This is a genomic window from Aeromonas sp. Y311-2, assembly GCF_027706025.1.
In the GTDB taxonomy this organism is placed as follows: domain Bacteria; phylum Pseudomonadota; class Gammaproteobacteria; order Enterobacterales; family Aeromonadaceae; genus Aeromonas; species Aeromonas veronii.
Window position 1 is genome coordinate 1 of record NZ_JAPDCL010000031.1, and the last position, 45,793, is coordinate 45,793.

47 protein-coding genes are annotated in these 45,793 nt (G+C 60.7%); 26 read left to right on the forward strand and 21 right to left on the reverse strand.

Annotated features, from left to right (window positions below; translation table 11 throughout):
• Positions 1–293: 293 nt before the first annotated feature.
• Together OKC42_RS20575 and OKC42_RS20580 are read right to left on the reverse strand one after the other, a co-directional pair.
• Complete coding sequence (locus OKC42_RS20575) at positions 294–2,876, reverse strand: bifunctional acetate--CoA ligase family protein/GNAT family N-acetyltransferase (RefSeq protein WP_270820791.1); 2,583 nt, start codon at positions 2,874–2,876, stop codon at positions 294–296.
• A gap of 73 nt (positions 2,877–2,949) precedes the next feature.
• Complete coding sequence (locus tag OKC42_RS20580; RefSeq protein WP_005339486.1) at positions 2,950–3,141, reverse strand: hypothetical protein; 192 nt, start codon at positions 3,139–3,141, stop codon at positions 2,950–2,952.
• Positions 3,142–3,333: 192 nt separating this feature from the next.
• On the opposite strand from OKC42_RS20580, the gene OKC42_RS20585 reads away from it, so the two are divergent.
• On the forward strand, positions 3,334–4,194 hold the full coding sequence (locus OKC42_RS20585; RefSeq protein ID WP_270820792.1) for a hypothetical protein: 861 nt from the start codon (positions 3,334–3,336) through the stop codon (positions 4,192–4,194).
• On the opposite strand, the gene ilvY is transcribed toward OKC42_RS20585, so the two are convergent.
• Positions 4,183–5,076: an HTH-type transcriptional activator IlvY gene (ilvY, locus tag OKC42_RS20590; protein ID WP_005342097.1), complete on the reverse strand. Its 894-nt coding sequence runs from the start codon at positions 5,074–5,076 to the stop codon at positions 4,183–4,185. The two genes, OKC42_RS20585 and ilvY, sit on opposite strands and share 12 nt — an antisense overlap.
• Positions 5,077–5,297: 221 nt before the next feature.
• On the opposite strand from ilvY, the gene ilvC reads away from it, so the two are divergent.
• Complete coding sequence (gene ilvC, locus OKC42_RS20595; protein WP_270820793.1) at positions 5,298–6,779, forward strand: ketol-acid reductoisomerase; 1,482 nt, start codon at positions 5,298–5,300, stop codon at positions 6,777–6,779.
• Between the two features lie 156 nt (positions 6,780–6,935).
• On the opposite strand, the gene pgi is transcribed toward ilvC, so the two are convergent.
• From pgi to coaBC, 5 genes are all read right to left on the reverse strand, one after another.
• Positions 6,936–8,585, reverse strand: coding sequence for a glucose-6-phosphate isomerase (pgi, locus tag OKC42_RS20600; RefSeq protein WP_005355982.1), 1,650 nt, complete (start codon positions 8,583–8,585; stop codon positions 6,936–6,938).
• A 347-nt stretch (positions 8,586–8,932) separates the two neighbouring features.
• On the reverse strand, positions 8,933–9,769 hold the full coding sequence (locus OKC42_RS20605; RefSeq protein ID WP_005339493.1) for a mechanosensitive ion channel domain-containing protein: 837 nt from the start codon (positions 9,767–9,769) through the stop codon (positions 8,933–8,935).
• 165 nt (positions 9,770–9,934) lie between these two features.
• Positions 9,935–10,531: a nucleoid occlusion factor SlmA gene (slmA, locus tag OKC42_RS20610; RefSeq protein ID WP_005339495.1), complete on the reverse strand. Its 597-nt coding sequence runs from the start codon at positions 10,529–10,531 to the stop codon at positions 9,935–9,937.
• A gap of 69 nt (positions 10,532–10,600) precedes the next feature.
• Positions 10,601–11,059 (reverse strand): dUTP diphosphatase, encoded by a 459-nt coding sequence (gene dut, locus OKC42_RS20615; protein ID WP_005339498.1) that lies wholly within the window; start codon positions 11,057–11,059, stop codon positions 10,601–10,603.
• Between the two features lie 81 nt (positions 11,060–11,140).
• On the reverse strand, positions 11,141–12,343 hold the full coding sequence (coaBC, locus tag OKC42_RS20620; protein ID WP_270820794.1) for a bifunctional phosphopantothenoylcysteine decarboxylase/phosphopantothenate--cysteine ligase CoaBC: 1,203 nt from the start codon (positions 12,341–12,343) through the stop codon (positions 11,141–11,143).
• A gap of 147 nt (positions 12,344–12,490) precedes the next feature.
• Here coaBC and radC point away from each other — a divergent pair, with 147 nt between their 5' ends.
• The 6 genes from radC (at position 12,491) to OKC42_RS20650 (ending at position 16,153) form a co-directional block, all read left to right on the forward strand.
• Positions 12,491–13,165, forward strand: coding sequence for a RadC family protein (gene radC, locus OKC42_RS20625; RefSeq protein WP_040069417.1), 675 nt, complete (start codon positions 12,491–12,493; stop codon positions 13,163–13,165).
• A gap of 136 nt (positions 13,166–13,301) precedes the next feature.
• On the forward strand, positions 13,302–13,538 hold the full coding sequence (gene rpmB / locus OKC42_RS20630) for a 50S ribosomal protein L28 (RefSeq protein ID WP_005307492.1): 237 nt from the start codon (positions 13,302–13,304) through the stop codon (positions 13,536–13,538).
• An 11-nt stretch (positions 13,539–13,549) separates the two neighbouring features.
• Positions 13,550–13,717: a 50S ribosomal protein L33 gene (rpmG, locus tag OKC42_RS20635; protein WP_005307500.1), complete on the forward strand. Its 168-nt coding sequence runs from the start codon at positions 13,550–13,552 to the stop codon at positions 13,715–13,717.
• A 93-nt stretch (positions 13,718–13,810) separates the two neighbouring features.
• Entirely contained in the window at positions 13,811–14,266 is a 456-nt protein-coding gene (locus tag OKC42_RS20640) for a hypothetical protein (protein ID WP_149153846.1), read from the forward strand.
• 24 nt (positions 14,267–14,290) lie between these two features.
• A complete protein-coding gene (gene mutM / locus OKC42_RS20645) occupies positions 14,291–15,103 on the forward strand; it encodes a bifunctional DNA-formamidopyrimidine glycosylase/DNA-(apurinic or apyrimidinic site) lyase (protein ID WP_005357390.1) in 813 nt (270 codons plus the stop codon).
• A gap of 114 nt (positions 15,104–15,217) precedes the next feature.
• Positions 15,218–16,153 (forward strand): VirK/YbjX family protein, encoded by a 936-nt coding sequence (locus tag OKC42_RS20650; protein WP_270820796.1) that lies wholly within the window; start codon positions 15,218–15,220, stop codon positions 16,151–16,153.
• A gap of 93 nt (positions 16,154–16,246) precedes the next feature.
• Here the strand turns inward: OKC42_RS20650 and coaD are convergent, their stop codons facing one another.
• Positions 16,247–16,732 (reverse strand): pantetheine-phosphate adenylyltransferase, encoded by a 486-nt coding sequence (gene coaD, locus OKC42_RS20655; protein WP_111901322.1) that lies wholly within the window; start codon positions 16,730–16,732, stop codon positions 16,247–16,249.
• A 134-nt stretch (positions 16,733–16,866) separates the two neighbouring features.
• Here coaD and OKC42_RS20660 point away from each other — a divergent pair, with 134 nt between their 5' ends.
• Positions 16,867–17,904 carry a glycosyltransferase family 9 protein gene (locus OKC42_RS20660; protein WP_270820799.1) on the forward strand — a complete coding sequence of 346 codons (1,038 nt, stop codon included), beginning with the start codon at positions 16,867–16,869 and terminating at the stop codon, positions 17,902–17,904.
• Between the two features lie 51 nt (positions 17,905–17,955).
• On the opposite strand, the gene OKC42_RS20665 is transcribed toward OKC42_RS20660, so the two are convergent.
• Positions 17,956–18,732, reverse strand: coding sequence for a glycosyltransferase family 2 protein (locus tag OKC42_RS20665; protein ID WP_127008528.1), 777 nt, complete (start codon positions 18,730–18,732; stop codon positions 17,956–17,958).
• 276 nt (positions 18,733–19,008) lie between these two features.
• Between OKC42_RS20665 and waaF the strand changes: the two genes are divergently transcribed.
• Together waaF and waaA are read left to right on the forward strand one after the other, a co-directional pair.
• Positions 19,009–20,043, forward strand: coding sequence for a lipopolysaccharide heptosyltransferase II (gene waaF / locus OKC42_RS20670; protein ID WP_005339516.1), 1,035 nt, complete (start codon positions 19,009–19,011; stop codon positions 20,041–20,043).
• A 1-nt stretch (position 20,044) separates the two neighbouring features.
• Positions 20,045–21,310, forward strand: a complete 1,266-nt coding sequence (waaA, locus tag OKC42_RS20675; RefSeq protein WP_270820801.1) for a lipid IV(A) 3-deoxy-D-manno-octulosonic acid transferase — start codon at positions 20,045–20,047, stop codon at positions 21,308–21,310.
• 98 nt (positions 21,311–21,408) lie between these two features.
• On the opposite strand, the gene OKC42_RS20680 is transcribed toward waaA, so the two are convergent.
• The 3 genes from OKC42_RS20680 to OKC42_RS20690 are packed head-to-tail and all read right to left on the reverse strand — an operon-like array spanning position 21,409 to position 23,486.
• Positions 21,409–22,668 carry a PTS ascorbate transporter subunit IIC gene (locus tag OKC42_RS20680; RefSeq protein ID WP_042030406.1) on the reverse strand — a complete coding sequence of 420 codons (1,260 nt, stop codon included), beginning with the start codon at positions 22,666–22,668 and terminating at the stop codon, positions 21,409–21,411.
• A gap of 51 nt (positions 22,669–22,719) precedes the next feature.
• The gene (locus OKC42_RS20685) at positions 22,720–23,007 is read right to left on the reverse strand and encodes a PTS sugar transporter subunit IIB (protein WP_005356014.1); all 288 of its coding nucleotides are present in this window, start codon (positions 23,005–23,007) and stop codon (positions 22,720–22,722) included.
• Positions 23,008–23,042: 35 nt separating this feature from the next.
• Complete coding sequence (locus OKC42_RS20690) at positions 23,043–23,486, reverse strand: PTS sugar transporter subunit IIA (protein WP_124930436.1); 444 nt, start codon at positions 23,484–23,486, stop codon at positions 23,043–23,045.
• Between the two features lie 251 nt (positions 23,487–23,737).
• Between OKC42_RS20690 and OKC42_RS20695 the strand changes: the two genes are divergently transcribed.
• From OKC42_RS20695 to OKC42_RS20710, 4 genes are all read left to right on the forward strand, one after another.
• Positions 23,738–24,760, forward strand: coding sequence for a LacI family DNA-binding transcriptional regulator (locus OKC42_RS20695; protein WP_270820803.1), 1,023 nt, complete (start codon positions 23,738–23,740; stop codon positions 24,758–24,760).
• A 32-nt stretch (positions 24,761–24,792) separates the two neighbouring features.
• Entirely contained in the window at positions 24,793–25,773 is a 981-nt protein-coding gene (gene acuI / locus OKC42_RS20700; RefSeq protein ID WP_270820804.1) for an acrylyl-CoA reductase (NADPH), read from the forward strand.
• 74 nt (positions 25,774–25,847) lie between these two features.
• Positions 25,848–25,973: a hypothetical protein gene (locus OKC42_RS20705; protein WP_005339521.1), complete on the forward strand. Its 126-nt coding sequence runs from the start codon at positions 25,848–25,850 to the stop codon at positions 25,971–25,973.
• A gap of 137 nt (positions 25,974–26,110) precedes the next feature.
• The gene (locus OKC42_RS20710; protein ID WP_270820806.1) at positions 26,111–26,443 is read left to right on the forward strand and encodes a DUF2799 domain-containing protein; all 333 of its coding nucleotides are present in this window, start codon (positions 26,111–26,113) and stop codon (positions 26,441–26,443) included.
• A 20-nt stretch (positions 26,444–26,463) separates the two neighbouring features.
• On the opposite strand, the gene OKC42_RS20715 is transcribed toward OKC42_RS20710, so the two are convergent.
• Together OKC42_RS20715 and OKC42_RS20720 are read right to left on the reverse strand one after the other, a co-directional pair.
• Positions 26,464–26,628: a hypothetical protein gene (locus OKC42_RS20715; protein WP_005339525.1), complete on the reverse strand. Its 165-nt coding sequence runs from the start codon at positions 26,626–26,628 to the stop codon at positions 26,464–26,466.
• A 112-nt stretch (positions 26,629–26,740) separates the two neighbouring features.
• Positions 26,741–27,184, reverse strand: a complete 444-nt coding sequence (locus OKC42_RS20720) for a flagellar basal body-associated FliL family protein (RefSeq protein WP_270820808.1) — start codon at positions 27,182–27,184, stop codon at positions 26,741–26,743.
• A gap of 145 nt (positions 27,185–27,329) precedes the next feature.
• Here OKC42_RS20720 and OKC42_RS20725 point away from each other — a divergent pair, with 145 nt between their 5' ends.
• Complete coding sequence (locus OKC42_RS20725; RefSeq protein ID WP_005339534.1) at positions 27,330–27,866, forward strand: chorismate--pyruvate lyase family protein; 537 nt, start codon at positions 27,330–27,332, stop codon at positions 27,864–27,866.
• Positions 27,863–28,732, forward strand: coding sequence for a 4-hydroxybenzoate octaprenyltransferase (gene ubiA / locus OKC42_RS20730; RefSeq protein WP_005339536.1), 870 nt, complete (start codon positions 27,863–27,865; stop codon positions 28,730–28,732). Before OKC42_RS20725 ends, ubiA begins: the two co-directional genes overlap by 4 nt.
• A gap of 69 nt (positions 28,733–28,801) precedes the next feature.
• Here ubiA and plsB read toward each other — a convergent pair whose 3' ends face one another.
• Complete coding sequence (plsB, locus tag OKC42_RS20735; protein ID WP_019446525.1) at positions 28,802–31,225, reverse strand: glycerol-3-phosphate 1-O-acyltransferase PlsB; 2,424 nt, start codon at positions 31,223–31,225, stop codon at positions 28,802–28,804.
• Between the two features lie 204 nt (positions 31,226–31,429).
• Here plsB and lexA point away from each other — a divergent pair, with 204 nt between their 5' ends.
• The 4 genes from lexA to dinF all read left to right on the forward strand — a co-directional run bounded on the left by lexA (position 31,430) and on the right by dinF (position 34,954).
• Positions 31,430–32,053 (forward strand): transcriptional repressor LexA, encoded by a 624-nt coding sequence (lexA, locus tag OKC42_RS20740; RefSeq protein ID WP_005339540.1) that lies wholly within the window; start codon positions 31,430–31,432, stop codon positions 32,051–32,053.
• Positions 32,054–32,537: 484 nt separating this feature from the next.
• Positions 32,538–32,753 (forward strand): hypothetical protein, encoded by a 216-nt coding sequence (locus OKC42_RS20745; RefSeq protein ID WP_019446524.1) that lies wholly within the window; start codon positions 32,538–32,540, stop codon positions 32,751–32,753.
• A gap of 210 nt (positions 32,754–32,963) precedes the next feature.
• The gene (locus OKC42_RS20750) at positions 32,964–33,590 is read left to right on the forward strand and encodes an SCO family protein (RefSeq protein ID WP_005339543.1); all 627 of its coding nucleotides are present in this window, start codon (positions 32,964–32,966) and stop codon (positions 33,588–33,590) included.
• Between the two features lie 2 nt (positions 33,591–33,592).
• A complete protein-coding gene (dinF, locus tag OKC42_RS20755; protein ID WP_270820809.1) occupies positions 33,593–34,954 on the forward strand; it encodes an MATE family efflux transporter DinF in 1,362 nt (453 codons plus the stop codon).
• A 13-nt stretch (positions 34,955–34,967) separates the two neighbouring features.
• Here the strand turns inward: dinF and trmL are convergent, their stop codons facing one another.
• The 3 genes from trmL to OKC42_RS20770 form a co-directional block, all read right to left on the reverse strand.
• A complete protein-coding gene (trmL, locus tag OKC42_RS20760) occupies positions 34,968–35,432 on the reverse strand; it encodes a tRNA (uridine(34)/cytosine(34)/5-carboxymethylaminomethyluridine(34)-2'-O)-methyltransferase TrmL (RefSeq protein WP_167574316.1) in 465 nt (154 codons plus the stop codon).
• A 74-nt stretch (positions 35,433–35,506) separates the two neighbouring features.
• Positions 35,507–36,877, reverse strand: coding sequence for an ATP-binding protein (locus OKC42_RS20765; protein ID WP_040069397.1), 1,371 nt, complete (start codon positions 36,875–36,877; stop codon positions 35,507–35,509).
• Positions 36,859–37,554, reverse strand: a complete 696-nt coding sequence (locus OKC42_RS20770) for a response regulator (RefSeq protein WP_005339549.1) — start codon at positions 37,552–37,554, stop codon at positions 36,859–36,861. The genes OKC42_RS20765 and OKC42_RS20770 overlap by 19 nt, the downstream gene beginning before the upstream one ends.
• Before the next feature lie 85 nt (positions 37,555–37,639).
• Here OKC42_RS20770 and fieF point away from each other — a divergent pair, with 85 nt between their 5' ends.
• The 4 genes from fieF to OKC42_RS20790 all read left to right on the forward strand — a co-directional run bounded on the left by fieF (position 37,640) and on the right by OKC42_RS20790 (position 41,096).
• Positions 37,640–38,551 carry a cation efflux pump FieF gene (gene fieF, locus OKC42_RS20775; protein ID WP_005339551.1) on the forward strand — a complete coding sequence of 304 codons (912 nt, stop codon included), beginning with the start codon at positions 37,640–37,642 and terminating at the stop codon, positions 38,549–38,551.
• 8 nt (positions 38,552–38,559) lie between these two features.
• Positions 38,560–39,339 carry a serine O-acetyltransferase gene (gene cysE, locus OKC42_RS20780; RefSeq protein WP_005339552.1) on the forward strand — a complete coding sequence of 260 codons (780 nt, stop codon included), beginning with the start codon at positions 38,560–38,562 and terminating at the stop codon, positions 39,337–39,339.
• 20 nt (positions 39,340–39,359) lie between these two features.
• On the forward strand, positions 39,360–40,640 hold the full coding sequence (locus OKC42_RS20785; RefSeq protein ID WP_270820812.1) for a hypothetical protein: 1,281 nt from the start codon (positions 39,360–39,362) through the stop codon (positions 40,638–40,640).
• Positions 40,641–40,886: 246 nt separating this feature from the next.
• Positions 40,887–41,096: a cell division protein ZapB gene (locus OKC42_RS20790; protein ID WP_005339554.1), complete on the forward strand. Its 210-nt coding sequence runs from the start codon at positions 40,887–40,889 to the stop codon at positions 41,094–41,096.
• A 72-nt stretch (positions 41,097–41,168) separates the two neighbouring features.
• On the opposite strand, the gene elbB is transcribed toward OKC42_RS20790, so the two are convergent.
• Positions 41,169–41,819 carry an isoprenoid biosynthesis glyoxalase ElbB gene (elbB, locus tag OKC42_RS20795; RefSeq protein WP_270820813.1) on the reverse strand — a complete coding sequence of 217 codons (651 nt, stop codon included), beginning with the start codon at positions 41,817–41,819 and terminating at the stop codon, positions 41,169–41,171.
• Positions 41,820–42,219: 400 nt separating this feature from the next.
• Here elbB and polA point away from each other — a divergent pair, with 400 nt between their 5' ends.
• On the forward strand, positions 42,220–44,985 hold the full coding sequence (polA, locus tag OKC42_RS20800) for a DNA polymerase I (RefSeq protein ID WP_270820814.1): 2,766 nt from the start codon (positions 42,220–42,222) through the stop codon (positions 44,983–44,985).
• An 88-nt stretch (positions 44,986–45,073) separates the two neighbouring features.
• Here the strand turns inward: polA and OKC42_RS20805 are convergent, their stop codons facing one another.
• Positions 45,074–45,613: a gamma carbonic anhydrase family protein gene (locus OKC42_RS20805; RefSeq protein WP_257697386.1), complete on the reverse strand. Its 540-nt coding sequence runs from the start codon at positions 45,611–45,613 to the stop codon at positions 45,074–45,076.
• Positions 45,614–45,793: the final 180 nt, after the last annotated feature.

The following is a 45,793-nucleotide window of genomic DNA, read 5'->3' on the forward strand; positions in this document are numbered from 1 at the left end:
TCGCGGGTTCGAGTCCCGTCCGCTCCGCCACTAATTTGAAGGCCTTCCCGATTGGGAAGGCCTTTTTGCTATGGGCGATTTTTGCGCAGCGACTCACAGATTTGCACACCGGAGCCAACACGTAGCCCAGTCTGACGACTGGGCTATGGTGCTTTTAGAGTGTTGAATAGCCAATACTTGGCTTTTACCTGCCGGAAGAGAACTAAAAAGCCTGTTCTGCTCACCATTTTCTGGCTATATCCGAGCCTTATCAGTTATTTACTGCCATTTGAACGACCCTGCAGGTGGTCAAATCAGCCTTCTGCCGCCTGCTGGTTGCAGGGAAGTTCCATATTGACCACCCCCTCTTCCATTTGCACATCGATCTTGAAGCCAAGCCGTTTGGCGAGGTTGACCATGCCACGATTGCTGGGCATGGTCATGCCGGATAGCTGGCCAATCCCCTGCTCTTTGGCGTAGCGGATGATCTTCTCCATCATCAATTTGCCGAGCCCCACCCCTTTCAAGTCCGATCGCACCAGAATGGCAAACTCGGCATCGCTCTGGTCTGGGCTCGAAATGGCGCGTACCACGCCGAGGATCTGATCCTGCAGCTCGCCATCTTGCCCCACAGCCACGAAGGCCATCTCCCGGTCGTAATCGATCTGGGTCATGCGAGCCAGCTCTTCATGGCCCAGCTCGCCCACATCGGCAAAGAAGCGTTTGTACCTGTCTTCATCGGAGACCTGCAGCACGAACTGCTTGTGAGCCGGTTCATCTTCCGGCTGGATCGGGCGCAGCAGGATATGGCGCTGATCTTTAAGCCAGGCTCCCTCCTCCAGTTCGGTAGGATAGGGGCGGATAGCCAGTCGGTTGCTGGCCGGGAGGGCGGGGTCAGTCAGTGTGAGGCTGGCATCCAGTACCACCATCTCGGCACCGCACGCTTGTAGCGGGTGCAGGTCCAGCTCCTGAATCTCCGGAAAGGCGAGCAATAGCTCTGAGAGCTGGCAAAGCACTTGGCCCAAGGCATCGATATCCAGTCGTTCCGGCGTGGCCTGTTCGCGGATCTTGCGGCTCTTGAGGGCGCCGATGATCTGGTAACGGGCCAGCGCCTGATTGAGCGGCGGTAGCGCCGCGACCATCTCCTGCGGTTCGGCGCCCGACTCGCCTAGTAGGATGACGGGGCCAAAGATGGCGTCTTGCTGGATACGTACCCGTAACTCCAGGCCGCCGCTGCGGCGAGCCATCCGCTGCACCAGCAAGCCTTCGATGCGGGCGCCTGGATCATGCTGTTTGACCCTGTCCAGAATGGCATCGGCAGCCTGTGCTACTTCGGCCGAGGTGCGCAGATTGAGCACCACACCGTGTACGGCGGACTTGTGCAGGATATCGGGCGAGCGCAGTTTTACCGCTACTGGATAGCCGATCTGCTCGGCGGTGAGGGTCGCCTCGATGGCGTCGGTGACGATCCAGGTGGGCAGGGTCGAGAGACCGGCGGCTTGCAAAATCGGGTGCACCAGATGGGTATCCAGCCTCAGCTGTTTGCGGTCTTGCGCCTGGCGGATCAGCTGCTGGCACAGATCGACATTGAGCTGGTTGCCATGCAGGGATGCCGGTGTCTCCATCAACTGCTTCTGGTTGCGGCGGTATTCCACCATGTGCATGAAGGCGGCCATGGCGCTTTCCGGCGTGCGGTAGGTCGGGAAACCCGCCTCGGTAAAGAGTTTTCGCCCCTCCTGCGCCGAGTATTCACCCGCCCAGTTGGTGAGGATGTTGAAACGGCGCGCTCTGGGGTGCTGTTTCAGATGGGCAATAAGATGGCTGGCCAGCGGCGCGCTAGGTGCCGTGAGCGAGGGTGCGTGGATGATCAGGATGGCGTCGATGCCATCTTCCTGCAACACGTTGTCCAGCGCCTCCTGATAGGTGGTGATGGTAGCATCGCTGCCAATATCGAGCGGCGGGCGAGCCAGCTTGCCGCCCCGCTCCAGCAGCACATCCACCGCCATATTGGCCAGCCCGCGACCGTTGGAGATGATGGCGAGCCGCTCTCCCTTGAGGGTCATGGAGTGGCTCAAGGTTTCTACCGCGGCAAACAGTTCGTGGGTATCCCGTACCCGCAACATGCCGGCGCGGCGGATGGCGGCATCATAGACGTTGTCGAGACCGTGGGCCGGTTCGTGGCGCCCGCTTTTCAGCACCAGGATCGGCTTGTTGCGCGAGGCTGCCCGCGCAGCCGAGAGAAAGTGGCGGGCGTCGTGCAACTTGTCCATGTAGATCAAGATGGCGCGGGTGACGCTGTCGCGGGAGAGCTGATCCAGCAGCTGGCCGAAGTCGATGTCGCAGTGATCGCCAAGGGAGATAAAGGCGGAAAAGCCCAGCTCATGCTGCTTGGCCCAATCCAGAATGGTGGTGCTGACGGCGGCGGATTGCGACAGAAAGGCGACCTGCCCCGGCTTGGCGGCAGTGGGTGAAAAGCTGGCGTTGATCCCCTGGCCGGGCAGCAGCATTCCCATGCTGTTGGGGCCGAGCAGGCGAATGCCGTATTGTTGGCAGACCCGTTTCAGCTCCAGTCGCTCCTCGGGGGAAAAGTCGGCGGCCAGTATGATGGCCGCCCCTGCGCCCTTCTGGCCGAGCGCTTCCAGCAATGGCAAGACCCGCTCCCGCCTGGTGCAGATGATGGCGAGATCCGGGGTCAGCGGCAGGCTGGCGATATCGGGATAGGCTAGCACGCCGGCGATGGCCTTGTTGCGCGGGGTTACCGGGAGGATGGGCCCTTTGAACTGGCCCGCCAGCAGGTGGCGCACGATCACATGGCCCGCCTTGAGCGGGTCGGTCGAGGCGCCGATCACGGCGATTGAGTGGGGTTTGAACAGCCGATCCAGACCGCTTGCTTTCATGGGCACTCCCGACAAAAGGGGGAAGATACCAGTCTAATACGCCTTTGCTACGGGTTCTGTGACCGGATCCTGATCACCGTTTGTTGAGGGCATTGGCACGCAGATAAAAGCGCAGTTCGCCCTGCACCCGGCGAATGGCTCCCAGGTGGCGTTCCTGTAGATAGATATCCTGCTCCCGATCGAGCGCCGTGCTGGGCACCCCCATGCTTTGCAGATACTCGTCAAACAGGGTTGAACCCTTGATCTCTACCAGATGCTGTTTCATGGCTCTCCTCCCTGCGCCTTGGTGTTTGTTGATGAATGCCTAGTCTGCGATGACCTGCCGGGTTTGCCTATTGTCACTTTTGACACGAGATTTGACACGAGAGCGCTCACACATCTTTCAGAGAGGGCGCCGTTGAGGTGCTGGCTGACGTTATAGTATGGCGAGGAGCATGAGGCACGGATGGTGCGCAGGATGATCAGAGTCTGGTGGTGGTGCATGGCACTGTGGACGGTTGGCGTATCGGCAACCGAGCAGCCTATCCGCGCCTGGAATCTGCTGCTGGATCACCCCAACCCCGCCGTCGTCCAGTTGCTGCGCCTCTCCCTCGATCTCACCGTGCCCGAATATGGCCCCTACCAGTTGGTTTCCAGCCCGCAAATGGAGCAGGGGCGGGCGGTGAAGGAGCTGCGCAGCGGCGAGCTGGTTCAGGTCGGTGTTTTTGCCCCCGATGGTGAGCGAGAACGGGAGTTGCTGGCAATCCACATTCCGCTGGCCAAGGGGCTGCTGGGATGGCGGGTGTGTCTGGTTCGGCAGGGGGATGAGGGGCGTTTTGCCGAGATCGGATCGTTGGCGGACTGGCATCGCGCCGGGCTCTCCATCGGCCAGCACAGATCCTGGCCAGACACCCAGTTGCTGCGGGCTAACGGCCTCAAGGTGACGGTGGGCAATCTTTATGAGGCGCTCTTCAACATGCTGCGCAAGAAGCGCTTTGACTGCTTCCTGCGTTCGGTCATCGAGATCGAGGATGAGCTAAGGCAGCATCCGGATCTCGCCATCGAGTCCCGTCTGGTGTTTCGCTATCCGCTGGCGTTGCTCTTCTTTGTCTCGCCAAAATATCCGGAGCTGGCCCAGCGTATCGAGCTTGGCCTGCTGCGGGCGCGGCAGTCTGGTGCTTTTGACCGGGTCTTTGAAGAGGGATTTGGCAGCACCATTCGGCGGCTGAAACTGGATGAGCGGGTGCGCCTCGAGCTGCACAACCCCGACTTGCCGCTGCCCAGGCGCATCATGATGGCCGATCCGGCCCTTATCTATAATCCGGTATCAGCGCAGTGAACCCTGATTCTGCGCGGTATCCCAGAAGGCGCGGATCAGCGGTTCTTCCAGCCGCTTCTTGAGCACCCCGATCCCCACATCAAATGGCTTGAAGGCTGGCTTGAGGTCGATGATCCGCACCTTGTCACCGAGCGGGCTGTGGTCGATTACCGCCGCAGGTACCAATCCTACGCCACAGCCGAGCGCCACCATGGCGACAATCCCCTCGTTACCCGCCACTTCGGCATAGATGTTGGGCGCTATCCCCTTGTTGCGAAACCACTGATCGCTGCGTTTGCGGGCCAGCCCCTGCTCGGAGAGGATGACTGGCAGCTGCTCCCAATCCGGCTCCCCCTGGCGGAACCACTGGTTCAGCTGTGGGGCATTGCGCGGCGCAATAAAGACCAGCGGCACCAGCTGCAGGCTGGCGAACTCCAGCTTGGCGGGCAGGGCATCGGGGCGAGCGGCGATGGCGAGATCGGCCTCGTCGGCCAGGATTTTGTCCACCGCCAGCGCCGGGTCGCCGGTCTCCAGCTTGATCTCCAGCTGGGGGTAGCGGCGGCGAAAGCGCTCCAGCACCTCGGGCAGCAGAAAGTAGCTGGCAGTGACCGAGCAGAACACCCGCAGCCGCCCCTGCAGCGGTTCATCGCTGCGTTTGAGCTCCTGTTTGAGCTGACGCCACTCCTGCAACAGGCCGCCGCCAAACTCCCGCAGCTTCTCGCCGGCGGGGGTAAGCCGCACCGAGCGGTTGTCCCGCTCGAACAGGATGCAGCCGGTCTCCTGCTCCAGCCGCTGGATCGCGCGACTCAGGGTGGAGGGGCTGACCGCCATGGCATCGGCGCTCTTGCCGAAGTGGAGGGAGTCGGCGAGGTGGAGAAACAGCTCGAGATTGCGAAGGTCCATCTTTCAGCTCCTGGCGCGGCATGTGTGCCCGATATCCAGCGGTTGGCGGCTTGTTTCTGCCATCTCGCGGTACATTCAGCAGGCGATTATGAAGGGTTAACGTTTCAGTTATTGCAACGTACTATTTCGAATATATCAGTTCAGGCAATAAGTGTCCCGCGCTATAGTGGTTCAGACAACGCCGCTATCCGGCATGGAATCAATCGAACGGAGCAATCACCATGGCTAACTATTTCAACACCTTGAACCTGCGTCAGCAGTTGGCCCAACTGGGCAAGTGTCGTTTCATGCAGCGCGAAGAGTTCGCGGACGGCTGCAACGTGCTGAAGGGCAAGAAGGTGGTGATTGTGGGCTGTGGTGCCCAGGGTCTGAACCAGGGTCTGAACATGCGCGACTCCGGGCTGGATATCTCCTACGCCCTGCGCAAGGCCGCCATCACCGAGAAGCGCGCCTCCTGGCAGAAGGCTACCGACAACGGCTTCGCGGTCGGCACCTATGAAGAGCTGATCCCGACCGCCGATCTGGTGCTCAACCTGACTCCGGACAAACAGCACTCCGACGTAGTGAAAACTGTGATGCCGCTGATGAAGCAGGGCGCCGCGCTGGGCTACTCCCACGGCTTCAACGTGGTGGAAGAGGGTCAACAGATCCGCTCCGACATCACCGTCGTGATGGTTGCGCCCAAGTGCCCGGGGACCGAAGTGCGTGAAGAGTACAAGCGTGGCTTTGGTGTGCCGACCCTGATCGCCGTTCACCCTGAAAATGACCCGAAAGGCGAAGGCATGGCCATCGCCAAGGCGTGGGCCTCTGCCACCGGCGGCGACCGTGCCGGGGTGCTGGAATCCTCCTTCGTGGCGGAAGTGAAATCCGATCTGATGGGCGAGCAGACCATCCTCTGCGGCATGCTGCAGGCCGGTTCCCTGCTCTGCTACGACAAGCTGGTTGCCGAAGGGACAGACCCGGCCTACGCCGGCAAGCTGATCCAGTTCGGCTGGGAGACCATCACCGAAGCCCTGAAGCAGGGTGGCATCAGCCTGATGATGGACCGCCTCTCCAACTCGGCCAAGCTGCGCGCCTTCGAGCTCTCCGAGCAGCTCAAGACCCTGATGCGCCCGCTGTTCGAGAAGCACATGGACGACATCATTGCCGGTGAGTTTTCCCGCGGCATGATGGCCGACTGGGCCGAAGACGATGCCAAGCTGTTCGGCTGGCGCGAAGAGACCGGCAAGTCCGCCTTCGAAAACGCCCCGGCGTTCGCTGGCAAGATTGCCGAGCAGGAGTACTTCGACAATGGCGTTGTGATGGTGGCCATGGTCAAGGCGGGTGTCGAGCTGGCGTTCGAGACCATGGTGGCTTCCGGTATCTACGAGGAATCTGCCTACTACGAATCCCTGCACGAGCTGCCGCTGATCGCCAACACCGTTGCCCGCAAGCGCCTGTACGAGATGAATGTGGTTATTTCCGACACCGCTGAGTACGGTAACTACCTGTTCGCCAACGCCGCTGTGCCGTTGCTGCGCGAGCACTTCATGCCGACCCTGAAAGCGGGCGATCTGGGTGCCAGCAAGGCGGAAGGGCAGAGCGTGGATAACCTGGCGCTGCTGGCGGCCAACGAAGCGACTCGCAACCACCCGATCGAAAAAATCGGTCAGGTACTGCGCGGCTACATGAAGGATATGAAACGCATCGCTGTTGGCGGTTAAGCCTGCATCGAGCTGGATGATGAAGGGGCGGGGATGACGATCCCCGTCGCCGGTCGGACTGGACACCCGCTCGGCCAGCCAGAAAAATCAGCCTGACAGTCATAAAAAAGCCCCGCTCATCGAGCGGGGCTTTTGCATTCAGAAAGGCCCGATAAATCAGGCTTTCCACGCTTTCCAGGTGTTGATCAGACCGTTGGTGGAGCAGTCGTGGCTGGTGACAGCCTCGTTGTTGCCCAGCTCCGGCAGGATCTTGTTGGCCAGCTGTTTGCCCAGCTCCACGCCCCACTGGTCGAAGCTGAAGATGTTCCAGATTGCGCCCTGTACGAAGATCTTGTGCTCGTACATGGCGATCAGGGCACCCAGGGTTTTCGGGGTCAGGCTCTTGAACAGGATGGAGTTGGTCGGGCGGTTGCCTTCGAACACCTTGAACGGCACCAGATCCTTGACCTGCTCCAGCGTTTTGCCAGCAGCCAGGAACTCGGCTTCAACCTCTTCCTTGCTCTTGCCGAAGGCCAGTGCCTCGGTCTGGGCGAAGAAGTTGGCCAGCAGTTTCGGATGGTGGTCACCGATCGGGTTGTGGCTGATGGCCGGCGCCAGGAAGTCACAGGGGATCAGCTTGGTGCCTTGATGGATCAGCTGGTAGAAGGCGTGCTGGCCATTGGTGCCCGGCTCACCCCAGATGATGGGGCCAGTCTGGTAGTCAACCGGCTTGCCGTTGCGATCCACGTACTTGCCGTTGGATTCCATGTTGCCCTGCTGGAAGTAGGCAGGGAAGCGGTGCATGTACTGATCGTACGGCAGGATGGCTTCGGACTCGGCACCGTAGAAGTTGTTGTACCACAGGCCGATCAGCGCCAGCAGCACCGGCACGTTCTGCTCATAGGAGGCAGTGGCGAAGTGCATGTCCATCTCGAAAGCGCCTTGCAGCAGGGCTTCGAAGTTCTCGAAACCGACAGACAGGGCGATGGGCATGCCGATGGCAGACCAGGAGGAGTAGCGGCCGCCAACCCAGTCCCAGAACTCGAACATGTTGTTGGTGTCGATGCCGAACTCGGCCACGGCCTTGCCGTTGGTGGAGAGGGCCGCGAAGTGCTTGGCAACGTGGGCCTTGTCACCGGCGATCTTGATGAACCAGTCGCGAGCGGTAAGGGCGTTGGTCATGGTCTCCTGGGTAGTGAAGGTCTTGGAGGCCACCAGGAACAGGGTGGTTTCCGGATCGATCTTCTTCAGGGTCTCGGCGATGTGAGTGCCATCGACGTTGGAGACGAAGTGCATCTGCAGGTGGTTTTTGTAGGGACGCAGTGCCTCGGTGATCATTACCGGGCCGAGATCGGAGCCACCGATACCGATGTTGACCACGTGCTGGATCGCTTTGCCGGTGTAGCCTTTCCACTCGCCGGAGATGATCTTCTCGCAGAAGCCCTTCATCTTGGCCAGTACGGCATTCACTTCCGGCATAACATCCTTGCCGTCGCACTCGATGGGGCGGTCGGAGCGGTTGCGCAGGGCCACGTGCAGTACGGAGCGCCCTTCGGTCATGTTGATCTTGTCGCCATTGAACATGGCATCGATCGCGCTGCGAAGATCGGTCTCTTTGGCCAGATCAACCAGCAACTTGAGGGTTTCTTCGGTGATCAGGTTCTTCGAGTAATCAACCAGGATGTCGCCGCCGAAGGTAAGGGAAAACTTGTCAAAGCGCTTCGGGTCCTGCGCGAACAGATCCTTGAGTCGAGTCTCTTTGTTTGCTGCAAAGTGGGCTTCCAGTGCCTGCCAGGCCTGGGTTTGGGTTGGATTGATATTTTTCATAGGATTCCTGAAATGCCAAGTTGTGTTTGAACCTTGCAGGCAAGGTCCCGCCAAACCTTATTATCCGAGCATTATAGCGAGCCGATCGGGCGGCCCGTGTAACAGATTTTTACCGATTGTCTTTTACTGCAATGGGTCACTGCCGGGAGCATACAACCAGAACATTGGGATTATGTGTCACGAAAGCAAGGCGGATCTTGCGCTTGCTCATGATTGGGGCCACCCCGATAGCCTGAAATTGTTTTCATCCGGTTGGCGTGGTTATGCACCGACATGGCCATGGGCTGGGGCCAGAAACGACAATGCCAGCCCGAAGGCTGGCATTGTCTGTTGCAGCAGAACCGCGATCACGCCTGCGGTTTTTGCATGTGCATCACCATCTGCGGGAAGGGAATTTCGATGCCTTCGGCATCAAAGGTCAGTTTCACCTTCTCGTGGAAGTCGAACCAGACACCCCAGTAGTCAGCGGTTTTCACCCAGGGGCGCACCACGATATTGACCGAGGAGTCGGCCAGCGCGGCAACGGCGATGGTAGCGGCCGGATCTTTCAGGATGCGCGGCTCTTCGCTTACCAGACGCTCGAGGATCTGTTTGGCCTTGCGCAGGTCAGAGCCGTAGCCGATGCCAAAGGTCATATCGACGCGGCGGGTATCCATGCGCGAGTAGTTGACGATGGTGCCGTTGAGGATGGCGGAGTTCGGGACTACCACCATCTTGTTGTCACCTGAGGTGAGGGTAGTGGTAAAGAGCTGAACGGACTGCACGACACCCGCGGTGCCCGCCACTTCGATAAACTCGCCCGCCTTGATGGGGCGGAAGATGATCAGCAGGAAGCCGGCAGCGAAGTTGGAGAGCGAGCCTTGCAGCGCCAGACCGATGGCCAGACCGGCGGCACCGATAATGGCGACGAAGGAGGCGGTCTGCACCCCGACACGGCCCAGCGCGGCGATCACCACGAACACCAGAATGGCGTACTTGAGGATGCTGCCGACGAAGTGGGTGACGGTGGTGTCCAGCTTGCGGGCCTGCATCACCTTGACCACGCCACCGCTGATGAGGTTGGCGGCGATATAGCCGACCAGCAGGGTCAGCAGGGCGGCGGCGATATTGACGCCGTATTCGATCAGCAGTCCCTGATTATTGACCAGCCAGGTCTGCGCTTCGGTAATGATTTCGGGTTCCATAGGATGTCCTGTCAGGTTCTAAAAGGTTTATGGTGGATGAATCTAACACCGCAGCGCGACAGTACGGGTCGCATCTGGTACTTCTTTTCTGCCATAAAAACCTGACACAAAAAAGAAGGGAGGCCAAAGCCTCCCTTCTTTTTGCTGAATGACGCGAAAAAAACATCAGCTCTGCAGCAGCTGGCTGCGGATAAATTGCCACTGATCTTCAAAACCGGCGGTCGGCTTGAGCTTGAACTCGGAGCGCACGAACTGGCTGATGCGGCCTTCGGTGTAGGCCAGCAGCAGATTGGCAAGCATGGTCTCGTCGAGCTGGAAGCCTTGACCCTCGCGCAGCCGCTTCTCGCGCAGCACCTGTTTGATCTGGGTCTCCAGCTTGTCGAACAGGATGCTGATGCGATCCCGCAGCCGATCGTGCTCACCCAGCAGGGCGTCGCCATTGAGGATGCGGGTAATGCCGGGATTGCGCTCGGCGAACACCAGCAGCAGCTGCAGGATATGGTGGCAGCGCGCCATGGTGTCCTTCTCTTCCGCCATGATCAGATTGACCCGTGACAGCAGGGAATCCTCGATAAAGTCGATCAGCCCCTCGAACATCCGCGCCTTGCTGGGAAAATGTCGATAGAGGGCTGCTTCAGAGACGCCGACCTCGGCCGCCAGACGGGCCGTGGTGATACGCTGACCCGGACTGGTTTCCAGCATATGGGCGAGCGCCTGCAGGATCTGATCGCGCCGACTCTGTTTCTGATTACTGCTTGCCATGGATTCCCCTAAAAAAAACAATGGCTTGATTCTATTATTAGGCACCGCCCATCGGGCTGGTGTGGTCTGTTATTGGCGACCAGAAGAACCAAAACCGCCTTCACCCCGTTCGCTCTGATTGAACTCATCGACCAGTTGGAAGCTGGCCTGAACTACCGGCATGATCACCAGCTGGGCGATGCGCTCGCCGGGTTGCATGGTGAACTCATCCTTGCCGCGGTTCCAGACCGAGACCATCAGCTGACCCTGGTAATCGGAATCGATCAGACCGACCAGGTTGCCCAGCACGATGCCGTGCTTATGGCCGAGGCCGGAGCGGGGCAGAATGGTGGCACACAGACCCGGATCCTGGATGTGGATGGCCAGACCGGTCGGCACCAGGGTGGTATCACCCGGAGCCAGAGTCAGCGGCGCATCCAGTAGTGCGCGCAGATCCATGCCGGCAGAGCCCGGTGTGGCGTAGGCGGGCAGCGGGTACTCGGTACCGATACGGGCATCCAGAATCTTCAGTTCAATTTGTGTAGTCATGAATCGCTTTTTCAGTTGGATCTTGTATTGGCGCCCCTCTTGGCAAGGCGGGGCGCCGTGAGTCTTGTTCTTTCGGGACGCTCAGTGCCGGTAGTGGCGCGCAATCAGGGCGATCAGGTGACGGGCCAGCGTCAGCTTGTCGGCCAGCGGCAGCGGGGCCTGGCCCCCTTGCCAGAACACGGTCAGGGCGTTGTCATCGGCGTTGAAGCCTTGCCCCTCGCGGGACACATCGTTGGCGGCGATCATGTCCAGCCGCTTACGCTGCAACTTGTCGAGGGCGTATTGTTCCACATCCACGGTTTCGGCGGCAAATCCGACGGTGAAGGGTTTGTCTGAAAGGGCACCGACGGCCGCGATGATGTCGGGGTTTTTCACCAGCTTCACCACCATCTGGTCGGTGTCGCCGGTCTTCTTGATCTTCTGGCTGGCGACCTGTTCGGGGCGGTAGTCGGCTACCGCCGCGCAGCCGATGAAGAGGTCGCACTTGCCGACCCGGCTCATCACCGCCTGATGCATCTGCTCGGCGCTCTCGACATCGATGCGGGTGACTCCAGCAGGTGTAGCCAGCGTCACCGGGCCGCTCACCAGCGTCACTTCGGCGCCCGCTTCACGGGCAGCTCGGGCGATGGCGTAGCCCATCTTGCCGGAGCTGTGGTTGCTGATGTAGCGCACCGGATCCAGTGCCTCGCGGGTTGGACCTGCGGTGAGCAGCAGCTTGACGCCTGCCAGCAAGGGCTCGGCGGCCAGCTGCTGACAGCAGCGATCCACCAGTTCGAGGGGGTCCAGCATCCGCCCCGGGCCCACATCGCCACAGGCTTGGCTGCCAGCATCCGGCCCCCACAGCAGAATGCCGCGGCTGGCCAGGGTCTTGAGGTTGGCCTGGGTGGCGGCGTTGAGATACATCTGCTGGTTCATTGCTGGTGCCAGCGCGATGGGCGCCGGAGTGGCCAGACAGAGGGTGGTCAGCAGTTCGTCGGCCATGCCTGCTGCCATCCGCGCCATCAGGTTGGCGCTGGCGGGGGCGATCAGTACCAAATCGGCCCACTTGGCCAGTTCGATATGGCCCATGCCCGCTTCGGCAGAGGGATCCAGCAGGCTGTAGGCCACCGGATGACCGGAGACCGCCTGCAGGGTCAGCGGGGTGATGAACTCCTTGGCGGAGCGGGTCATCACCACCCGCACTTCGGCGCCCTGATCTTTCAGGCGGCGTACCAGCTCGGCACTCTTGTAGGCGGCGATCCCGCCACTGACACCCAACAGGATGCGTTTATCGGCCAATCTCATCTGCTGTTTCTCTATCCGGCTCATTCTGACTGGTCGGCTAAGATACCACAGGCAATGGATGACGACAGGGGTTGGCATCAAGGGGTGTGGTCGGGCGCGCGCAATTTTTTGCTATGTTTTTTCTCAACAGGGATGAGGGAGAGACAAATGAGCATCAAAGAGTGGCCGGAAGATGAACGCCCCAGAGAGAAGCTGCTGCGTCAGGGGCCCATGGCGCTCTCCGATGCCGAGCTGCTCGCCATCTTTCTGCGCACCGGCGTCAATGGCCTGAGTGCAGTGGATCTTTCACGTAATCTATTGAATCAATTCGGCTCTTTGCGCAGCTTGCTGGGCGCGGATCAACGGGCATTCTGCGAGGCGCACGGCCTTGGCCCGGCCAAATATGCCCAGTTGCAGGCGGTGCTGGAGATGGCCAGACGCCATCTGGCCGAGCAGCTGCAACGGGGTGATGCCCTCACCTCGCCCCAGCTGACCCGCGACTATCTGCAGGCCCAGTTGCGGGATCGGCCACGCGAGGTGTTTGCCCTGCTGTTGCTCGACAATCAGCACAGAGTCATTCAATTTGTTGAGCTTTTTTTCGGCACCATCGACTCGGCTAGCGTCTGGCCAAGAGAAATCGTGCAGATCGCGCTCAAACATAATGCAGCCGCGGTGATTCTGGCGCATAATCACCCGTCCGGCGTCGCCGAGCCCAGTAGGGCCGACCGCCAGATCACGGATCGGATCACGGCCGCTTTGGCCCTGATCGATATCAGAGTGCTGGATCACTTGGTGATCGGTGATGGCATCACGGTTTCTTTTGCCGAGCGCGGTTGGCTATAACTGTGCTCTGGCACCGTATTAGTTGATCTTTGATCACGGATGCTGTATAAAATGCCGCCTTCTGTTTGCCCCGCAATCGAAGGCCAGCGGGGCAGATATTTGCTCGAGCAATGAAGTAAGATTTGGAGAGACTGACATGTCTAGAGTATGCCAAGTAACCGGCAAGCGCCCGGCAGTTGGTAACAACCGTTCGCACGCTAACAACGCCACCAAGCGTCGTTTCCTGCCGAACCTGCACACTCACCGTTTCTGGGTTGAGAGTGAAAAACGCTTCGTAAGCCTGCGCGTATCCGCAAAAGGCATGCGTATCATCGACAAGCGTGGCGTTGAAGTGGTTCTGGCTGAACTGCGCGCCAGCGGTGTTAAGGTATAAGGAATTAGATCATGGCTAAAGGTATTCGCGAGAAAATTCGCCTGAACTCCAGCGCCGGTACTGGTCACTTCTATACCACTACCAAAAACAAGCGCACCATGCCCGAAAAAATGGAGATCAAAAAGTTTGATCCCGTTGTTCGTCAGCATGTGATCTACAAGGAAGGCAAAATCAAGTAATTACTTGATGCTGCATTCCCAAAAACCCGGCTTCGTGCCGGGTTTTTTTATGCGCCGAATTCAGTACACTGCCGGTTCAAAGGGAGGCTTGCCATGTTCAAATTGAGCCGCAAAGGCTGGAATAACGTGATCATTGTGGTGGTGCTGATCGTGATCACCCTGTTGCATCGTATGGAGACTGCCCAGCAGGAGAACAGCGCCAAGCGCGCTCGCCCCTTGCTGTCGGATGCGGCCGTGGTGCTCACCTGGCAGGGGCCGAGCTGGCAGATTGAGCGGATTGGTCAGGGCTGGCGCAGCGTGCCGGATCTGGGACTCGACACGGCTCAGCTGGATGCCCGGCTGGCGCGCTGGCAGAGCTGGTTGCTGCCCCCCGGCGAGGTGGTGCGCGGCACCCCGGTGGCCATCAAGGTGTGGATTGCCGGCCAGAGCGATCCGGTCGAGATCGGCCTCTATCAGAACAGCGGCCAATATGGCGCCCAGCTGCCCTCCGGTCTCTGGCTCGCCCTCACTGCCGAACAGTATCGCGATCTGCTGCGTCCTGCTCCCTGAGTTCCTTTTCCTTGCGAGGTGCCCATGCCCGAATTGCCAGAAGTTGAAGTCAGTCGTCAGGGGATCTCCCCCTGGCTCACCGGTATCAAGGTGACGCGCGTGGTGGTGCGGGATGGCCGCCTGCGCTGGCCGATCCCCGGTGAGATTCAGGAGCTGGTGGACCTCACCATCCATCGGGTGCGTCGCCGTGCCAAATACCTGCTGCTGGAGACCGATTTCGGCACCGCCATCCTTCATCTGGGGATGTCCGGCAGCCTGCGGGTGCTGGATATCGGCACGCCAGCCGAGAAGCACGACCACGTGGATATCGAGCTGGAGAATGGCAAGCTGCTGCGGCTCAACGATCCGCGCCGCTTCGGCGCCCTGCTTTGGACTCGCGAACCGGCCGAAGCCCACGCGCTGCTCGCCAAGCTGGGGCCAGAGCCGCTCACCGATGCCTTCAGTGCTGATTACCTGCAGGGGCGCGCCAAGGGGCGCAGCACTGCCATCAAGCAGTTCCTGATGGACAATCAGGTGGTGGTCGGGGTGGGCAACATCTACGCCAACGAGGCGCTCTATGCTGCCGGCATTCACCCCAAACGGGCGGCGGGCAATATCAGCGCCGAGCGGTTGGGAACCCTGGTGGCCGAGATCAAGCGGGTGTTGGCCGAGGCGATTCGCCAGGGCGGCACCACTCTCAAGGATTTCACCAGTGCCGACGGCAAGCCGGGCTATTTCGTGCAGCAGTTGCAGGTTTATGGCCGTGGCGGTCAGCCCTGTTTCCACTGTCACACCCTGCTGACCGAGACAAGAATGGGCCAACGCACCACGGTTTTTTGCAGTCATTGCCAGCGCTGAGCGCACTTTTTGCCCCGATCCGGGGGAAGTTGTAACAGCGTATTTCCACTCTGTTGAAGATTTGCACAGCTGTCACTAGTATCCCGACCGTTCAGGCGGTTTGAGAATATAAAAATGACAGTTAAATCAATAGACTGGGAATATTTATCCCGGCAGGAGCGCTATTGCGCAAAATCCATGGCCCGCTTCCTCTACCCCGAGGGGTGTGACCGGAAAACCTTCAATCGCGGCAAGTTCGTGCTGCGCAGCCTGCTCTATCGCAAGTCGCTGAGCCGGGTCTTCAGCCTGTTTCAGTGCGACTCGCTCAAGGCACTTCCAGCGGTCTATCCCGAGCTGCTCGACAAGCCGATGCGACCCTATCGCTTCGCCTGTGCCAGCGCCCGTGAGCGGGCCGAGATGCTGGAAAATCACTATCGGTTGCTGCTGGAGTGCTACCCGCAGCTGATCGACCCGCTCTATCTGGGCGAGGGGATCGCGCTGGGATACTATCCCCAGAGCGGCTGCCGCATTCTGCTGCGCCACGATGGCACCTTCCGCCGCGAGGCCGAGCTGGCGCTCTCCATCGTCAACGGGGAGGGGCAGCGCCTCTACAGCTGCGCCTTTTCGCTGGCGGGCAGCGTGGATCGTTTGATTCTGATGATCGGTTCCATGCAGGGGCCGGAGCCTGCGGTCGACAATGCCCAGGATCGGGTGCGCGAGCTGACCAAAGAGGGACACGGCCTGCGGCCCAAATCTCTGCTGGTGCAGCTGGTGCTGCAACTGGCGCAGGCCATGGGGGCGGCAGAGGTGCTGGCGGTGCGTAAGCGGGCCCACGTGTTTCAGGCCAAGCGCTACAGCAGCAAGCAGAAAGCCAATTTGCAGGCCGATTATGACGAGCTGTGGCAGGAGTTCGACGCCCGGGATGTGGATGCCAACTTCGTCGCCCTGCAAGCCCAGCCGCGCAAGCCGCTGGAGGAGATCGCCTCCAAGAAGCGGGCCATGTATCGGCGCCGCTACGAGTGGCTCGATCTGCTGGTGAAGGAGATGAATGAGCGGTTTGCCCGTCAGTAACCGGCAAGCAGGCTGACCTCTTCATTGCGAGAGAGAAACAACAAGGGCTACCCGTGGGTAGCCCTTGTTCGTTTCTGCCAATCAGGGGAGGGATTAGCGCTGTTGCTGTTTGGCTGCGATGGCCTGGGCCACCACGGGATCGACAAACTGACGAATGTCGCCACCGTGCAGCGCCACCTCTTTCACCAGAGTGGAGGAGATAAAGGAGTTCTCCTCCGCCGGGGTGAGGAAGACGCTCTCCAGCTCCGGCATCAGGCGGCGGTTCATATTGGCCAGCTGAAACTCGTACTCGAAGTCGGAGACGGCGCGCAGGCCGCGGATAAGCACGTTGGCCTGATGCTCTTTGGCGAAATCGACCAGCAGGCCGGAGAAGCCCACCACCTTGACGTTGGGAAGCGTGCTGGTCACTTGCTGGACAAGCTGGACACGTTCTGCCAGATCGAACAGCGGGCGCTTGCTCGGGCTGTTGGCGACCCCGACCACCACCTCGTCAAACAGCTTGGCGGCCCGGCCGATGAGATCGGCGTGGCCATTGGTAACGGGATCAAAAGTCCCGGGATAAATTACCCTGGTAGTCATCTTTGCGGTCCTGCAACCTGGAAATTTGGTCGCATTATAAGGTCGTCGCTTGAGAATAGCAGTGCATCAGGCAAGAATACGCCATCGCGCATCAAGCCTCCTTGCATTGGTGACAGGGAGCAAAGGGATTTTTTATGAAACGTATTCTGGTCGTTCGCAATGACAAGATTGGTGACTTCATGCTGGCGTGGCCTAGCTTCGCCATGCTCAAAGGCTCCATGGAGTGTCATGTGACTGCCCTGGTTCCGGCCTACACGGCGCCGCTGGCCCGGCTCTGCCCCTGGATTGACGAGGTGATCATCGATCCGGGCGTGCGGGCCGACAAGGAGCAACAGCGAGCGCTGCTGGCGCGGATCAAGGCGGCGGCGTTCGACGCGTCCATCTGCCTCTTCTCCAACTCCCGCAACGCCATGCTGGTGTGGAAGGCACACATCCCTTACCGGCTGGCCCCGGCGACCAAGCTGGCGCAGGTGCTCTACAACCAGCGACTGGTACAGCGCCGCTCCCGCTCCCAAAAGCCGGAGTCCGAGTACAACCTGGAGCTGATCCGCCGCTTCCTGGCCGATCAGCAGGTGGCCGTGGTGGAGCCCAAGACCCCCTTCCTGCACTTCGATGACGAGACCCTGCTACAGGTGCGCGAACAGCTGGCACTAAAGCTCAAGCTCGATGCCAGCCGCCCCTGGCTGATGGTGCATGCCGGTAGCGGTGGGTCTGCCAACAACCTCTCCATCGAGCAGTATGCCCGCATCATCATCAAGCTCAATCAGGCCTGCCCCGAGCTGCAGTGCGTGCTGACCGCAGGCCCGGGCGAGGAGAAGATGGCCGAACAGCTGGCGGCCGAGTTGCTGGCCCACGGTGGCAACGGCTGGATCTACCGCTCCAGCGATGGTCTGCCGATGTTCTGTCAGGTGCTGGCCAACGCAGCCCTGTTTATCGCTGGCAGTACTGGCCCGCTCCATATCGCTGGCGCGCTCGATGTGCCGACCATCGGCTTCTTCCCGATGCGCCGCTCCGCTACTCCGCTGCGCTGGAAGCCCCTCAACAGCGAAGGGCGTCACCTCGCCTTCAGCCCGCCGGAGGATAGCGACCATCCTGAGGATATGAGTCAACTCGATCCCAAGACCATGGTGCCGGTGATGGCCCGCTGGGCGGCGCCTTTCTGGCGCAAATAACGTATGCAGCAATGCAAACAGGGCCCCTCGGGGCCCTGTTTCGTATGACGGTTATTCCGGCTGCTGCGGTTGCTGGCGCACCCAGAGGTCGGCGTATTTGACGAAGGTAGAGTGGGCGGAGAGGATCGCCAGCAGCAGCCCCTGCTTGCCATCGAGGAAGCCCGCTTTGAGCAGGTACATCTTGAGGAAGCAGCCAACAGCATGGATCAGCCCCTGACTGAGGGAGCCCTTCTTGCCGCGAGCGGTGCGCTGATCGGCCCAGGCGCGGGCATAACCGGCCGATTTGACCAGATAGTGCTCCAGATCCCGATAGGTGAAGTGGAGCAGGTCGCCATGAATATTGACGATCTTCATGTTGGCCCGTACTTCTACCTTTTCGTGAACCAGCGCCTCGTTGTAGCTGGTGAGCGCCTTGGGATAGAGGCGCAGCACCCGATCCGGATACCAGCCACTGTGGCGGATAAAGCGGCCAAACACCCAGGAGAGGCGCGGGATCGAGTAGATGGTATCGCTGGCCGGATTGGTCATCACGTTGGCTATGGCGGTTTTCAGCTCGGGGGTGAGCCGCTCGTCGGCATCCAGCCACAGCACCCAGTCGGATTGCACGTGGGACTGGGCCAGTCGGCGCTGTTTGCCAAAGCCGGGCCACTTGGCGTTGACGAAGAAGCGGGCCCCAAATTCGGCGGCAATGGCCGGGGTCTCGTCCTGGCTGCCGGAGTCCAGAATGACGATCTCGTCCACCAGTCCATCGAGGGAGGCGAGGCACTTGCGCAGGTTGTCGGCTTCATTCTTGACGATCAGAACGGCAGCCAGAGTCGGTTTTTTCACGAAATGGGGCTCACGGTTATTGCCCGGCTGGCGGGTCGAATGCGTATTGATGGGCCATTCTAACGGAAAAACGGGTCAAAGAGAGAGCCGCCATTGCCCGTTTCTATCAGCTGTTTGCCTGTCTCGTCTCGTCCGGTTGGAGGCGGGGCAGCGCTGGAAAAATGGGGTGACGGCAGCGTCTGCCAAGGATCTTCTGTTATTTATCCAGTCATTCTTGGGGCATAATCTTGCCCAGTGTTGATTAACAGCCGGGCCAGTCCCGAGAGAAGACGCGTAATGAAAATATTGGTGATCGGCCCCTCCTGGGTCGGCGATATGGTGATGTCCCAGAGCCTCTACAAGGCGATCAAGGCCAACCATCCGGAGTGCGAGCTGCACGTGATGGCCCCGGCCTGGTGCTGCGCCCTGCTGGAGCGGATGCCGGAGGTGGACAAGGCGATCACCATGCCCCTCGGCCACGGTGACTTCAAACTGGTGGCGCGCCGCCGCCTCGGCAAGCAGCTGGCGGCGGAGAAGTACGATCAGGCTATCGTCCAACCCAACTCCATGAAGTCGGCGCTGATCCCCTGGTTTGCCCGCATTCCGGTGCGTACCGGCTGGAAGGGCGAGAGCCGCTACGGCCTGCTCAACGACCTGCGCAGCAACAAGTCCGCCTTCCCGCTGATGGTGGAGGGCTATCTGGCGCTCGCCTATCCCAAAGCGCAGATGAAGAGCCGGGCCGATATTCCGACCATTCCGCATCCGGCGCTCCACGTCGATCTGATCAACCAGAGCAAGGCGCTGGAGCGGCTGGGGCTGGATCGCGCCCGCCCGGTGCTGGTGCTCTGTCCCGGCGCCGAGTTCGGCCCGGCCAAGCGCTGGCCGGAGGGGCACTACGCCGTGGTGGCCCAACAGCATCTGGACGAGGGGTGGCAGGTGTGGATCTTCGGTTCCAACAAGGATGTCCCGGTGGCCAATACCATCCGGGATCGGGTCAATCTGCTGACTCGCCCCAACTGCCACGTGCTGGCGGGCAAGACCAGCCTGCACGAGGCGATCGATCTGATGGCGTTGGCCAGCCGGGTCATCTCCAACGACTCCGGCCTGATGCACATCGCCGCTGCCCTCAACCGGCCACTGGTGGGCGTCTATGGCTCCACCTCGCCGCTCTACACCCCGCCGCTGGCGGATCGGGTCGAGATCGTCCACACCGACATCGAGTGTCGCCCCTGCTTCAAGCGCACCTGCAAGTTCGGCCATCTCAAGTGCTTGATCGATCTGGCGCCGGAGCAGGTGGTCGATGCCTGCAAGAAGCTGGAGCAGAGTCAGTAAGATGCCCTACCGTCTGCTCTACAACCTGCTGATCCATCTGGGATTGCCGCTGGCGCTGCTGGCGCTTTACAAGCCGAAGAAGGGCAAGCCCGGCTTTGGCGAGCGCTGGGCCGAGCATCTCGGGCGGCTGCCCGCCACCGGACAGGAGGCGCCGCTCTGGATCCATGCGGTGAGCGTGGGGGAGACGCTGGCCATCACGCCGCTTATTCGCGCCCTCAAGGCGGAGCGGCCCGATTTGCCGATCCTGCTCACCACCACCACCCGCACCGGCGCCGATCAGGCTGCCAAGCTGGGGGAGCTGGTGATCCATCGCTATGCACCGCTCGACTATCCCTGGGCCATTGCGGCATTTCTCGACACCTTCAAGCCGCGCGCGCTCTGGGTGATGGAGACCGAGCTGTGGCCGAACTGGCTGGCCGCCTGTGAGGCGCGCCATTTGCCGGTGACCATCATCAACGCCCGCCTCTCCGAGCGATCCTGCCAGCGTTATGCCCGCTTCCACGGCGCCTTCGACGCCCTGAGCCGACCGCTGACCCATCTGCTTTGCCAGCATCAGGATGATGCCGACCGCTTCGCCCGTCTCGGCATCGATCGTTCGCGGCTGGCGGTGACCGGCTCCATCAAGTTCGACATCCAGTTTGGTGACGAGGTGCAGGCCAAAGGTCGCGCCCTGCGCCAGCAGCTGGGCGCCGAGCGGCCGGTCTGGATCGCCGCCAGCACCCATCAAGGTGAGGACGAGCAGGTGCTGGCCGCCTTCGATCTGCTGCTCAAACGCCATCCCGATGCGCTGCTCATTCTGGTGCCGCGTCACCCCGAGCGGTTCGACCGGGTGGCCGAGCAGTGTGCCCCTTACGGCTGCGTGCGGCGCACCAGTCATGCTGCGGTTGGTGCACAGGATAAGGTCTATCTCGGCGATACCATGGGCGAGCTGCCACTGATGCTGGCGGCGGCCGATGTGGCCTTCGTCGGCGGCAGTCTGGTGAAAATCGGCGGTCATAACCTGCTGGAGCCGGCGGCGCTCGGCAAGCCCTGCCTGACCGGCCCCGCCTACTTCAACTTCAGCGACATCACCCGCCAGCTGGTGGCTCAGGGGGGGGCCGCCATCGTGGCCGATGCCGCCGAGCTGGGCGAGCAGGTGAGCCAGCTGTTTGCCGACGAGAGCACCCGCCGCGAGATGGGCGAGCAGGCCCGCGCCGTGGTGCTGCGCAATCAGGGAGCGCTGGCGCGTACCCTCTCGCACTGCCTCACTGCGCTGGAGAACGACTGAGTTTCAGTCTTTCATACAGCCCGCTATCCATCATCGATGGCCGACCATAAAAAAACGGAGCGCGATGCGCTCCGTTTTGTTTTTGGCGGTGATCGGAATTAGCGAACGATCAGCCCCAGCAGGATGCCGACCACACCGAAGTCGGAGTCGCTGAAGGTGGTGTTGGCGAAGCCGAGGTCGCCCAGCACCGGCAGCAGGAACACCGGCAGAATGGTGAGCAGCAGCAGGCCGTTGGCGAAGGCACCCAAAATGGCGCCGCGACGACCACCGGTGGCGTTGCCGAAGACCCCGGCAGCGGCGCCGACGAAGAAGTGCGGTACCACGCCCGGGATGATGACGGTAAGGCCCATGGCGTAGAGCAGCGCCATCCCCACCAGACCGGCGGCAAAGCTCGACAGGAAGCCGATCAGTACGGCGTTGGGGGCGTAGGGGAAGACGATGGGGCAGTCGAGAGCCGGCTTGGCGTTCGGCACCAGCTTGTCGGAGATCCCCTTGAAGGCCGGTACGATCTCGGCGATGACCATCCGCACACCCTGTAGGATGACGTAGACACCGGCGGCGAAGGTGATGGACTGCATCAGGGAGAACATGAACCAGTGCTTGCCCTTGGCGACGCTGGAGACAAACTCGGGGCCGGCGAAGGCGGAGGTCACCAGGAAGATGATGCCCATGGTGAAGGAGATGGCCACCGGGGTATCGCGCAGGAACAGCAGGCTCTTCGGTACCTGTACATCTTCGCAGCTGTGGGCCTTGTTGCCGAACTTGGCGCCGATCAGGGCGGAGAGCACGTAGGAGCAGGTGGAGAAGTGGCCCAGCGCCACGTCATCGGAGCCGGTGATCTGCTTCATGAAGGGGTGGGCGATGGCCGGGAAGAAGACCATGGCGACACCGACCACCAGACTGCCCACCGCGATCAGCGGCACGCCGCTCATGCCACCGGCGGAGAGGATTACGGCCACCATCATCGACATGAACAGGGTGTGGTGACCGGTCAGGAAGATAAATTTCCACGGGGTCAGACGGGCGATCAGGATGTTCACCAGCATGGCGAAGAACATGATCATCGCCATCTCCTTGCCAAACGAGGTCTGGGCGATGGAGACGATGGCCTCGTTGTTGGGGACGACCCCCTTGATGCCGAAGGCGTGCTGGAAGATGACGGCAAAGTCACCCAGCGAGTTGATCACCAGGGTGGCACCGGCCCCCAGAATGACGAAACCCATGATGGTCTTGACCGTCCCCTTGATGCACTCGGTCACCGGTTTCTTCTGGGCAATCAGGCCGATAAGCGCGATCAGGCCGACCAGCACGGCGGGCTCGGACAGCACGTCAAACATCAGAAAGTTGAAAAATTCCATGGTCAGCTCCTGGCAATGGAAGATGCGGCCCGCAGGCCGCATGGAGGATCCTTAGAGGGCGCCCAGTTCGCGCAGTGCGGTGGCGAGCTTCTCTTTCATCGCGGCCTTGTCGACCATGTTGTCGAGGGCCACCAGACGGCCGTTGACGCCCATGCTCTGTAACTGCTCGGCGATGTCGCGGGTGGCGACAAAGATCTCGGCGGTTTCGCTGCCGGCGGAGGCCAGATCGCGGTGATCCACCTCGGCGGTGACTGCCAGCTCTTTCAGGATGCTCTTGATGCTCATCTCCATCATCAGGCTGGTGCCCAGACCGTGACCGCATACAACCAGAATTTTCATTGTCTCTTCCTCTGTCAGGTGCGCCGTGGCGCAGATCAGTAGCGCGCCAGAATGCGCAGGATGTCGTCTTTGGTGTCGGCCGCGATAATGGCCGCCACGTCCTCTTCATTCATAAACAGCTCGGCCAGCTGGGCGATGGTCTCCACGTGGGAGTTGCTGTCGCTGGCGGCCAGGGTGATCAGCAGCCGGATCGGGTCGTTGCCCTCGGAATCGAAGTTGACACCCTGCTTGATGACGGTCAGCCCCAGACCCAGCCGGTTGACGCCGTCTTCGGGGCGAGCGTGGGGCATCGCCAGACCGGGGCCCAGCACGTAGTAGGGGCCGAGCTCTTCATGAGAGCGAAACAGCGCCGCCACGTAGGAGGGTTCGATGGTGCCATTGGCCAGCAGGGGCGCCGTCGCCAGCTCGATGGCGTGACGCCAGTCGCGGGCTGTGGGTTCGATGCGGATGACATCCTCGGTCAGCAGTTGAGTCAGCATGGTGGTGATCCGGCTAGTTAAGATGGCGCCAATCTATCGATCTTGCGGTGGTGAAACTGTGAAGATGATCGCGAAAGTTAGCGCTATCAGATAGCGCTAACATCAAACTGTGATAGCGCTATCACTTCACCCATTAACGGGAGTCATCTTGCCCCCGTGATCCGGTAAAGAGGGTAGAATCGGCCTTGAGCAAATGGTCAGTGGCGCTCTTTTGCCTTAAAGTGAGCAGCCGCAAGTCGAGGATGGGATGGATGTCAGAAGCAAAGAAGCGCCGTAGCACGGGTCGGGTGACCCTCAACGATGTGGCCCAGCTTGCCGGTGTGGGGGCCATGACGGTTTCCCGTGCCCTGCGCACGCCGGAGATGGTCTCCGACAGGATGCGCGAGCGCATCGAAGCTGCGGTGGAAGAGCTCGGCTATATCCCCAATCGGGCCGCCGGGGCGCTGGCCTCTGCAACTTCCCAGACCATCGTAGTGATCGTCCCGAGTCTGGCTGAAGCGGGCTGTGGCGAGATGATCGCTGGCCTGCAACAGACCCTGCTCGAGGAGGGTTACCAGATCATGCTGGGGGATGCCCAGCATCTGAAACAGCAGGAAGAGAGCCTGCTGACCAGCTTTTTGCAGCACAATCCGGCGGCGGTGGTGCTGTTTGGTGGCGATCCCGGCGAGACGATCCGTACTCGCCTGAAAGCTGCCCGTTTGCCAGTGGTTGAGGTGGGTGCCATGGCCCGCAGTCCCATCGACATGAACGTGGGGGTCTCCAACTTCGATGCCGGTTATCAGCTCACCCACCACCTTATCGAGCGGGGCTACCGCAATATCGGTTTTCTCTGTGCCCGTCAGGAGCAGTGGATGCTGCAACAGCGGATGCAGGGCTGGCAGAAGGCGCTGCTCGACAACTACCTCTCCCCCGATGCCATCATCAACACCTCGGAGCGGCCCAGCTTCAGCACCGGTGCCACCATGCTGGGAGAATTTCTGCTGCGCTGGCCCGAGCTGGACGCGCTGATCTGCGTTAACGACGAACTGGCGGCCGGGGTACTGTTCGAGTGCCAGCGTCGCCATTTGAATGTGCCGGGCAAACTCGCCATCGCCGGATTTGACGATCTGGATGTGGCGCGCGCCTGTTATCCGACCCTTACTTCGGTCAGGATCCCCTATCGCAAAATGGGGCAGGAGGCTGCCGAGCTGATCCTGCGCCAACTGGCCGGGGAGCCTGTGATGGGCACCGCTCTGGCTCTCGATTTTCAACTGCAAAAGCGTCAAAGCAGCTGATCCCCGTTTCACACGTCATCAAAGAGGCAACCATGTTCAAGGCTCTGTTACTGGAAAACCAAGACGGCAAGACTGTACCGACTCTGACCCGGCTGGCCGAGAGCCAGTTGCCGGAAGGTGAAGTGCGGGTCGCGGTCGCTTACAGCTCCATCAACTACAAGGACGGGCTGGCCATCACCGGCAAGGGCAAGATAGTGCGCCAGTGGCCGCTGGTGCCCGGTATCGACTTCGCCGGTACCGTGCTTGAGTCTGCCGACAGCCGCTATCAGCCCGGCGACAAGGTGGTGCTGACCGGTTGGGGTGTGGGCGAAGGGCACTGGGGCGGCATGGCCGAACAGGCGCGGGTCAAGGGGGACTGGCTGGTGCCGTTGCCCGCCGGGCTGGATGAACGGCAGGCCATGTGCATCGGTACCGCCGGTCTCACCGCCATGCTCTGCGTGCTGGCGCTGGAAGAGGCGGGCATTACTCCCGAAAGCGGCGAGGTGCTGGTCACCGGTGCGGCAGGCGGTGTGGGGGCCACCTCGGTCGCCCTGCTGGCGGCCCTTGGCTATCAGGTGGCGGCGCTGACCGGTCGTCCGGAAGAGCAGGGCGCCCTGCTCACTGCGTTGGGTGCCAGCCGTATCGTGCCGCGCAGCGAACTGCTGGTGCCCGCCAAACCGCTGGAGAAGCAGCTGTGGGCCGGTGCCATCGATACCGTCGGCAGTCAGGTGCTGGCCAAGCTGCTGGCCCAGATGAACTATGGCGGCGCCGTGGCGGCCTGCGGGCTGGCAGGCGGTTTTGATCTGCCGACCAGTGTGATGCCCTTTATCCTGCGCAACGTGCGGTTGCAGGGGGTCGATTCGGTGATGTGCCCGTTTGAACGTCGTCAACTGGCGTGGCAGCGACTGGCACGGGATCTTCCTGCCAGCTTCTTTGAACAGGCGGTTACCGAGATTGGGCTGGAGCAGGTAGTGGAGGCCGCCGAGGCCATCACGCAAGGCCAGATCGCTGGTCGCACTTTGGTCAAATTTTGAACTCTCTCTGACTGGCGAGCCCGACAATTCCGGATAAAATTGGAGTGCGGGTGAACTATCCAAGGAGAGTGAAGATGGGTGGACACAAGCCGGATTACGACTCCTCTGATGATGATTGGGAGCCGGATTCCTGGGAAGAAGAGCTGGATCAGTGGGAAGATGAAAGCTGGCAGGATGATGACACTTTCGATGACCAGTGAACCACGGCATTGAACGAACAGGCGGGCTTTGGGCCCGCCTGATTTTTTTGCCGCGCTCACATGGCTGAGCGTTCGTCCTTGGTCAGGGGCGGGCCGCTGGGTAGAATGAACTGCCCAAATGACGCTCAAGGATGACTATGCGACTCTCCATCATATTGTTGGCTGCCCTGCTGGGTGGCTGTGTCTCCAACGATGATCCCTGCGAGAAGGTGTGGAGTGAGGTGGGGGAGGCGGATGGCAAGCTGGGCTTCACCACCGAGCGGATCGAGTTCCATCAGAAGCAATGTGGCAAGAAGGTGGATGCCGAACTGTGGAAGCAGGGACACCAGAAGGGATTGGCATGGTATTGCCGCCCCGAGCACCTCTATCTGGCTGGCCGTTCCGGCGAGGAGTATCGCGGCGTTTGCCCGAATGATATCCAGGCGCGCAGATTGTTCGAACAAGGGCGTCAGGGGTGGACCGATCAATAACGCCCTGACAGGGAGGGGCGTTACTCCTCTTTCAAACGCAGCGGCTGGCAGAGGTAACCCTTGTCATTGGCACTGCGGGCGCACTTGCTGCAGACAAACTTGGGTTTGCGCACGATTTTTCTCAGCGCCTTGAGATCGGTGGGGATCTCGTGACGGCGCCATTCACACAGGGTTTTGCTGCCCATAACGACTACCTCTACGACTTGACGGCCGTATTGTAATCGATTTTCATTTCGAATAAACCGGCAAAGCTCGCTTATTGGCCGATATGCCAATAAGCGATTGTTTCGGGAGGGATTACTGGTAGAGGAACTTGGTGAAGATAAGCTCGCGCACCGCTTTCTTGCCGGTCTCTTTCACCAGCAGTTCGTTGACGGTTGTCTCGCACTCCTTGCGCAGCTCTTCTCGGTTGGTCAGGGACTTCACTTGATCGGCATTTTTGCTGCCAATCAGGCGGATGATGGCATCGCGGATCAGCGGGTCATGCTGCTCCAGCAGCTTGAGATCGGCTTCGTTTTCCGCCATCAGCTCTACCGTGACCCGGATATAACCGAGGGTTTTGCTATCACTCAGGTAGTTGGTGATGATGTCGGGATCGAGCGCGTGGTAGGAGAAACCGGGCTTGGCTGCGCCCTCTGCGCCCTCTGCGCCCTCGGCGGGCGGCTCATCTTCAGCCAGAGCTTGCTGCTGCAGGGCGCCACAGCTCAGTAACAACACCAGCAGAAGTTTGAAGATCTTCATATAGATGGCTCATCAGCAAGAGATAACCCATTTTTGATGTTGCCATCGGGGCCGTCAAGCACGGATGTTCTTACATTTCGCTATTGATTTACGGATAATAAACCGGATTTTAACCTGAACACGGAAATCTCTGGATGGTGAAGCTGTGAAGTCCGAGTTGACTGTTCCCCTCACGCCGTTAAGCGGGTGGCTGGCCCCCGAATGTTGCGAATTGCCCGCCAGCTTGCGCCCCTGGCTGCTGGAGCCCGGCTCCATGACCCGGCGTCTGCGTCAGCACAATCGCCACTTTTCGGTGGAGTGGCTGGGCAATCACCCGGTCGCCCTTACTGCCGATGAGCAGTGGCTGGTGGATTCGGCCTCGCCGGCCGGTACCTGCCGCGAGGTGATCCTGCATGGGGATCGTGGGCCCGCCGTGCTGGGCTGGACCCTGTTTGCCGATGACGCACTGCAAGGGAGCGGCATTGCCGAGCTTGGCGAGCAGCCGCTGGGTGAGCGGGTATTTGGCCATGAGCCTGCCCGCCGCGATCACCTGCAGCTGGCCCGTTTCGATATTGCCGCCAATCCCCGTTGTCCGGCCGCCACTGTCTGGGGGCGTCGTTCCCGTCTGTTTCTGGGGCAGTGGCCACTGCTGGTGCACGAGCTGTTTCTGCCCTCTCTCGTCTGTGACAAGGAGCTGGAGTGAATCTGTTAACCAAGGAGCGGGGACTTGCCTACATGCAGTTGGCCCGCGTCGACAAACCCATAGGCACTCTGCTGCTGCTGTGGCCAACCCTGTGGGCGCTCTGGCTGGCCGCTGGTGGCCTGCCCAATCTCTGGGTGCTGACCGTGTTTGTGGTCGGGGTCTTTCTGATGCGCTCGGCAGGGTGTGTGATCAACGACTATGCGGATCGCAACTTCGACGGCCATGTCAAACGCACCGCTGGTCGCCCCTTGCCCACGGGTAGAGTCAAGCCGTGGGAGGTGCTGGCGCTCTTCTTCGTGCTGGCACTTATCTCGTTTGGTCTGGTGCTGACCATGAATCCGCTCACCATCGGCCTGTCGTTTGTCGCCCTGCTGCTGGCGGTGAGTTACCCCTTCATGAAGCGCTTTATCTCAAATCCCCAGCTGGTGCTCGGGATGGCCTTCTCCTGGTCGATCCCGATGGCCTATGCGGCGCAGGCGGATGCCCTGCCGCTGGTGGCCTGGTTGCTCTTTTTCGCCAATCTGCTCTGGACGGTGGCTTACGACACCCAGTACGCCATGGTGGATCGGGATGACGACCTCAAGATCGGCCTCAAATCCAGCGCCATCCTGTTTGGTCGTTACGACAAGCGGATCATCGGCGCACTGCAACTCTCGACGCTGCTGCTGTTGCTGGCGGTCGGGCAGCTGATGACGCTGGGGGGCTGGTATTACTGGGGATTGCTGGGAGCTGCGGTGCTGTTTGTCTATCAGCAGCGGCTTATTCGTGAGCGGCAGCGGGAAGCCTGCTTCCAGGCGTTTCTCAACAACAACTATGTGGGGGCGCTGGTGTTTGCCGGTCTGGTGCTCGATTACCTGCTGGCGTGACATGTTCCCGCGCAGACTCCGATAAAAAAGAAGGCCGCATCATGCGGCCTTCTTTGTTTGCGTTGCAGTTCAGAGCTGATTGCCTGCCTGAATGGTGCGGCGGATCTTGTTGCTCAGCAGCGGCACTATGTTGTCGGCCAGCGCCTGGAAGCGGCCGAGATCCGGCTTGCACTCTGGGGAGAGGTAGCCCTCCTTGCGCAAGGTGTGGATCAGGGTGCTGAACAGCTTCTGGTCGAAGAACTCGGGGGCGTTGATGCCGTGCAGGGTGCCGAGGCGCTCTGCCATCATCAGGCCGTCCGCCTCGAGCTGCTCCGCCTCGATATGGGGTTGGGCCAACACCCGGGTCAGCACGATGGCGTAGCGTTGCAGGGTCTCCTGAATACTCTCCGCCAGCAGCAGCAGGCGCATCTGGTTGGCCGGATTGACCCAGTAGCCGTCATCGCGGGTCTCGATCAGTTGCTGGGTCTGCAGCGCGTCGAGCAGGCTGTCGACCAGCGCCGGCAGCTCCTCCTCTTCATAACGCAGGAACAGCTCGGTCTTGAGCAGCGGATAGATGTCGATGCAACGGGCCATGATCTCGCTGCGGGAGATCCCTTCACACCGTTCGATCAGTGCCGCCACCAGAGAGGGCATGGCAAACAAGTGGAGGATGTTGTTGCGGTAATAGGTCAGCAGGATCGCCTGATAGCGGTCGAGACTGATGATCTGCCCCAGCTTGTCCTCGCTCACCTCGAACTTGTTGAGCTCCATCGCCTGATCCAGCAGGGTCTTGGCATCCTCATCCGGAATGGTGCTCTGCGGGCTGTAAGGCACTGCTTTGAGCAGATCCAGATAGGTGTTGAGCTGGGCCTGCAACTCGTCGCGGGTCAGGGCGTGGCGCTCGGCGGCCAGCAGCGCCAGCGCACTCAGGGTCAGGCCGTTGACCGCGGCAGCGCCGTTGATGCGGGTCATCAGCAGTTCGGCCAGATTGTTGACGGTGCCCGCCATCCACTCCGGACGCTCCTCTTCCCCGATGTGCTTTTTCCAGTCGGGAATATGTTCGCTCAGGTAGCTGTTGAGGGTCAGCGGTTCGCCGAAGTTGACGAAGCCACGGCCGTAGTTGCGCAGCTTGCGCAGGATGCCGAGCACCTGCAGGAAGCTCTCTTTCTCCTTGCGACTCCCCTTGAGCTCGTTGTGGTAGGTGTTCACCTCCATCACGTGCTCGTAGCCCAGATAGACCGGCACCAGAGTGACCGGCCTGTCCAGCCCGCGCATCATCGCCTGCAGGGTCATCGCCAGCATGCCGGTCTTGGGCGGTAGCAGACGGCCGGTACGGGAGCGACCACCTTCGGTGAAGAACTCTACCGAGTAACCCTTGGCAAACAGCAGGTTGAGGTATTCACGAAATACCGTGCTGTAGAGCGGGTTGCCCTTGAAGGTGCGGCGAATGAAGAAGGCGCCGCCGTGGCGGAAAATCGGGCCCGCCGGCCAGAAGTTGAGGTTGATGCCTGCCGCGATATGGGGCGGCACCATCCCCTGGTGGTAGATGACGTAGGAGAGCAGCAGGTAGTCCATGTGGCTGCGGTGGCAGGGGACGTAGACGATCTCGTGCCCTTCCTGCGCCAGCTGGCGTACCTTCTCGGCGCCATTGACCGACAAACCGCGGTAGAGCTTGTTCCACAGCCAGCCGAGGAAGCTCTCGCCCAGGCGGATCAGCCGGTAGGAGAAGTTGGAGGCGATCTCGTCCATGTAGCCATGGGCACGCTTTTGCGCCTTCTCGAGGCTGATCCCCTCGCGCTGGGCCTCCTCTTCAATCGCCTGCTGGATCACCGCGGAGTCGAGCAGCTGCTTGAACAGCAGGTTGCGGTTCGGCAGTTTCGGGCCGGTGGCAGCCAGCTGCTGACGGCTGAAGTGGGTACGGGCCACTCGTGCCAGCTTGTGGGCGATGGCCTCGTCGGTGCCGTGTTTGTCGGCCATGTAGCGCAGGGAGAGGGGCGGCGAGAAGCGCACCAGATTCTCGCGACCCTTGAGGATCACGATAAGCGCCTTCTTCAGCCGGTTCGGCGCCAAGCTGCTGATGATGTTGAGGCCGGAGGCTTCTTCCCCTTCCCGACCCGGAGCGCGGCCCCAGAACAGGGTGACGGGCACCACCTGGATATCCAGCTCGGGATCCTGCTTGTGCAGATCCAGCAGCTGGTGGAACTCCTGCAGGAAGGGGAGCGGTTTGCTGCGTTTGCCAAACAGGGGAGGTGGACGGTCCAGACAGACATAGCGCGGCAGCAGCTGGCCGTTCAGTTCCAGCGGCGTGAAGGGGCCGGGCAGACCGAGATCCTCGCAGCACTGCTGCAGGGTCATCAGGTCGGTGATCGAACTGGTTTTCAGGGCATAGACGATGGGTCTGGCCGGATCCAGATTGAGTTCTGTGATGGGATTTTCCGGCAGGCTCTTGTGATTGACCAAGCCGCTGACCGGCCATTGCAAGATGGCTCTGGAAATCTTCTGTCCTAGGGACATGTGCGTCTGCTCTCCAAAAAAATGCGGCGTGAGCATAGCAAATCGACAGCCCCTTGTCGCCGAGAGGTACGATGAGTCGGCTGCGCAGGATCAAAACAGTAGTAAATGAGGGGTTGGTCGCGACAAATGTCAGCTGCGCCTTGCCTTGGCCACTGCACTGTATATACTGCCAGTGTGCTGTATAAAAAGACAGGTGCCAATTCTATGAAACCCCTTACCCCCCGCCAGGCCGAAGTGCTGGAGCTGATCAAGGTGAACATGAGCGAGACCGGTATGCCGCCGACTCGTGCCGAGATTGCCCAGAAGCTTGGTTTCAAGTCGGCCAATGCGGCCGAAGAACATCTGAAGGCCCTGGCCAAAAAAGGGGTCATCGAGATCATGCCGGGCACGTCCCGCGGCATTCGCCTGTTGCTCGAAGAGGAAGAGGTGCTGGAAGAGAGCGGCCTGCCGCTCATCGGCAAGGTGGCTGCCGGTGAACCCATCCTGGCTCAGGAGCATATCGAGAGCCACTATCAGGTTGATCCCGCCCTGTTCCATCCGCGCGCTGATTTTCTGCTGCGGGTGCAGGGGATGAGCATGAAGAACATCGGTATTCTGGATGGCGATCTGCTGGCGGTGCACAAGACCCAGGAGGTGCGCAACGGTCAGGTGGTAGTGGCCCGTCTCGATGAGGATGTCACCGTCAAGCGCTTCCAGCGCAAGGGCAGTCAGGTATGGCTGCTGCCGGAGAATGAAGAGCTCTCCCCCATCGAGGTGGACCTCTCCTGCCAGCAACTCACCATCGAAGGACTGGCTGTCGGGGTGATCCGCAACGCCGACTGGATGTAATCCTCCCCGCCAACTGCGTTTGCCACACGGCCTCCTTCGGGAGGCCGTGCTGTTTCTGGTGCACTTTCCCTGTCATATCAAACAGATCATCGGCGGCGGCATTTTTGTCCTGCGCGACCGGCTACCAATCATCCATTTCAGATATATGCTCAGATCAGTGCCCTGTCGCTGAGACAGGGCTTGGCACCTCCCTCTGACCATCACAATGTGTCGGTACGGGAGGGCCGGTAACAACGAGAATCGGGCAGTACACCTTCACGGGATATGAAGGGGGAGTGGGGAGATCCCGAGCCTTGTCAGGCAAAGGGGACCACTCGTAATGGTTGCAGATAGTCGTGACGGGCCTGTTCCCAGTTCAGGCCGACGAAGCAACATGACCTGTCGGTCAAGGAGGACTGGTATGGCATCAAGATCGCCATGGGATTCAGAGGCTGGGGCTGCGCCAGCGGAATCGTCAATCACCCGTTTCGTCAAAGGTAGCCGGATGACCTGGTTTTACGGTCTCTGGCTGCACCATCGTGGTTCGCACTGGACGCTCTGGCTGGGATGCCCGAAAGAGAAGGTGGTGCGTCTGGTATTGCTGTTCAAGCGTGGTCATGGCGATCGCCAGGGGGAAGAGGGCTGGCTGGCCCCCGTAATTCCCATCGGCGTGCGGGCCATCGGCAAGATGTTGCAGCAGGGGCGTAACGCTCGCCCCTGAGCAGAAGAGACCAACAAATCCATCCATAACCGGCACCCGAGGGGGCCGGTTTTTTTATGGCCGCAACTGGCGATTAATTATGCCAAATGGTCGACTCCTGACAGGGCGTTGCACAAGGTTGAACCACCTTGGCGGCTCGCTGGGGTACAATGCCCCCCTCTTGTCCGGTCACTGCTGGCCATCTGCCTCGAACTGAAAGGGTCTCTTGTTATGATGAAGCTCCGCTATCCCCTGCTCTTTCTGCTGCTGACAGCCTGCCTGATCCTGGTGTTCTACGCCACGCAGCCAGAGCAGCCTGAACAGGCTGACTACTATCCGGCGGGGCGGGACATCAATGATTTCGCCTTTACCGATGCGGACAACCAGCCGTTCACCCCTGCCAACCTGAAGGGGCACTGGACCTTCCTGTTCGTCGGCTACACCTTCTGCCCCGATATCTGCCCCACCACCCTGGCAGATATGCGTTCCGTCTATGACCAGCTGAAGAAGATGGCGCCCGACAGTCAGGTGGTGTTTATCTCGGCGGATCCCCAGCGTGACGATATTCCACGCCTCAAGACCTATACCGCCTTCTTCAATCCCGAGTTCAAGGCGGCCACTGCCCCCCACGACAAGCTGTTCCCGTTCGTGCGCAATTTGGGGCTCATCTACTCCATCGCCAATCAGGGGGAGAAGGATTACCTGATCGATCACTCCGCCTCTATCGTGCTCATCAATCCCAAGGGCAAGCTGCAGGCGGTATTCCGTCCGCAAGTGGCGCCGGGTCAGGTGCCCCGGGTGCAGATGGCCACCATGCTCTCTGACTTCGCCCGCATCCTGAAGTTGGCAGGTCACTGAGCGTGACCCCAGCTGTTGCCCCCTGGTGGCGAGATCCCTCTCGCCACCGCGCTGTTTTTGCGCTCGCCCTGCCCATGGTTTTCTCCAATATCACCACCCCCTTGTTGGGGCTGGTGGACACCTGGGTGATCGGTCATCTCGGTCAGGCCTGGTTTCTGGGGGGCGTTTCGGTCGGCGCGACCCTGATCAACCTCATCTTCTGGCTGCTCGGCTTTTTGCGGATGTCGACCACCGGCCTGACGGCGCAGGCGCACGGCGCAGCTGATGGTCGTGCCCAGCTCGATACCCTGCTGCGGGCGCTGGGGCTGGCCATTGCTCTCGGTCTGGCGCTGCTGTTGTTGCTCTTCCCCCTGTTGCCACGACTGATCGTTCTGAGTGGCGGCTCGCCCGAGGTGCAGCTTTATGCGGGCCAATATGTGGCGGTACGGATCTGGAGTGCCCCGGCGGCGCTCTGCAATCTGGTGATCATGGGCTGGCTGCTGGGGATGCAGGATGCCCGCAGTCCCATGGTGATGTTGATCCTCACCAATCTGGTCAATATGGCGCTCGATGCCCTGTTTGTGCTGGGGCTTGGCTGGCAGGTGCGGGGTGTGGCGGCGGCCTCGGTCATGGCGGACTACTGCGCACTGGCAGTCGGTATCTGGCTGGTACGCCGTCAGCTGGGGCAACTGGCGCCGACGGTGTGGCAGGATGGCTGGCAGCGCTGGCGGCAGCTTGCGCCCATGGTGCGGCTGCTCGGCCTCAACCGCGATATCTTCCTGCGCTCCCTCTGTTTGCAGCTCTGCTTCGCCTTCATGACTCTGCAAGGGGCACGGCTGGGGGATGTGGCGGTGGCCGCCAATGCGGTGCTGCTCAACTTCCTGATGCTCATCTCCTACGGACTCGATGGTTTTGCCTATGCGGTGGAGGCCATGGTAGGACGAGCCATCGGTCAGCAGGATCGGCAGAAACTGCAGGAGGCCATCGTGCTCAATCTAGGCTGGGCCGCCCTCATCGCCAGTGGTTTTACCCTGGTGTTTGCCCTCTTTGGTGCCCACCTTATCGGCTATATCACCGACATTCCGGCCGTGGTGGCGGAGGCAAATCGTCAGCTTCCCTGGCTGATCGCCATGCCCTTGCTGGCGGTCTGGTGCTTCCTGCTGGATGGCGTATTTATCGGGGCGACCCGGGCCCGGGAGATGCGCAACAGCATGTTGCTGGCCGCGTTTGGCGGCTTCTTCCCGATCTGGTGGCTCTGTCAGTCGTGGGGCGTGGCCGCGCTATGGGCGGCGATGGCAGCGCTGATGGTGGGGCGCGGTCTGTCGCTGGGGGCCACTTGCTGGCGGCTGGAGCGCAGCGGGCATCTGCTCGACGCCCGCCACTGATCATCGGTGGCGCTTACATGGCACCGTCGTAGCCGAGCTGGCGCCAGCTCTCGTAGACAAATACAGATACCGCGTTGGATAGGTTCATGCTGCGGCTCTGGGGCACCATAGGGATGCGTAGCCGCTGCTCGCATGGCAGACTCTCGATGATCTCGATGGGCAGGCCGCGACTCTCCGGGCCAAACAGCAGGGCGTCGCCAAGGGCATATTGTGCTGCCGAGTGCGCGGTGCGGCCCTTGGTTGTGCAGGCAAACACCCGTTTGGGCGCCACGGCGGCCAGAAAAGCCTCATAGCTCGGCCAGCGCTTCACCTCGGCAAACTCGTGATAGTCGAGTCCCGCCCGCTTTACCCGCTTGTCATCCCACTCAAATCCCAGCGGCTCGATCAGATGGAGCCGGTAACCGGTATTGGCGCAGAGCCGGATGATATTGCCGGTGTTGGGCGGAATTTCCGGCTGGTAGAGGACGATATCGAGCATGACGAGCTCCTGCAAAGAGATGTTAAGCCAAGAAGGGGCGCCAGCATACCCAGCGCCCGTCCGGATGAAAAGGATCAGGCGATGGGCAAGCGGATGGTGATGGTCAGCCCGGTGGGATGATTGTTGCTGGCCGCAATGGTGCCGCCGTGGCGCTGGATCGCCTCCGAGGCGATGGCCAGCCCCAGCCCGGTGCCGCCAGTCTTGGCGTTGCGGGCATCATCCACCCGGAAGAAGGGCTGGAACAGCAGCGCCTGCTGCTCGTCAGGCACGCCGGGGCCGTCATCCCGAATGGTCATCACCCACTCCTGCCCCTCCCGATACCAGTCCACCTTGATGAACTCGCGGGCATATTTGAGGGCGTTGCGCAGGGGGTTCTCCACCGCCCGGGCCAGCAGCTCGGGCCACATCTGGATCGACTCGGCAGGCAGCGGCGGCAGTCTGAGCTGTTTGCCGCTCTGGTTTGCCTCGAACATGGCATCTTCGAGGATGGGCTCCAGCAGGTCGGCCAGCGGCTGCACGATGGGGGCCTCAACATGCTGCTGTACTCGCGACAGATCCAGCAGATCGCCGATCAGCTTGTCCAGCCGTCCGATCTCCGATTCGATCCGCGCCAGCTCGGCGCTGTCACCCTGCTTGCGGCGGATCAGCGCCTGTGCCAGCTGCATCCGGGTGAGGGGGCTGCGCAGCTCGTGGGAGATATCGGAAAGCAGCTGTTTCTGCTTCTGGATCATGCTCTTGAGCGTCTCCACCATGCGGCTGACGTTATCCGCCAGCTGGCCAATCTCGTCGCCCCGTCCCAGGTTGGGGATCTGTACCTCCAGATTGCCCGCCGCCAGTTGGGAGACCGACTTCTGCAACTGCAGGATGGGGCGGGTCAGCCGCCAGGCGAGCAGCAGGCAGAGCGGGGTGCTGACCAGCATCGAGATGCCCAGAATGCGGATCGGGTGATCCAGCACCTGAATGAACAGGAACAGATAGGGGTTCTCGGCATTGAGGCCGAAATAGACGTGATAGCGATGGCCGTGGTGCTCCATCAGGAAGGGGCCGGCGATCGCCTTGCGATCCTCGTTGCCCAGCATGGGGTTGGCTGGGTCATCGGCATCCACCATAAAGCGCACCACGAACTTGCGTGGATGGGTGGTGGACTGGATCTGCCCCTTCTCGTCGCGCAGGTAGACGTTGTCCACCGGCAGCATGGCGATCTTGTCCATCGCCTTGGCCAGATCGAAATCCTGATCCGGCTCAGCGGCGTTGAGCAGGGCCTGCACGTTGTTCTGCATCCGCGCCACTTCGTGGGTCGGCAGCGGGATCTGGTTGCGGGGATCCAGGGTCGGCAGGCTGATCACGGCGGCCAGCATCACCAGCAGCATGAACCAGAACCAGAGGAAGATGTGGGTCGAGATCCCGTTGAGGGAGTTGATGCGCTCTATTCTTGCTCTAGCCACAGGTAACCGCGCCCCCGTACGGTTTTGAAGCGGGGCTGGCCATCGGTGCGGTCCGGCAGCTTCTTGCGCAGGTTGCTCAGGTGCATGTCGATGGCCCGATCGAAGGGTTCCAGCTTCTTGCCCAGCACCTGCTCGGAGAGGTGGCTCTTGCTGACGATCTGGCCGGGATTGCGCAGCAGGCACTCCAGCAGCCCGAATTCGGTAGCGGTCAGCTCCAGCAGCTGTTCGCCGCAGCGGGCCTGCTGCAGGCCGGGTTGCAGCACGATATCCATGAAGTGCACTTCGTCGGAGGAGTTGCCGCGCTGGGGCGGGGCGCTCTGGGTACGGCGCAGGATGGCGCGTACCCGGGCCAGCAGCTCCCTGTCATCGAACGGCTTGGCCAGATAGTCGTCGGCACCCGCTTCCAGACCGTTAACCCGATCCTGGCTGTCACCGCGGGCGGTCAGCATCAGCACCGGGGTATCGTGGGTCTTGCGCAGCTTGGTCAGCATGGCAAAGCCGTTGAGCTTGGGCATCATTACATCCAGCAACACCAGATCGAAGCTCTGCTCCGCCAGCCGTTGCAGCCCCTCTTCACCATCCTCGGCGACCGTGACCTGAAATCCCTCCAGGGTCAGAATTTCGGTGAGCAGTTGGGTCAATTCAAGATCGTCGTCGACCAGGAGTATTCTGTTCATCTGGTGTTATTCCGCAGATTTTCGCGCCAAACTGACGCCGGGGTCAGGGTATAATAAGTTTTTCATCGCCAGAGGAAAGCCGGTTTTGAGCCATCAACAATATTCCCGTTGGGTGACCTTTGCCAGCATAGCGGCGGTCACCACTGCTACCTTGCTGATCATCGGCAAACTGATCGCCTGGCTGATGACCGACTCATCGACCCTGCTGGCATCGCTCACCGACTCCTTCATGGATGTGAGTGCCTCCATCATCAACCTGCTGGCCATTCGCTATGCGCTTGCCCCCGCCGATGACGAACACCGCTTCGGTCACGGCAAGGCGGAGTCGCTGGCGGGCCTCATCCAGTCGGCCTTTATCTCCGGCTCCGCCCTGCTGCTGGTGATGCACGGAATTTCATCCCTGCTCAATCAGGCGCCTATTTTGCGGCTGGAGGCGGGTCTCTGGGTCAGCGGTGGCTCCATCGTGCTGACCCTGCTGCTGGTCAGCTTCCAGAGCTTTGTCATTCGCAAGACCAACAGTGTGGCCATCAAGGCCGACATGCTGCACTACCGTTCCGATCTGCTGCTCAATGCCGGTGTCTTGCTGGCGCTGGTGCTGGCGGGGCAGGGGTGGTACTGGGCCGATGGCCTGTTTGCCATCCTGATCGGGCTATTCCTGCTGTGGGGGGCGGGACACATCGGCTACGAGTCGGTGCAGGCCCTGCTCGATCGTCAGTTGCCAGCGGAAGAACAAGCGAGAATAATGGCGCTCTGCTGTGCCGTAGAAGGTGTACACGGCGTACATGACCTGCGCACCCGTCAATCCGGGCCGACCCGATTCGTACAGTTGCATCTTGAACTGGATGATCAGATCCCCCTGGTCAAGGCCCATCAGATCGCCGATGAAGCCGAACTGGCGGTACGCCAGGCATTCGAGCGGATGGATGTCATCATCCACATGGACCCCATCTCGGTGCTGACAAAAGAACAACAGAGCCCTCACCCAGAACAACAGTAGGCTGCAACATGGATGAACTGGTTGCCAAAACCTGGCACAAAATTCAGCAAGAAGCGGAGTGCATGGCGGCCCAGGAGCCGATGCTGGCCAGCTTCTTCCACTCCACCATTCTAAATCACAAGAATCTGCGTTCGGCCCTCAGCTTCCAGCTGGCCAACAAACTCGACAGCGCCACCATGCCCGCCATCGCTCTGCGCGAGGTGATCGAGCTGGCCCTGCGCAGCGAGCCCGAGCTGCTGACGGTAGTGGCGGCCGACATCTGCGCCGTGCAGGAGCGGGATCCTGCGGTCGATCTCTTCTCCACCCCGCTGCTTTATCTCAAGGGGTTCCATGCCCTGCAGGGTTATCGGGTCGCCAACTGGCTGTGGCGTCAGGGGCGCCGCTCGCTGGCCCTTTATCTGCAAAACCAGATCTCGGTGGTGTTCGGGGTGGATGTGCACCCGGCCGCCCGCATCGGCAAGGGGATCATGTTCGACCACGCCACCGGCATAGTGGTGGGCGAGACGGCGGTGATTGAGGATGATGTCTCCATCCTGCAGAGCGTGACCCTCGGCGGTACCGGCAAGGAGAGTGGCGATCGCCATCCCAAGATCCGCGAAGGGGTGATGATAGGGGCGGGCGCCAAGGTGCTCGGCAATATCGAAGTGGGCGTGGGCGCCAAAATTGGCGCGGGCAGCGTGGTGATCAACCCTGTGCCGCCTCATACCACGGTCGCTGGCGTACCTGCCAAGATCGTCGGCCGTCCGGAGTGCGACAAGCCTTCACTGGATATGGATCAGTGTCTCTGATCTCCCGGCCGGAGTAGTCGATGGCCAAGCGCTGGTCGGGTTATCTGATCCTTGGGATGTGGCTGCTCAACCTGCTGCATCTCTATCTGGGGCTCTCCCCCTGGCCTGCTGCCATTGCGGCTTGGGGGGCGTCACTGCTCACCTGGCCCTGGCTGGTGGGGGCCGCCAAGCGGCAGGCGCTGGCCTTGTATGGTGCGGCGCTCTTGCTGCTCTCCTTCTCCTGGTGGCAGGGAGCGACCCTCACCGCCGGTGACTGGCTGCTGCCCAACATCAATATGCTCACCATGTTTGCCGCGGTGAGCACCCTCAATCTCGCCACCTCGGGTCTCTTGACCGGCACCACCTCCTGGACCGGGCGCAAGGGGCTGTGGAGCACCATGGCCAGCCTCAATCTGCTGGGGGCCGTCATCAACCTCTCGGTGCTGTTTATCATCGGCGATCGGCTGGAGCGTAATGGCACCTTGGAGCGGCGTCAGGTGATGGTGCTGAGCCGGATCTTCTGTGCCGCCGCCTTCTGGTCACCTTTCTTTGTCGCCATGGCGGTAGCGCTCACCTATGCGCCGGGCTTGCAGCTCTCCCATATTCTGCCGTTCGGGATCCTCGCCGCTTTGCTGGCGATGGGGCTGACTGCCTGGCAGGTGGAGCGGATCGGAGTGGCCGACTTTGCCGGTTATCCGCTGCGGCTGCAGACTCTGGGGTTGCCGGTCACGCTGGCGCTGCTGGTGCTGCTCATCAAGCAGATTTGGCCCCAGCTCGGCATTCTGGCGGTGATCGCGCTGGTGGCCCCGCTGCTGGCGCTGCTCTTTATGCCGAGGGTTGGGCGCAAGGCGGCCCTCAAGCGGCAGGTGGTGGAGCGTTTCCCCGCCATCGGCGGTCAGCTGGTGCTGTTTCTGGGGGCCGGTTTGCTGGCGGCAGGCATCAACAGTGCGCTGTCGGTCATCGATCTCGGTGCCGGTCACGGCCTGCCGCTGTTCAACCACTTTGGCTGGCTTGAGGCATCCGTCACCCTGCTATTGATCCTGCTGGTGGCCATCGTCGGGGTGCATCCGCTCATCAGTATCTCCGGGCTGGCGCCACTGCTCTGGCCGCTGGCGCCGGATCCCAGCCTGCTCGGCATGTGTTTCCTGCTGGGATGGGGGCTTGCCACCGGCACCAGTCCGCTCTCCGGCTCCAATCTGGCGCTGGCCTCCCGCTACAACCTCAGTGCCGGGCTGATTCTGCGCTGGAACCTGCTTTATGGCCTGCTGATGTATGTTGTCGCCTGTCTGTTGCTGGGGGCTTATATCGCCTTGCATGGATAACGGCGGCGCCGTCAGGAGGGGGCAAATGATGCGCGGGTGGCGAGGCCTTTTACGCACGGTTCAGTGTGTTGTCGCGGCTCGGGCGCAGGATGCGAGAAAAATAGACGCATATTTAGACAATACATCTATGGAAGGCGCATTTTACAGCGCACTGGCTTGTTTGTGCCGATGCGCTCGGGGTATGCTGGCTTCACGCGCTTGAATCGCCCTCTGTGGGGCATCGCAATTGAACAAACAGGTATGCATATGTCACTAGAAGTCCTTGAGCAACTCGAATCCAAAGTACAATCCGCTGTCGACAACATCTCCCTGCTGAAGATGGAGCTGGACGAGCTGAAAGAGCAGAACAGCAAGCTGCAAGACGAGAACCATCAGCTGCGCAACGAGCACACTGCATGGCAGGAGCGTCTGCGTGCCCTGCTGGGTAAAATGGATCAGATGGGCGAAACCATCTAATTCATCGCCTTCAGGCAGAATTGAAAACGGGCCGCTCCATGAGCGGCCCGTCTGTTTTTGGCAGGGTGAAGATTACAGCGCCAGCAGTTGCTTGACTGTCTTCTCGATGCCGTCTGCCGCTTCGACTATGTTGTTGGCCAGCATGTAGGCCGGAGTGGAGATCACCTTGCGCTCCTGATCCACCACGAATTCGTTGACCGGGCAGTTGAGATGGCTGCCACCCATCGCCTCGATGGCGTTGGCGGTGCCTTCGTCATGGCCGATGGTCGCCAGCGTCCCGGCACCATAGATCAGCGGGATCATGGCGGGCGCGATGCAGATATAGGCTGCTGGTTTGTTGGTGTTGGCAAAGCTCTGGCACGCTTTCAGCACATCGGGCTGGATCTGGCACTCGGCTCCTTTGATAGCGAAGTCGCACAGGTTTTTGGCCGCGCCAAAGCCGCCGGGCACCAGCAGCGCGTCGTAATCGGCCGCATCCAGCTCGGCCACATCCTTTATCTGGCCACGACAGATGCGGGCCGCTTCGACCAGCACATTGCGGCTCTCTCCCTCGCTCACTTCACCGGTCAGGTGGTTGATGACATGGAGCTGCGCCACGTTCGGGGCGAAGCACTGGACGGTGGCTCCCTGACGGGCCAACGCCAGCAGACTGATGACGGCCTCGTGGATTTCGGCCCCGTCAAAGACACCGCAGCCACTCAAAATCACGGCCACTTTTTTCATGGCAAACTCCTCGTTGTTGAAAATGTGAGCCAGGATGGATTGTTGTACTTTTGTATGGTTATCGCTCGCCCTCCGCTGGTCAAGTCATCTTGCTGTGCTAGGATTGTTTCGTTTTGGATCCTGCCGTACCTACTCCCTTAAATCTTTTTCCACATTGATCGAGATCATTCTAACTGTCTCGCGATCGGTTTTTACGATCTCAATTAATTGTTTTTAATGGCTTTTTATATTCTTATGCACAGCTTTATCACTGTGCGCTCTGATGCGCCCCATTTTTGAACACAGAGTTATCCACAGATTGAGTCCCTTTATCAGGCGCTGTGTGCTGTTGCTGCGCCCCTTGGTGTGAGGGGGGCCCTGTGGCATCCTAGCGGCTGTTTATCTCTGGCAGGACGATTTCATGGCCCCTAGCAACCCCCTTATTCTGGTCGACGGCTCCTCTTATCTTTACCGCGCCTTCTTCGCCTCCCAGCAGGCTGATCTGCGCACATCGACCGGTTTGCCGAGCGGCGCCGTCCGTGTCATGGCCAACATGATGCGCAGCCTGCGCAAGCAATATCCTGACTGTCATGTGGCCGTGGTGTTTGATGCCAAGGGCAAGACCTTCCGTGATGACATCTATCCCGAGTACAAGGCGACCCGTGCCAGCATGCCGGACGATCTGCGCAGCCAGGTCGCCCCTATCCACCAGATGATCAAGGCGATGGGTTTCCCCTTCCTGATGGTGGAGGGGGTGGAGGCCGACGACGTGATCGGCACCCTGGCCCGCCAGGCGACCGAGAAGCAACTGCCGGTCCTGATCAGCACCGGTGACAAGGATATGGCGCAGCTGGTCTCCGACCATGTCACCCTGATCGACACCATGAAAGATGTGAAGACCGATCGGGAAGGGGTGATCGAGAAGTTCGGCGTACCGCCCGAGCTCATCATCGACTATCTGGCCTTGATGGGGGACAAGGTCGACAACATTCCCGGCATGACCGGTGTCGGCGAGAAGACCGCACTGGCCCTGCTGCAGGGGATTGGCAGCATCGACGAGATTGCCGCCAACCTCGACAAGGTCGCCGCCCTCGGCTTCCGTGGCTCCAAGGCGTTCGCCGACAAGTTCCGCGAGCAGGAGGAGCAGGTTCGTCTCTCCTATCGACTGGCGACCATCAAGACCGATGTCGAGCTGGAACAGAGTCTGGAAGAGCTGTTGCTCAAGCCGGTCGATAAGGAGTCCCTGCTGGCGGTCTATCGCGAATACGAGCTGCGCAACCTGATCAAGGAGCTGGAATCCGGTGGTGAAGAGGGCAGCGAGAGCGCCGGACAGGACGAGGCTGGCGATGAGAGCGCCGCTCCGGTTGCCGCCATCGAAACCGACTACCGCTGCATTCTGGACGAAGCCGAGTTTGACGGCTGGCTGGAACAGCTGAAAGCGGCACCGCTGTTTGCCTTTGATACCGAAACCACCAGTCTCGACTATATGGAGGCGCGGATCGTCGGTGTCTCCTTCGCGGTTGAGCCGGGTAAGGCTGCTTATGTGCCGTTTGGCCACGACTATCTGGGGGCACCGGTACAGCTGAGCGAGGCCGTGGTATTGGGCAAGCTCAAGCCGCTGCTGGAAGATCCGACCCGTCTCAAGGTGGGGCAGAACCTCAAGTACGACCGCAACGTGCTGATCAACCATGACATCGACCTGCAGGGTATCGCCTACGACACCATGCTCGAGTCCTACGTGCTCAACTCCACCGCCAGTCGTCACGATATGGATTCGCTGGCCAAGCGTTACCTCGGGGTCGAGACTACCTCGTTTGAAGATATCGCGGGCAAAGGGGTGAAACAGCTCACCTTCAACCAGATCGAGCTGGAGCAGGCGGCCCCCTATGCGGCGGAAGATGCTGACATCACCCTGCGTCTGCACCAGACCCTGTGGGGTCAGCTGGAGGCCGTACCGGGCCTTGCCAAGGTATTCAGCGAGATCGAACTGCCGCTGCTGCCAGTGCTGGCGCGGATGGAGTTGCTCGGCACCACCATCGATCCCAAGTTGCTGCACCAGCAGAGTCAGGAGATCGAGCTGCGGTTGGCGGAGCTGGAGAAACAGGCCCACGAGCTGGCCGGGCAGGAGTTCAACCTCTCCTCGCCCAAGCAGCTGGGGGAGATCCTCTTCACCAAGCTGGGCCTGCCGATCATCAAAAAGACTCCGAAGGGGGCACCATCCACCGCAGAAGAGGTGCTGGCTGAGCTGGCGGAGACCTACGAGCTGCCGCAACTGCTGATGGAGCATCGTGGGCTGGCCAAGCTCAAGTCCACCTACACCGACAAGTTGCCGCTGATGATCAAGCCCCGGACCGGGCGGGTACACACCTCCTATCATCAGGCGGTAGCGGCTACGGGCCGTTTGTCATCATCTGATCCCAACCTGCAGAACATCCCGGTGCGCAACGAGCAGGGGCGCCGGATCCGTCAGGCCTTTATTCCGAGCGCCGGTTACAAGCTGGTGGCGGCGGACTACTCCCAGATCGAGCTGCGCATCATGGCGCACCTTTCCGGTGACAAGGGGCTGCTGACCGCCTTTGCCGAGGGCAAGGACATCCACAAGGCGACTGCCGCCGAGGTGTTCGGCGTGGCGCTCGATGCGGTCACCACCGACATGCGCCGCAGCGCCAAGGCGATCAACTTCGGTCTTATCTACGGCATGAGTGCCTTCGGTCTGGCCAAGCAGCTGGGGATCGGCCGCGCCGAAGCACAGAAGTACATGGATCTCTACTTCGAACGCTACCCGGGCGTGCTGGAGTATATGGAGCGTACCCGTCAGCAGGCGGAAGCCCAGGGATATGTCGAGACCCTGTTTGGTCGTCGCCTCTATCTGCCGGATATCAAGTCCCGCAACGCCGGTCTGCGCAAGGCTGCCGAACGGGCCGCCATCAATGCCCCGATGCAGGGCACGGCCGCCGATATCATCAAGCGCGCCATGATCAACGTGGACAGCTGGATCCGCGGTATCGAGGATGAATCGATCCGCATGCTGATGCAGGTACACGATGAACTGGTGTTCGAGATCCGCGAAGAGAAGCTGGAGGAGTACACCGCCATCATCAAGGAGAAGATGTCGGCCGCAGCCGAACTGCATGTGCCGTTGCTGGTTGAAGCGGGTACCGGTGACAACTGGGATCAGGCCCACTGATTTCCGGTCAGCCGTTCTGCACGGTTATATAGCTATATAAGAGGCGAAGCCCGGCATTATGCCGGGCTTCCTGCTTTTGCCAGCCCTATCAGGTCTCTTGCAGATATTCATCCTTGAGCAGGACATAGTTGTCGGCCGAGGTCTTGAGGAAGGCGAGCTCGGCGGGTTTGAGCGGACGAGCCTGTTTGACGGGATTACCTATATATAGAAAGCCCGATTCGAGTCGCTTGCCCGGTGGCACCAGCGAACCTGCGCCGATCATCACATCATCTTCAACCACGACGCCATCAAGCAGAATGGCACCCATGCCGACCAGCACCCGGTTGCCGATGGTGCAGCCGTGAAGCATCGCCTTGTGACCCACAGTGACATCTTCACCGATCAGCAGCGGATAGCCGGTCGGGTTGCTGGCGCTCTTGCGAGTCAGGTGCAGCACAGTGCCGTCCTGAATATTGCTGCGGGCGCCGATGCGGATATGGTTCACATCCCCCCGTGCCGCCACCATGGGCCAGATGCTGGCATCATCGGCCAGTTCGATATCGCCCACCAGTGTCGCGCAGGGATCTACATACACCCGTTTGCCCAGTTGCGGTCGTTTTCCCTTATAGGGTCTCAGTCGCAAGTCCATCTTGGCCTCCTTGTTTTCGGCCATTCTAGCAACCAGAAGGGTGTTTCTGTGGATAAGTTTGTATAAAAGCTGTGGCTGGATATGAATAACTAAAAAAGTGCTGTTTTTTGCAATTTTATTGCAGATAAGGGGTTGCCAGAAAGAATCTGTTCCCTATAATGCGCCTCCATCGACAGGGCA

Excerpts from the sequence above, each read along its gene's own strand:
- ilvC (WP_270820793.1), top strand. The coding sequence starts at position 5,298 with ATGGCTAACTATTTCAACACCTTGAACCTGCGTCAGCAGTTGGCCCAA.
- lexA (WP_005339540.1), top strand. The coding sequence starts at position 31,430 with ATGAAACCCCTTACCCCCCGCCAGGCCGAAGTGCTGGAGCTGATCAAG.
- ilvY (WP_005342097.1), bottom strand. The coding sequence starts at position 5,076 with ATGGACCTTCGCAATCTCGAGCTGTTTCTCCACCTCGCCGACTCCCTC.
- OKC42_RS20650 (WP_270820796.1), top strand. The coding sequence starts at position 15,218 with ATGACAGTTAAATCAATAGACTGGGAATATTTATCCCGGCAGGAGCGC.
- OKC42_RS20745 (WP_019446524.1), top strand. The coding sequence starts at position 32,538 with ATGACCTGGTTTTACGGTCTCTGGCTGCACCATCGTGGTTCGCACTGG.
- slmA (WP_005339495.1), bottom strand. The coding sequence starts at position 10,531 with ATGGCAAGCAGTAATCAGAAACAGAGTCGGCGCGATCAGATCCTGCAG.
- OKC42_RS20585 (WP_270820792.1), top strand. The coding sequence starts at position 3,334 with ATGATCAGAGTCTGGTGGTGGTGCATGGCACTGTGGACGGTTGGCGTA.
- OKC42_RS20785 (WP_270820812.1), top strand. The coding sequence starts at position 39,360 with ATGGCCAAGCGCTGGTCGGGTTATCTGATCCTTGGGATGTGGCTGCTC.
- OKC42_RS20770 (WP_005339549.1), bottom strand. The coding sequence starts at position 37,554 with ATGAACAGAATACTCCTGGTCGACGACGATCTTGAATTGACCCAACTG.
- coaBC (WP_270820794.1), bottom strand. The coding sequence starts at position 12,343 with ATGAGATTGGCCGATAAACGCATCCTGTTGGGTGTCAGTGGCGGGATC.
- OKC42_RS20715 (WP_005339525.1), bottom strand. The coding sequence starts at position 26,628 with ATGGGCAGCAAAACCCTGTGTGAATGGCGCCGTCACGAGATCCCCACC.
- mutM (WP_005357390.1), top strand. The coding sequence starts at position 14,291 with ATGCCCGAATTGCCAGAAGTTGAAGTCAGTCGTCAGGGGATCTCCCCC.
- OKC42_RS20680 (WP_042030406.1), bottom strand. The coding sequence starts at position 22,668 with ATGGAATTTTTCAACTTTCTGATGTTTGACGTGCTGTCCGAGCCCGCC.
- trmL (WP_167574316.1), bottom strand. The coding sequence starts at position 35,432 with ATGCTCGATATCGTCCTCTACCAGCCGGAAATTCCGCCCAACACCGGC.
- pgi (WP_005355982.1), bottom strand. The coding sequence starts at position 8,585 with ATGAAAAATATCAATCCAACCCAAACCCAGGCCTGGCAGGCACTGGAA.
- radC (WP_040069417.1), top strand. The coding sequence starts at position 12,491 with ATGAGCATCAAAGAGTGGCCGGAAGATGAACGCCCCAGAGAGAAGCTG.
- waaA (WP_270820801.1), top strand. The coding sequence starts at position 20,045 with ATGCCCTACCGTCTGCTCTACAACCTGCTGATCCATCTGGGATTGCCG.
- OKC42_RS20690 (WP_124930436.1), bottom strand. The coding sequence starts at position 23,486 with ATGCTGACTCAACTGCTGACCGAGGATGTCATCCGCATCGAACCCACA.
- rpmB (WP_005307492.1), top strand. The coding sequence starts at position 13,302 with ATGTCTAGAGTATGCCAAGTAACCGGCAAGCGCCCGGCAGTTGGTAAC.
- OKC42_RS20710 (WP_270820806.1), top strand. The coding sequence starts at position 26,111 with ATGCGACTCTCCATCATATTGTTGGCTGCCCTGCTGGGTGGCTGTGTC.
- dut (WP_005339498.1), bottom strand. The coding sequence starts at position 11,059 with ATGACTACACAAATTGAACTGAAGATTCTGGATGCCCGTATCGGTACC.
- OKC42_RS20805 (WP_257697386.1), bottom strand. The coding sequence starts at position 45,613 with ATGGACTTGCGACTGAGACCCTATAAGGGAAAACGACCGCAACTGGGC.
- OKC42_RS20695 (WP_270820803.1), top strand. The coding sequence starts at position 23,738 with ATGTCAGAAGCAAAGAAGCGCCGTAGCACGGGTCGGGTGACCCTCAAC.
- coaD (WP_111901322.1), bottom strand. The coding sequence starts at position 16,732 with ATGACTACCAGGGTAATTTATCCCGGGACTTTTGATCCCGTTACCAAT.
- OKC42_RS20660 (WP_270820799.1), top strand. The coding sequence starts at position 16,867 with ATGAAACGTATTCTGGTCGTTCGCAATGACAAGATTGGTGACTTCATG.
- elbB (WP_270820813.1), bottom strand. The coding sequence starts at position 41,819 with ATGAAAAAAGTGGCCGTGATTTTGAGTGGCTGCGGTGTCTTTGACGGG.
- cysE (WP_005339552.1), top strand. The coding sequence starts at position 38,560 with ATGGATGAACTGGTTGCCAAAACCTGGCACAAAATTCAGCAAGAAGCG.
- OKC42_RS20720 (WP_270820808.1), bottom strand. The coding sequence starts at position 27,184 with ATGAAGATCTTCAAACTTCTGCTGGTGTTGTTACTGAGCTGTGGCGCC.
- OKC42_RS20575 (WP_270820791.1), bottom strand. The coding sequence starts at position 2,876 with ATGAAAGCAAGCGGTCTGGATCGGCTGTTCAAACCCCACTCAATCGCC.
- rpmG (WP_005307500.1), top strand. The coding sequence starts at position 13,550 with ATGGCTAAAGGTATTCGCGAGAAAATTCGCCTGAACTCCAGCGCCGGT.
- OKC42_RS20640 (WP_149153846.1), top strand. The coding sequence starts at position 13,811 with ATGTTCAAATTGAGCCGCAAAGGCTGGAATAACGTGATCATTGTGGTG.
- OKC42_RS20790 (WP_005339554.1), top strand. The coding sequence starts at position 40,887 with ATGTCACTAGAAGTCCTTGAGCAACTCGAATCCAAAGTACAATCCGCT.
- acuI (WP_270820804.1), top strand. The coding sequence starts at position 24,793 with ATGTTCAAGGCTCTGTTACTGGAAAACCAAGACGGCAAGACTGTACCG.
- OKC42_RS20750 (WP_005339543.1), top strand. The coding sequence starts at position 32,964 with ATGATGAAGCTCCGCTATCCCCTGCTCTTTCTGCTGCTGACAGCCTGC.
- waaF (WP_005339516.1), top strand. The coding sequence starts at position 19,009 with ATGAAAATATTGGTGATCGGCCCCTCCTGGGTCGGCGATATGGTGATG.
- OKC42_RS20685 (WP_005356014.1), bottom strand. The coding sequence starts at position 23,007 with ATGAAAATTCTGGTTGTATGCGGTCACGGTCTGGGCACCAGCCTGATG.
- OKC42_RS20580 (WP_005339486.1), bottom strand. The coding sequence starts at position 3,141 with ATGAAACAGCATCTGGTAGAGATCAAGGGTTCAACCCTGTTTGACGAG.
- OKC42_RS20705 (WP_005339521.1), top strand. The coding sequence starts at position 25,848 with ATGGGTGGACACAAGCCGGATTACGACTCCTCTGATGATGATTGGGAG.
- OKC42_RS20605 (WP_005339493.1), bottom strand. The coding sequence starts at position 9,769 with ATGGAACCCGAAATCATTACCGAAGCGCAGACCTGGCTGGTCAATAAT.
- polA (WP_270820814.1), top strand. The coding sequence starts at position 42,220 with ATGGCCCCTAGCAACCCCCTTATTCTGGTCGACGGCTCCTCTTATCTT.
- plsB (WP_019446525.1), bottom strand. The coding sequence starts at position 31,225 with ATGTCCCTAGGACAGAAGATTTCCAGAGCCATCTTGCAATGGCCGGTC.